This window comes from Streptomyces sp. NPDC111628, assembly GCF_055635195.1.
Genome location: NZ_JBVKBZ010000009.1, coordinates 227,834 through 284,537, shown reverse-complemented (window position 1 = coordinate 284,537; position 56,704 = coordinate 227,834). Strand labels below are relative to the sequence as shown.

The window sequence follows — 56,704 nt, the reverse complement described above, 5'->3', positions numbered from 1 at the left end:
CTGCCCACGACGAGGTACGACCCCGCGTCCGAGGCGGGCTGCACACCGCGCTCGGCGGCCAGCTCCGCCAGCGTCGGCACCGGCCGCCCCGGCTGGGCCTGCGCCCAGAAGAACGGTCCCATGTCCATCGGCAGTCCCGCGGCCACCAGCGTGTGCGCCACGACCGGCGGCACACCCTGCCGCGACACCGCGGCCTGCTCGAACCGGAAGACCCCCGGGCCGAACGCACCGGCCAGCTCCTGCCCGACGGCCTCCGGCGGAACCGGCGGCACGGGCTGCACCTGCGGCAGCGGAGCGCGCACCGGCGCGGGACGCGCCGGCCCGTCGGCCACCTGGTGCAGCTCGCCTTGGTGCGCCAGCAGTTGCTGCATGCCCTGCTGCCGGCTCGCGTGGTCCAGACCGTACGGCGCGATCGAGGTGATCCGCGCCTGCGGCCACTGCTCCCGGATCATCCGCGCGCAGTACGCGCCCGGCAGCTCGCACGACTCCAGCTCGGTGTGCAGCTCGAGGACCTGGTCCGGCGGCACGTTCATGGAGCGCAGCTCGTGGAACATCTGCCACTCCGGGTGCGGCGTACCCGGCGCGGAACGCCGGATCAGCTGCTGCTCGGAGCCGTCCTGGGCGCGGTAGCGCAGCACGGCCTGGTAGCCGGGCCCGACGGTCGGCTGACCGGTGGGCTGCGGCGGATAGCCGTACGCCGGCGGCTGACCCGGCACGGGCTGTCCGGGCGGCGGCGGTACGGCACCGGGCGGGGCAGGTACGGCGCCGGGCGGGGGCGGCGGCGCGCCGATGCCGCCGGGACCGCCCAGGGAGGGCGCGGCCAGCACGGTCTGCGCGTGGTGCACGGCACCGCCCGCGCCCCCCGCGGAACCCTGCGCACCGGGCGCACCCGGAGCGGCCGGGGGAGGCGGCGGCGCACCGGGACCGGAAGGCACGCCCGGCGCACCCGGAGCGCCGGGCGCCCCTGGAGCGGCGGGGGCACCGGGAGGCCCGGGCGGGCCAGGAGGGTTGGGCGGTCCGGGGGGACCGGGAGGCTGAGGGGCACCGCCGCCCGTCCGGCCCGGGTCGGCCAGCATCGTGGCGGCGTGGTGCATCCCGCCCGGCGGCGTCCCACCCGGCGCGTTCGGCGCGCTCGGCGGCGGCGGGGTCCCCGGAGCGCCCGGCGTCGGCGTCGCACCCGGCGCGGGCGGCGCGCCCGGAGCGCTCGGCGGAGGCGGCGTGCCAGGGCCGCCCGGGCCGCCCGGGCCCTCGGGACCGAGCGACGACACCAGCTGCGTCGGCACGTAACCGCCCGCCGGAGTGCCCGGCGCGGGCGTCCCCGAAGGCGCCGGCGTGCTCCCCGGTCGCGCGCCCGGCACACCCGGGGCGCTCGGCGGCGGCGGCGTGGACGAACCACCGCCACGGCGCGGCGGAGGCGTCGCCTTGCTGGTCGCGGCGTCGGCGATGTTCCCGGCGTCCGGCGCGAGCGGCCGGGGCGGCGTGGCGGGCGCCCCGGGACCGGCGGGCGGCTGGGCCGGGGGCGGAGTCGGGGCCGCGGGCGGCGGTGCAGCCGCCCCGGCGGGCGCGCCCGGCGCGTTCGGGTCGCCGATCGCCGGCGAGAGCGCCGTCGGCGGAAGCCGGCTGCCGCCGGACATCAGCGCCGTCTTGGCCTCCGGCGTCGTCGAGGGCGGCGGCGTGTCGTCGTCGACACCGCTCAACGGCGGCGCGAACACGGTCTGCGGCAGCGGTACGGAACGGTCCTCACCGGCGTCCGCGTTGGTGTCCGTCCCGGCCCAGGGCGTCGCCCCGGCGGGCGCACCAGGCGCACCAGGCGCACTCGGTACACCCGGGGCATACGGCGCACTCGGGACACCGGACGCGCCCGCACCCGCGCCGGAGCCACCGGCGGACGACCCGGAGCCCGCCGCCGGCCACCCCGCACCACTCCCGGACGAACCCTCCGCGGGCGCCGGCCCCGACGCCGCGGGAGCCGAGGGGACCCCGGCCTGCGTCTGCGGAAGCGCACCACCGGAGCCGCCCGCGCCTGCGGTGTCACCGCCCTCGCCGTCGCCCCGGCGGCGATCCGGAATGCCGATCCGGTCCGCCGCCTCCTGCAACCACTCCGGCGGACTCAGCAAGAAGGACGTCTGATTCAGGTCCACCCGCGCCGCGGGCGCCGCGGCCGGCGCCTGCGCCTCCTCGGGACGGCCGTACTCCTCCTCGTACCGGCGGATCACCTCGCCCACCGGAAGCGACGGCCACAGCGTCGCCTCGCCACTGTCCCGGGCGATCACCAGCCGCTGCGCGCCCCCGTCCGAACGGGGGCCGTCCGCACGGTCCTCGGCCCACACCACGAACCCGAGGTCGAACTCCCGCACCCGCACCTCGCGGTGCTGGTACGCCGGCAGCTCGCCGTTGACCCACTCCTCCGCGCGCTCCTGCGCCTGCGCGAACGTCACCATCGTCAGCTCACTCCCCCACCGAAGACGTCGAAGACGCCGAGGACGCCGCCGTCACGGGCACCGCACGCGCGAAACCGCCGTCCACCATCAGGTTCGCCACCGTCTCCAACTCCGGCGGGGAGCCCGCCAGCCGGGACAGGAACGCGTCGAAGTCCGCACCGCAGGGCAGCAGCAGCCGCTCCACGCGATCCGCCGGCGGCCACGACGGGTCCACGTCCCGCACGTCGTCGTAGGCGCAGAACCACACCGAACCGATCCGCTCGCCCTTCACCTTCACCGCGAGCAGACCGCCCTGGACGAACGCGACGCCCAGGTAGTCCTTCGTCAGATGGTCCCGCAGGCACTTGTTCACATAGACCAGGTCGTTGACCGCCGCCTCCTCACGCACCGTGAAGAACGGCTGGTCCACCAGCAGCCCCAGCTCCGCGTCGAGCGCCGTACCCACCGGCGCACAGCCGCCCGCCGCCTTCAGGAACGACCGGTAGGCGCCCGGCAGCCGGTACCCGAGATCCTCCTCGACGCCCTGCACCTGCTGCTCCGTGACGGCCACACCCGACTTCGGCAGACCGAAGTGCACGGGACGCGTCTCCTGCAACGGCCGCGTGCCGCGCTTGCCCTGGTCCACCACCGCCGTCGAAATGCCGCCGTGGTGGCGCAGCAGCGCCTTCACCTCTACCGGAACCAGCTCCATGCGCCGCGAACCGGCCACGTGGTGCCACGTCCAGCCGTGCGGCGTCGCCACCGCGGGCACCGTGTCCCACAGCTCGTGCCCCGAAGCCGACAGGGCCGCGTTCGCCGACACGTAGTCCGTGAGCCGCAACTCGTCGACCCCGAACCCCTCCGGCGGGTCCGCGATCTCCGCGACCGCACGGGCGTACGGCGAGAACTCGGGGTAACCACCCGCGTCCACCCGTACCCCTCTCGGGTGACGGGCCGCCCGCACCGGATCCGGGAAATGCACGACCTGCCCGGCATAGGCCGCGTTCGGCGGCGCGGCTGCTTGCCCGAGCCGACCTGTCGTCATGGCGGTTGCCCCCTGCGGCGTCTGTCTGCTGCCAGATCTGTCTGATCTGCCTGCACTGTCTGGAATTCCCCGCGTGCGAGCGCGGTGCCGACAGCCTATGCGGTACGGCGAGAGGGGTCACCGGCGCCGGACCCCGCACCCGGCACGCGGGACCTCCACTTCCGTGACCAGCCGTCACCCTCCCGTGACACACCGCCCATACCCGGGCGTGTCACCCCGCCCCAGCTTCCGCAGCAGCCCCGGGATTTGGCACTCTGTGACCTTCGGGGGGATGCTCAGGAGGGGAAGACGATCATGAGTGCGACACAGACGGGACCCGACACCGGGCGGTCCGACGACCCCCGCGGCGGCGACCCACGCATCGGCTGGAGCAGCACCGACACCCTCCAGACCCCCGCCCTCCGACACCGCCGCGACGGCATACTCCCCACCGTCGCCGCCGCCCTCTCCGTACGCGGCACCACCCTCACCGGCACCGCGACCCGCGCCGACACGCCGCCCGCCCTGCACCACCTCGTGCAGGACTTCCTCGACACCCTCACCAGCGGCCAACGAGACCGTTACACCGGCCGCTGCGCCGAGACGATCCTCATCTCACGGCACCTGGCCACCGCCGACGCCACCCGCAGCAAACGCGCCGCTCGAAAACCCATGACCAACGGCGAAGCCCGCAAGGCCCTCAAACACGCCAAGCTCACCACCCGCCGCATCCGCGAGGACGGCGACCCCCTCCACGGTGCCTTCGCCGCACCCTGCCGCGCCTGCACCGCCCTCAGCGCACACTTCGGCGTCCGCGTCGTCGACCCCGCGACGGAGAAGGACTGACAGAACAGACCGAGCCGAACCAGCCGACCGAAACGAACCAAGGGCCGATGCAAGCCGACCGCACCTCCACCACCCGCTTCCCCGTCCCCGTCGACGCCGCGCTGCGCGACGCAGGCTGGCTGCCGGGACGCTGGGACATCAAGCAGGCCGAGATCTGGGCCGACACCCTGCGCGAACACACCTCACCCGCGGGGCACCGCCACACCGTCTTCCCCGCCGCCGTGGAGGCCTGGGCCGAATTCGGCGGCCTGCACATCGCGCCCACCGGACCCGGCCGCCAGATCGCCCCCGCCACCCTGCACCTGGACCCCCTGCACGGCCTCCACATGGCCCGCACCCTCGGCGACCTCGGCCGCGCCCTCGACACCCAGACCTGCCCGCTCGGCACCGAGACCGACAGCCAGGCCCTCGTCGCCATCGACGCCGAAGGCCGCGTCTACGCCCTGGACCACACCGGCGACTGGTACCTCGGTCCCGACATCGACACCGCCCTCGCCACCCTCGTCGGCGGGACCCAGCCCGCCCGCCTCACCACGACCGGCTGACGCAGGGACGCGACCAGGACGGCTACGACGCCGGAATCACCGCCGACACCCGAAAGCCCCCGGCATCGGTCGGCCCCGACACGAACACGCCCCCCAGCGCGGCCACCCGCTCCTTCATCCCCACGAGCCCATTGCCCCCCGACGGCAACCGTGCCGACGACGCCGCCGAGGCCTCCGGCGGCGGCTCGTTCTCCACCTGCATCGCGATCTCCGACACCCGGTGCGCCAGCCGCACATGTGTCTTCGCGCCCGCCGCATGCTTGTGCACGTTCGTCAGCGCCTCCTGCACCACCCGGAACGCCGTCGACTCCACCTCCGCCGCATACGAACGCTCCGCGCCCTCCACGGACAGGTTCACGACCATCCCGGCCGCCTCCGACTGCCCGATCAGCTCGTCAAGCTCCGACAGGCACGGCCCCTCCGAGGACGACTCCCCGTCCTCCGCGGCCCGCGACGCCGCCGCGGCGGCGGCCACCCCCACCGCGGCCAGCGGCACCGACGCCCGCTCGGCCCGCGCACCGTCCCCGCCACTGCGCAGCACCCCGAGCATCTCCCGCAGCTCCGTCAGCGCCTGCCGCCCCATGTCCCCCACCAGGGCCGCGTTCTTCACCGCCTTCTCCGGGTCCTTCCGGGCGACCGCCTGGAGCGCGGCGGCATGCACCACCATCAGACTCACCCGGTGCGCGACCACGTCGTGCATCTCCCGCGCGATCCGCGTCCGCTCCTCGCCGCGCGCCCACTCCGCGCGCTCCTCGGCCCGCTCGGCGAGCAACTGCAACTCGCGCTCCAGACTGTCGGCCCGCTCCCGCAGGCTCTCCATCAGCCGGCGCCGCTGCCCCACGTACAGGCCCAGCAGCAGCGGCGGCGCGGTCAGCCCCAGCGACGACCCGATCGCCGCGAAGGCGAAGAACCAGTCCCCCAGGTCCACCCCGTCCCCGACCATGTCCTGCCGCAACCGCACGAACGTCACGATCAACGTCCCCACGAACGACATCCCGGCCAGGGCCCCGATGATCCGCCGCGGCAACTCGCACGCCGCCAGCGTGTACAGGCCGACGACGCCCAGCAGGAAGCCCATCTCGGCCGGAGTGATGGCGAGGGCCACCAGCACCACCGCGATCGGCCACTTCCGCCGCACCACCAGCACCGAACCGGCCAGCAGCCCGAAAACAACGCCCATCGCCGGCGGAATCCCGGCATCCCGTGCGAACGGAATCCCCTCCGCCGCGCACTCCAGCGCGGACACGGCACCGAGGCTCACATCGAGCACCGCACCGCGCCGCCTGTCCCACCACCAAGGCCCACCCCGGGCCGGTACGTGGTCTTCCCCCGTCGTGGTCATGCCTCCAGCCTACGGGCGCCGGGCGCCCCTTTTCCGGTGACTTTCGACAAACGATACGACGCGATACCCCGCGAGGCCCCGGACATCGCCGCCGACCGGTGGACGAGGGGATGCGGGCGGCGAGTTGTACCGTCGCACGGAAGGCATTCGGTACGGCATAGTGTGGGGTGCCGACTCGGCGAGCTGACGGAATGTCCGGTTCGGGCGAGTTACATCCCCCATGGTGTAATCAGGCAGCACTGAGGGTTTTGGTCCCTTAAGTTCAGGTTCAAATCCTGATGGGGGAGCTGTTGCCTCCGGGCCCTGACATCACTGTCGGGGCCCGCACTCATGTCCGCCGCAAACCGCCCCGGTATCCTGCGGATGTCCCCACCTCCTCAACAGCCGAAGGGCATCCCGTGAGCGCCATTCGCCCGGCAGCCGTCGTCGTTCTCGCAGCGGGTGAGGGCACCCGTATGAAGTCGGCCACACCCAAGGTCCTGCACGAGCTGTGCGGCCGGTCCCTCGTGGGGCACGTGCTCGCCGCCGCCGGTGAGCTGGACCCCGAGAACCTGGTCGCCGTCGTCGGGCACGCCCGCGAGAAGGTCACCGCGCACCTCGCCGAGGTCGCCCCCGACGTGCGCACCGCCGTCCAGGAGCAGCAGAACGGCACCGGGCACGCCGTGCGGATGGGTCTGGAGGCGCTGGGCGGTGCCGTGGACGGGACCGTGGTGGTGGTCTGCGGTGACACTCCGCTGCTGACCGGCGAGACGCTCGAGGCGCTCGCCGCCACGCACACCTCCGACGGGAACGCCGTCACGGTGCTGACGGCCGAGGTGCCGGACGCGACGGGGTACGGGCGGATCGTGCGGGACGGGGCCTCGGGTGCCGTCACGGCGATCGTCGAGCACAAGGACGCCTCGGAGTCGCAGCGGGCGATCCGTGAGATCAACTCGGGCGTCTTCGCCTTCGACGGGCAGCTGCTCGCGGACGCGCTGGGCAAGGTGCGGACGGACAACAGCCAGGGCGAGGAGTACCTCACGGACGTGCTCGGGATCCTGCGCGAGGCGGGGCACCGGGTCGGCGCGTCGGTGGCCGGTGACCACCGGGAGATCGCCGGGATCAACAACCGGGTGCAGCTCGCGGAGGCGCGCCGGATCCTCAACGACCGGTTGCTGACCGGGGCGATGCTGGCCGGCGTGACGGTGGTGGACCCGGCGACGACGTGGGTGGACGTGACGGTGACGTTCGAGCAGGACGTGGTCGTGCACCCGGGTACGCAGCTGCACGGCGCCACGCATCTCGCCGAGGGCTGCGAGGTCGGGCCGAACACGCGGCTCACGGACACGCGCGTGGAGGCGGGGGCGCGGGTGGACAACACGGTGGCCAACGGTGCCCATGTGGGGCCGCAGGCGTCCGTGGGTCCGTACGCGTATCTGCGGCCGGGCACCCGGCTCGGGCTGAAGTCGAAGATCGGTACGTTCGTGGAGGCGAAGAACTCGTCGATCGGCGAGGGGACGAAGGTTCCGCACCTTTCCTACATGGGTGACGCGACGGTCGGCGACTTCACGAACATCGGTGCCGCGAGTGTGTTCGTGAACTACGACGGTCAGGACAAGCACCACACGACGATCGGCTCGCACTGCCGTACGGGTTCGGACAACATGTTTGTGGCTCCTGTCACGGTCGGGGACGGTGCCTACACCGCCGCCGGCTCGGTGATCACGAAGGACGTGCCGCCCGGTTCGCTGGCCGTGGCCCGTGGCCAGCAGCGGAATATCGAGGGCTGGGTGGCCCGGAAGCGTCCGGGGAGCGCGGCGGCGAAGGCGGCCGAGGCGGTGTCCCGCGAGGCGGGCGGCGAAGACTGACTGGAAACCGGCGCGTCGAACACGGCGTACCGTGATAAGTGCACATCCGCACCCCACCAGCTGAGACGCCCCCGCGGCCAGTCGGGAGAGCGCCCATGAGCTCAGCTGCGAACCTCTGAGGAGAAAGTGCTGTGACCGGGATCAAGACGACCGGCGAGAAGAAGATGATGTTCTTCTCCGGCCGCGCACACCCCGAGCTTGCCGAGGAGATCGCCCAGCAGCTGGGTGTCGGGGTCGTCCCGACGAAGGCCTTCGACTTCGCCAACGGCGAGATCTATGTGCGGTATCAGGAGTCGGCGCGCGGTGCGGACTGCTTCCTGATCCAGAGCCACACGGCCCCGATCAACAAGTGGGTCATGGAGCAGCTGATCATGATCGACGCGCTGAAGCGCGCGTCGGCCCGCTCCATCACCGTCATCGTGCCGTTCTACGGTTACGCGCGGCAGGACAAGAAGCACCGTGGACGTGAACCGATCTCGGCGCGTCTGATCGCGGATCTGATGAAGACCGCGGGCGCGGACCGGATCCTGGCCGTGGATCTGCACACGGACCAGATCCAGGGCTTCTTCGACGGCCCGGTGGACCACCTGTTCGCGCTGCCGCTGCTGGCGGACTACGTGGGCGCGAAGGTGGACCGTTCGAAGCTGACGGTGGTCTCGCCGGACGCGGGCCGGGTGCGCGTCGCGGACCGTTGGTGCGACCGTCTGGGCGCGCCGCTGGCGATCGTGCACAAGCGGCGTGACAAGGACGTGGCGAACCAGGTCACGGTGCACGAGGTCGTGGGTGACGTGAAGGGGCGCATCTGCGTCCTGGTCGACGACATGATCGACACGGGTGGCACGATCTGCGCGGCGGCGGACGCGCTGTTCGCGCACGGTGCGGAGGACGTCATCGTGACGGCGACGCACGGTGTGCTGTCGGGTCCGGCGGCGGACCGGCTGAAGAACTCGAAGGTGAGCGAGTTCGTGTTCACGAACACGCTGCCGTCGGCGAGCGAGCTGGAGCTGGACAAGATCACGGTGCTGTCGATCGCGCCGACGATCGCGCGTGCGGTGCGTGAGGTGTTCGAGGACGGTTCGGTGACGAGCCTGTTCGACGAGCAGTGAGCGTCGCGCGGTCTGTGCAGTAACCGTTCTGCAGGTGTGGTCCCGCCTGTCTGATCGTTTTGGGTACGGCCTTCCTCTCCGAGTAGACTGCTCGAGTTGCTCGGCGAGGGAGGCCGTACCCGTGTTCGCGGGTGTGGCGCTCCGTTATCGACGCGCTCTTCGTAGCAGGCCGTTCGTGGCCGGGTGACCACGTCCGTTCCTGATTTCCACGAGGAGTGATCATGTCCGAGGTGAAGCTCACCGCCGAGACGCGTACCGAGTTCGGCAAGGGTGCCGCGCGTCGTATCCGCCGTGACAACAAGGTTCCCGGTGTTCTGTACGGCCACGGTTCGGACCCGCTGCACCTGACCCTGCCGGGTCACGAGCTGCTGATGGCGCTGCGTACGTCGAACGTGCTGATCGCGCTGGACATCGACGGCAAGACCAACGAGCTGGCGATCCCGAAGTCCGTGCAGCGTGACCCGATCAAGGGCTTCCTGGAGCACGTCGACCTGCAGCTGGTGAAGCGCGGCGAGACCGTGTCGGTGGAGATCCCGGTGCAGGCCGAGGGCGAGCTGGCCCCGGGCGGGTTCCTGCTGGAGTACGTCCTGGACGCGCTGCCGGTCGAGGCCGAGGCCACGCACATCCCGCAGCAGGTCACCGTGTCGGTGGCGGGTCTGGAGGCCGGTGCCTCGATCCACGCCAAGGACATCGCGCTGCCGTCCGGCGTGAAGCTGGACGTGGACGGCGACACCGTGGTGCTGCAGGTCCTGTCCGCGCAGGCGGAGGAGGCCCCGGCCGAGGGCGAGGACGACGCCGCCGCGGAGGCCTGATCCTCCCCTACGGTCATCGTGTGGTCGGCCGCTGTTCCCGTGCGGGGCAGCGGCCGACGCGTATGTGTGGACGGGTACGGACGGTACGAGGGACACGAAGGAGACATGGACGTGACGACGGACGCGGGCGCGCCGTGGCTGGTGGCCGGCCTCGGCAATCCGGGCCCCGAGTACGCCTCGAACCGGCACAACGTCGGCTTCATGGTGGCGGATCTGCTGGCGGAGCGGATCGGGGCGCGCTTCAAGCGGCACGGCAAGGCGCAGGCGCAGGTGGTCGAGGGGCGTATCGGTCCGCCGGGACCGGCGGGCCGGCGGGTGATCCTGGCGAAGCCGATGTCGTTCATGAACGTGTCGGGCGGTCCGGTGACGGCGCTGCGGGACTTCTACAAGGTCCCGGTCGGCAACATCGTGGCGGTGCACGACGAGCTGGACATCGACTACGGCGTCCTGCGGCTCAAGCTGGGCGGCGGGGACAACGGGCACAACGGCCTGAAGTCGATCACGAAGTCGCTGGGCCCGGAGTACCACCGGGTGCGGTTCGGGATCGGGCGGCCGCCGGGGCGGATGCCGGTGGCGGATTTCGTGCTGCGGGACTTCTCGTCGACGGAGCGCAAGGAGCTGGACTACTTCGTCGACCGGGCGGCGGACGCGGTGGAGGCTCTGGTGATCGAAGGGCTGGAGCGGGCGCAGAGCGCGTACAACTCCTGACTTGTCGGTCGATGGCGTGCGGGCGAGTTGACCGAGCGCGTAGGTATGGCCAATGATCCCGGCCATGCCTGCCTCCGCCGCCGCCCGTCCCCGTCAGGCCTCGTCCGCAGTGCTGCGGTTCGGCCGGGTCGCGTCGATGGGTACGGTCGCGGCGCTGATCCTGATCGCCGGTGTGTGGGCGTCGTGGGGTACGGCGCAGCACGTGCTGCTGACCAAGGGGCGGGAGCGGGGCACGGTCGAGGTGACGCGGTGCGGCGGCGGGATGTGCAGCGGCCCGTACGCGCCGGTGTCGGCGGGGTCGCAGGCGCGGGAACGGGTCGTCATCGAGGACTCGGTCGCCGTGGCGAAGGGGCGGACGTACTCGGTGGTGGTGAAGCCCGGCGGTGACGAGGTGGTGCGGTCGGGGCCGGCGGGGGTGCTGTACGCGTGGGTGCCGTTGGGTGGGGCGTTGTTGTTGGCGTCGGTGGTCGTGGCCGGGGGGCTGCGGCGGACGCGGGTGGCGTGGGGGATGGCGGGGGCGGGGGTTGTGCTGCTGACGGCGGCGTTCTTCGCGGTGTGAGGTGTTTTCGTACGACGTGAGGGTGCCCCGGGCTCTGTGCGAGCTCGGGGCACCGGTGTTTTCACGTGCGGGGGCGTTGAGGTGGGCGTCGAGGGTGCGCTGCCCGGCGTTGCGGGGTGCCGCCTGCGCCCACCCGTGCCGCCCCAGCGGCACGACTGCCCGCAGGCTGCGGGGGGGCTGCCCCGCAGGCTGCGGGGGTCGGGTGTCGTCAGCCGGTGTTGCGGAGGCCCGCTGCCACGCCGTTGACGGTGAGGAGGAGGGCTCGGGCGAGGAGGGGGTCCGGGTCCTCGTTCGCGGCGGCGGCCTCGCGCTGGCGGCCGAGGAGGGCGACCTGGAGGTAGGAGATGGGGTCGAGGTAGGCGTCGCGGATGGTGAAGGTCTGCTTGAGGACCGGGTCGGCGTCCAGCAGTTCACTCTCGCCGGTGACGCGCAGGACCTCGGCGACGGTGAGTTCGTGCTCGGCCTTGATGGTGTCGAAGACGTGCTTGAGCTCGTCCGGGACGAGGGTGTCGACGTAGTGCTGGGCGATGCGCAGGTCGGTCTTGGCGAGGGTCATCTCGACGTTGGAGATGAAGTTGCGGAAGAAGTGCCACTGCTGGTGCATCTCGTCGAGCACTGTATCCAGGCCCGCCTCGCGCAGGGCCTTGAGGCCGGAACCGACGCCGTACCAGCCGGGGACGATCTGCCGGGACTGGGTCCAGCCGAACACCCACGGGATGGCGCGCAGTCCGTCGAGCGAGACGCCGGAGCCGGGGCGGCGGGAGGGCCGCGAGCCCAGGTGCAGGTCGGCGAGCTGGTCGACCGGCGTGGAGGCCAGGAAGTAGGTCGGCAGGTCGGGGTCCTCGACGAGGTGCCGGTAGGCGGTGTGGGCGGCGTCGGAGACGACGTCCATCGCGGCGTCCCAGCGGGCCAGGGCCTCGTCGGACTGGCGGGGTGCGGTGTGCAGGGCGGAGGCCTGCAGGGTGGCCGCGACGGTCAGCTCCAGGTTCTCCCGGGCGAGGGCCGGGATGAGGTACTTGTCGGAGATGACCTCGCCCTGCTCGGTGACCTTGATCTCGCCCTCCAGGGTGCCCCAGGGCTGGGCGAGGATCGCGTCGTGGGTGGGGCCGCCGCCGCGGCCGACGGTGCCGCCGCGGCCGTGGAAGAGGCGCAGCCGTACGCCGTAGCGGTGGGCGACGTCGCGCAGCCGCCTCTGCGCCCGGTGGATCTCCCACTGGCTGGTGGTGATGCCGCCGAACTTGGAGGAGTCGGAGTAGCCGAGCATGACCTCCTGGACGTCGCCGCGCAGCGCGACCAGGCGCCGGTAGGAGGGGTCGGCGAGCAGGTCCTCCAGGATGGTGTCGGCGGCCTTCAGCTCGTCGGTGGTCTCCAGGAGCGGCACGATGCCGATCTTCGCCCAGCCGGCGTGCAGGTCGATCAGTCCGGCCTCGCGGGCCAGCACCGCCGCGGCGAAGACGTCGTCGGCGCCCTGGCACATGGAGATGATGTAGGACTCGATGACCTCGGGGCCGAAGACCTCCAGGGCACGGCGGACGGTCTGGAAGACGCCGAGGGTCTTCTCGCCGGGCGCGTCGACGGGGGCGGGGCTGGGGGCGAGCGGCCTGCGGGAGCGCAGCTCCTTGGCGAGGAGCTTGGTGCGGTACTCGCGGGGCATGTCGGCGTAGCGCCAGGACTCCTCGCCGAGCCGGTCGAAGAGCTGGCCGAGGGCGTGGTGGTGGGCGTCGGCGTGCTCGCGGACGTCCATCGTGGCGAGCTGGAGGCCGAAGGCGGCCAGGGTGCGGATGGTGCGGGCGAGGCGTCCGTCGGCGAAGAGACCGCCACGGTGTTCGCGCAGCGAGGTCTGGACGATGCGCAGGTCGTCGATGAGCTGGGCGGTGCCGAGGTAGTCGCGGCCGTCCTCGTGGGGGGTGCCCTTGGCGAGGCGCTGCTTGGTGTTCTCCAGCTTCTGCCGGATGCAGGTGGCCTTGAGCCGGTAGGGCTCCTCGGCGTTCAGCCGCTTGTAGCGGGGGCTGATCTCGGGGAGCCGCTCCAGGTCGGCCTGGAGCGAGGCGAGCAGCTCCTGCGTCGCACCGGCGTACCGGATGGAGTTGGACAGGAAACCGCGCAGCTCGTCGATCATCTCCAGGGCGTCGTTGATGCCGTGCTCGTGCTGGAGGATGAGGACGTCCCAGGTCACCTGGGGGGTGACGTTGGGGTTGCCGTCGCGGTCGCCGCCGATCCAGGTGCCGAAGGTGAGCGGGCGGGTGTCGTCGGGCAGCTGGACGCCGGCCCGCTCCAGCTCCGCCGTCAGGTCCTCCAGGACGTCGCCGACGGCGCCCGCGTGCAGCTCGTCGAGGTAGTAGATGGCGTTGCGGGCCTCGTCGGCGGGCTCCGGACGGACCACGCGCAGCTCGTCCGTCTGCCACACCAGGTCGATGTTCTCGGCGAGGCGGGTGTCCAGGCGGCGCCGGTCCGACTCGTTGACCGGGGTGTCCAGGAGGGCGGCGATACGGCGCAGCTTGTTCAGGACGGAGCGGCGGGCGGCCTCGGTGGGGTGCGCGGTGAAGACGGGGCGCACGTTGAGGTTGCGGACCGTCTCGCGCAGGTGCTCGGGGTCGGCGTCCTTCAGCCGGTCGGCCGTACGGGCGAGGAGTCCGCCCTCGGCGGCGCGCTTGGCGCCGAGCTCGCGGCCGCGGTGGACCTGCTCGGTGACGTTGGCGAGGTGGAAGTAGGTGGAGAAGGCGCGGACGAGCTTGGCGGCGGTCTCCAGTTCGGTGCCGCGCAGCAGTTCGGCGGCGGCCTCGCCGTCCTCGCGGGTGAGTCGGCGTACCTTCTCGACGAGTTCCAGCAGCTCGGGGCCCTCCTGCCGGACCAGGGTCTCCCCGAGGAGATCACCCAGTCGGCGGATGTCGGCACGCAGCTCGCTGCTGGTCGTCGTGGTGGTCTGGTCGTCGGCACTGCTCACAGGTGCGGCTCCTTGCAGTGTTGAAGCTCGTCTGGAGGGAACCCGGACGGCCGTCTCGCGCGGCGGGCGCCGCTTACCGGGCCGGACGTCCGGGAAGTAATCAGAGCGGACCGCGCTGTCCGACCGGCTTCCAGGATAGGTGTCGGCCAGGACGCGCAGGCTCTGGGGCTCTTGCCGCGCGGCCACGCACTGCCATACTTACGTCGCCGTAGGTTACGGAACCGTAGGAAAACCGTGCATGGTTCCCAAGCCCGGCACCGGCCACACCACACGACCCCACCCTCGACCCCACAGGGGACGCGCATGACCACGAGTTCCGATGTGATCCCAGACGCTCCGCAGCCGGCCGATTCCGGCGCGGCGTCCTCCGCCACGCTGGGGGGTGAACAGAAGCGGTCCATCGAGCAGATCACGCTGCTGCTGTTCATCACCCTTCCGTTCCTCGCGCTGGTGGCGGCGGTGCCACTGGCGTGGGGCTGGGGCGTGAGCTGGCTGGACCTGGGGCTGCTGGTCTTCTTCTACTTCCTGGGCTGCCACGGCATCACCATCGGCTTCCACCGGCACTTCACCCATGGTTCCTTCAAGGCGAAACGGCCGTTGAAGATCGCGTTGGCGATCGCGGGGTCGATGGCGGTCGAGGGGCCGCTGGTCCGCTGGGTGGCCGACCACCGCAAGCACCACAAGTTCTCCGACGACGAGGGCGACCCGCACTCGCCGTGGCGGTACGGCGAGACGGTGCCCGCCCTGATCAAGGGCCTGTGGTGGGCCCACATCGCCTGGATGTTCGACGAGGAGCAGACGTCGCAGGAGAAGTACGCGCCGGACCTGATCAAGGACCCGGCGCTGCGTGCGGTCTCGCGCCAGTTCATCCTGTGGACCGTGGTGTCCCTGGCGCTGCCCGCGCTGATCGGCGGGCTGGTCACGATGTCCTGGTGGGGCGCGTTCACCGGGTTCTTCTGGGGTTCACTCGTGCGGGTGGCCCTGCTGCACCACGTGACCTGGTCGATCAACTCGATCTGCCACGCCGTGGGCAAACGCCCCTTCAAGTCCAGGGACCGCTCGGGCAACGTGTGGTGGCTGGCGATCCTGTCCTGCGGCGAGTCCTGGCACAACCTGCATCACGCGGACCCGACCTCGGCGCGGCACGGGGTGATGCGCGGCCAGCTCGATTCGAGTGCCCGGCTGATCCGCTGGTTCGAGCAGCTGGGGTGGGCGTACGACGTGCGCTGGCCGTCACGCTCGCGTATCGATTCGCGCCGCAACACGGATCAAGACGGCGCCCGCCGCCGGAAGGAGACGGCGAAGGCGGCATGATTGACGCCGTGGCGACCGACTCCAGCAGCACCCCAAGCAACGAGAAGCCGCGGCGAGCGCGTCGCACCCGGATGACCGGTGCCGAGCGCCGCCAGCAGCTGCTGGAGATCGGCCGCACCCTCTTCGCGGCGAAGGGTTTCGAGGGCACTTCTGTGGAGGAGATCGCGGCGAAGGCCGGGGTGTCCAAGCCGGTGGTGTACGAGCACTTCGGCGGCAAGGAGGGCCTGTACGCGGTGGTCGTGGACCGCGAGATGCGGCGGCTGCTCGACATGGTGACCGGCTCCCTGACGGCCGGGCACCCGCGTGAGCTGTGCGAGCAGGCCGCCTTCGCGCTCCTGGACTACATCGAGGAGTACACGGACGGCTTCCGCATCCTGGTCCGGGACTCCCCCATCCCGCAGTCGACGGGTACCTTCGCCTCCCTCATCTCGGACATCGCCACCCAGGTGGAGGACATCCTGGGCCGCGAGTTCAAGAGCCGCGGCTTCGACGCCAAGCTGGCCCCGCTGTACGCGCAGGCGCTGGTCGGCATGGTGGCGCTGACCGGCCAGTGGTGGCTGGACGTACGCCGCCCGAAGAAGGCGGAGGTCGCGGCGCACCTGGTGAACCTGGCGTGGCACGGCCTGGACGGACTGGAGCCGAAGCCGCGACTGATAGGGCACCGCAAGAGCTGAGGGCTGAGGGCTGAGGGCTGAGGGCATGCAACCGCTGCGGGGAGTCACCGTCGTCGCGCTGGAGCAGGCGATCGCCGCGCCCTACGCCAGCCGTCAGCTCGCCGACCTCGGCGCCCGGGTGATCAAGGTGGAGCGCCCGGGGACCGGGGACTTCGCGCGGGCGTACGACACCCGGGTGCGGGGTCTGAGTTCGCACTTCGTGTGGGTCAACCGCAACAAGGAGTCCCTCACCCTGGACTTCAAGGATCCGCGCGGCCTGGAGCTGCTGCGCCGGCTGATCGCGGACGCGGACGTCTTCCTGCAGAACCTGGCGCCGGGCGCGGCCGCGCGGGCCGGACTGGGCGCGCGGGAGCTGCGTGCCGCGCATCCGGAGCTGATCGTGTGCGACATCTCCGGCTACGGCGCGCCGGGCCCCTACGCGGACCGCAAGGCGTACGACCTGCTGGTGCAGTCCGAGGCGGGGCTGCTGTCGGTCACCGGCACGCCGGACGACCCGGCCAAGGTGGGCATCCCGGTGTCGGACATCGCCGCCGGGATGTACGCGTACAGCTCGGTCCTCGGTGCGCTCCTGGAGCGCGGCCGGACGGGACGGGGCACGCACCTGGACGTGTCGATGCTGGAGGCCACCGTGGAGTGGCTGGGCTTTCCCCTGTACTACGCCTTCGAGGGCGGCTCGCCGCCGCGGGCGGGCGCCGCGCACGCGACGATCTATCCGTACGGCCCGTTCACGGCGGGCGACGGGAAGGTCGTGATGACGGCGGTGCAGAACGAGCGCGAGTGGCAGGGCTTCTGCGCGGGCTTCCTGGGCCGTCCTGAGCTGGCCCGGCATCCGCACTACGCCACCAACGCGGACCGCAACACGCACCGGGAGGAGCTGGGCGGGCTGATCGCGGCCCGGTTCGCGGAGCTGACCGCCGCCGAGGCGGTCGAGCTGCTCGACGCGGTGCCGGTCGCCAACGCGCGGGTGAACACGCTCGCCGAGGTGTGGGACCACCCGCAGCTGGCCGCACGCGGACGCCTGCACGAGGTGCCCACACCGGCCGGCCCGGTCCCGGCACTGGCACCGCCGGGACCGACCGGGGACGCGCCCCGCATGGGGGCGGTCCCGGCGCTGGGCGAGCACACCCGTGCCGTACTCGGCGGCCTCGGGCTGTCGGAGGAGGACATCGACGCGCTCGCCGCGGACGGCGTGGTGTGAGCCGGGCCGGGGTCAGGGGCGGGCGGGTCCGTCCGGTTCCAGGAACTCCAGGCGGTTGCCGACGGGATCGGCGCAGTAGAAGCGCCGGTGGCCGGGGAGGTCGTCGTCCCAGGTGACGGGCGTGCCGTGGGCCTCCAGGCGGGCGGCGTACGCGTCGATCCCGGTGACCCGCAGCCCGGGGTGGGCCTTGCGGGCGGGCCGGAAGCCGGCCGTCTCGATGCCCAGGTGGAGGTGGACGGTGCCGGCCCGGAACCAGCAGCCGCCGTGTGCGGCGAGCACGGGCGGCTTGGGTATCTCGGTCATGCCGAGGACGCCGGTGTAGAAGGCGCGCAGCGGCTCCTCGGCGCCGGGCGGCACGGCGAGCTGCACGTGGTCGAGGCCGGTGATCATCAACGTGCCTCCCCCGCGGCCCCCGCGGGCTTCCGTGCGACGGCGAAGACGCGGCGGAAGGGGAAGGGGGTGCCGTGCGCCTGGGCGGGGTAGGCGGCGCGCAGGACGGCCCGGTACTCGTCGACGAACGCGTCGCGGGCGGCCGGATCGTCGTCGAGGGCGTCCAGTACGGGCCGCAGCCCCGTCCCCTTCACCCAGTCGAGGACGGCGTCGTCGCCGGGCAGCAGGTGGACGTACGTCGTCTCCCACACGTCGGCGGTGCAGCCCGCGGCGGTCAGATGGGCCAGGTAGCCCTCGGGGGTGAGGACGGCGTCGTCGTGGCGCAGGACGCCGTCGAGGCGGTCCCGCCAGCGCCGGGAGCCGGCGAGTTCGCGCATCAGGCGGTGGCTGGGGGCGTCGAAGTTGCCGGGCACCTGGAGGGCGAGGGTGCCGCCGGGGGCGAGGCGGTCGATCCAGCCGGGGAAGAGGTCGGCATGGCCGGGGACCCACTGGAGGGTGGCGTTGCTGACGAGGAGGTCGAAGGGCTCGTCGGGGCTCCAGGTGCGGGCGTCGGCGGGGGCGAAGTCGAGGTGGCCGCCGCCGGGGGTGGGGCCGGCGTACTGCCGGGCGCGTTCCAGCATCCGGGGCGAGTTGTCGTAGCCGGTGATGCGGGCGGTGGGCCAGCGGTCGGCGAGCAGCACGGTGACGTTGCCGGGGCCGCAGCCGAGGTCGGCGATGCGGGGCGGGTCCGCGGGCAGGTCCGGGATCCGGGCGAGGAGGTCGGTGAAGGGGCGGGCGCGGTGGCCGGCGTGGCGCAGGTACTGGGCGGGGTCCCAGGTGGGGGCGGTGGCGGGCATGGAGCCTCCAGAGGGTGTCCGTGCGGGACGGGTACCCAGCGTCACTCCAAAAGTATCTCGACGTCAAGACAGTTGTCATTGAGAGAGTCGACATCAAGAGACTTCACGTCGACACAACCACTACACTGATCGTCATGGAGGACGAGGTCGATCGGCTGGTCGCAGCATGGCGCCGGGAGCGCCCGGACCTCGACGTGGAACCGCTCGAGGTGCTGAGCCGCGTCAGCAGGCTGGCCCGGCACCTGGACCGCGCACGCCGGCTGGCCTTCTCCGAACACCAGTTGGAGCCGTGGGAGTTCGACGTGCTGACGGCGCTGCGCCGCGCGGGCACCCCGTACCAGCTCTCCCCGGGGCAGCTCCTCACCCAGACCCTGGTCACGTCGGGCACGATGACCAACCGGATCGACCGGCTGGCGAAGAAGGGCCTGGTGGAACGCCTGCCCGACCCCAGCGACCGGCGCGGCGTCCTGGTCCGGCTCACGGACGAGGGCCGGGACCGCGCCGACCAGTCGCTGGCGGGCCTGCTGGCCCAGGAGCGCGCGATCCTGGGCGAACTCTCCCGCGCCCAGCGCACCGAACTGGCGGCCCTGCTACGCCAGCTGACCGCCCCGTTCGACAACATCCCCGGCTGAGGGCCCGTCCAGGTCCGCCGGTCCCACCCCGGCCCTGCGGGCCAGCGCCACGGCGGCCAGGGTGGAGTGGACGCCCAGCTTGCCCAGGACGTTCTGCATGTGGGTGCGGACCGTGTGCGGGGACAGGTACAGCCGCTCCGCGACCGCCTTGCGGCCCAGCCCGGCGACCATGCAGCGCAGCACCTCGCGCTCGCGCGGGGTCAGCGACTCCACCAGCAGCTCGCTCTCGGTGCGGTGCTTGCGGGCGGCGGTCAGCTCGCGCAGGACGCCGGTGAGCAGGGCGGGCGGCAGATGCGTCTCGTCGCGCAGGACGCCCCGGATGACGCTGAGCAGCCGCGACAGGGAGCAGTCCTTGGCCACCCACCCCGAGGCTCCGGCCCCCAGAGCGAGGGCCGCCCGCCGCGGTTCGTCCTTCTCGGCGAGGACGACGGTCCGTACGCCCGGCTGGCCCGAACGCACCCCGGCGACCAGCGAGATCCCGTCCACCAGCCCGTCCTCGTTGCCGTCCCGCACGGGCACGGCGGGCCGGACGCCGGGCACGTGGCCGCCCAGGTCGGCGTCGACGAGCAGCACGTCGAAGCGCCGCCCCTCGGACGCGGCCCGCTCCAGGCAGCGCAGCGCGGCCGGACCGCTGCCGGCCGCGGAGACGTCGACGTCGGGCTCGGCGGCCAGGGCGGCCGCGAGCGACTCGGCGAAGATGCGATGGTCGTCGACGACCAGGACTCGGATACGAACCACGAAACCCCCTCCCCCGAGCTCCGCGAGGAGCAGGGGATACCCATCGTCTGTCCGTCCTCGGACGACGGCACCGGCACGGGTACGACGGTGAACGGCACCGGCCCCCACCGGTGCTGCTCATCAGAGTACGGGCGGGCGCCGGGAGGGGAAGGCTCTTTGCAGAACTGACTCCGCGGCACGTTTATGGTGAGCCGCATGTTTCGTCTTGTGACAGAAGTCGACAAGGAACGGCGCGATCTGCTGCGCACCCGCCTGCGGGAGACGAACACAGCGGCCTCCTCCGTCCTGCGTTCCCTGCGCGGAACCCCTCACGAACGCGAATTCCCGTTGCACGTGTGGGTGCTGGACGCCACCGGTGGCCTGGCGGGCGGCCTGGTCGGGCACACCTGGGCGACCTGGCTCCACGTGACCTACCTGTGGGTGGACGGCGGCCACCGCGGCGCGGGCCTCGGCTCCGCCCTCCTCGACGAGGCGGAACGCACCGCCCGCGCCGAACGCGGCTGCGCCGCCGCCCGGGTGGAGACCTGGGACTTCCAGGCCCCGGGCTTCTACACGAAACGCGGCTACGACGTCATGTGCGTGATCCCCGACTACCCGCCGGGGATCACGGAGTACACGCTGGTGAAACGGCTCGGCTGACCGGCTCAGACCAGGCGCCGGGCCCCCGCCGAGGGCACCGCCTCGAACACCCGCGGGGCCTTGAGGCCCGCCGCGGCGAAGGCGTCCTCGACCGCCTTGGTGACGGCGTCCACGTCGGCGGCCTCCACCAGGACGATCGCCGAGCCGCCGAAGCCGCCGCCGGTCATCCGGGCGCCGAGGGCGCCGGAGGCGAGGGCCGTGTCGACGACCAGGTCCAGCTCGGGGCAGGAGATGCGGAAGTCGTCGCGCAGTGAGGCGTGGCCCTCGACCAGGACGGCGCCGATGGCCCGGGTGTCGCCGGACTCCAGCAGCGAGACCACCCGCTCGACGCGCTGGTCCTCGGTCACCACGTGCCGGACCAGGCGGCGCACCTCCTCCTCGTCGCCCAGCCGGTCCAGCGCCGCGTCCAGCTCGGCGTACGGCACGTCGCGCAGCGCGTCGACGCCCAGCAGCGCGGCGCCCTTCTCGCAGCCGGCGCGGCGCTTGCCGTACTCGCCCTCGCTGTGGGAGTGCTTGACCCGGGTGTCGACGACCAGCAGGCGCATCCCCTCGGCGGCGAGGTCGAAGGGGATCTGCCGCTGGGAGAGGTCGCGGGTGTCGAGGAAGAGGGCGTGGCCCGCCTCGCAGCAGGCGGACGCCGTCTGGTCCATGATGCCGACGGGGGCGCCGACGTAGACGTTCTCCGCGCGCTGGCACAGCCGGGCCAGCTGCCAGCCGCGCAGGCCGAGGGCGTACAGGTCGTTCAACGCCAGGGCGAGGACGACCTCCAGGGCCGCCGAGGACGAGAGCCCCGCGCCCGAGGGGACGGTCGAGGCCAGGTGGACGTCGGCGCCGGTCAGCTCGTGTCCGGCCTCGCGCAGCGCCCAGAGGACCCCCGAGGGGTACGAGGTCCAGGACTTGTCCGAGCCGGGGGTGAGGTCGGCGACGCGCAGCTCGACCGGGTCGGCGTCGACGTCGGCCGAGTGCATGCGCAGGATGCCGTCGTCGCGCCGGGAGACGGCCGCGACGGCCTGGTGCGGCAGGGCGAAGGGCATGACGAAGCCGTCGTTGTAGTCGGTGTGCTCCCCGATGAGGTTCACCCGGCCCGGCGCCGCCCACACGCCCTCCGGCTCCGCCCCGTACAGCTCCCGGAACCGCTCGCCGACGGTCCCCGCGACAGCCTCGCCCATGTCCTGACCCCTCGCCCTTCCGGTAACTGCGGTAAGTACTAGCCCGCGCGCCGCTGCGCGAACTCCCACGCGTCCGACACGATGCCCGCGAGGTCCGCGCGGGACGGGTTCCAGCCCAGTTTCTCGCGGGCGGTGTCGGCCGACGCGACCAGGACCGCCGGGTCGCCGCCCCGGCGCGGGGCCGTGACCTCGGGGATCGGATGGCCCGTCACCCGCCGCACGGTCTCGACGACCTCGCGGACGGAGAAGCCGTTGCCGTTGCCCAGGTTGCAGATGAGGTGCTCGCCCGGGGCGGCGGCCGCCACGGCCAGCAGGTGGGCCTCGGCCAGGTCGGCGACGTGGATGTAGTCGCGCACGCAGGTGCCGTCCGGCGTCGGGTAGTCGTCGCCGTAGACGGAGATGGCCTCCCGCCTGCCCTGCGCCACCTGGAGGACCAACGGGATCAGATGCGACTCGGGATCGTGACGCTCGCCGTACTCCCCGTAAGCGCCCGCGACGTTGAAGTACCGCAGCGAGACCGCGCCCAGCCCGTGGGCGGCCGCCTCACCGGTGATCATGTGGTCGACGGCCAGCTTGGAGGCGCCGTACGGGTTCGTGGGCTTCGTCGGCGCGGTCTCGACGATCGGCACCTGCTCGGGCTCGCCGTACGTGGCGGCGGTGGAGGAGAAGACGAGCCGCCGCACGCCCGCGCCCCGCATGGCCTCCAGCAGCGCCATGGTGCCACCGACGTTGTTGTCCCAGTACTTCTCGGGCTTCACGACCGACTCGCCGACCTGCGAGAAGGCGGCGAAGTGCAGCACGCCGTCGAACGAGCCGTCCAGCCACTTGGCCGCGTCCCGGATGTCGCCCTCGACGAACGAGGCACCCGCCGGTACGCCCTCACGGAAACCGGTCGACAGATTGTCGAGCACGACGACCTCGTGCCCCGCCTCCACCAAGTGCTGGGCGACGACGCTGCCGACGTATCCCGCACCACCTGTCACCAGGTACTTCCCGCTCATGAACTCGCTACCTCTCGCAGTCGCTCGGCCGCGAGCTCCGGGGGTACGTCGTTGATGAACACGTTCATGCCGGATTCGGAGCCCGCGAGGAACTTCAGCTTGCCGGACGTACGGCGGATAGTGAAAAGTTCCAGGTGGAGCGCGAAGTCGTCGCGCGTCACACCCTCGAACTCCTCCAGCTGCCCGAACGGCGCCTGGTGCCAGGCCGCGATGTAGGGAGTCGGGGGCTCGCCCTCGCCGAAGATCCGGTCGAAGCGCCTCAGCAGCTCCAGGTAGACCTTGGGGAATTCTGTGCGAGCCGCTTCGTCGAGCCCGAGCAGATCCGGCACCCGCCGCTTCGGATACAGATGCACCTCGTACGGCCAGTGCGCCGCGTACGGCACGAAGGCGGCCCAGTGTTCACCCTCCAGCACGACCCGCTCACCGGCCAGCTCCTCCGCCAGCACGCCGTCGAACAGGTTCTCCCCGCCCGTCGCGTCCTTGTGGGCGGCGAGTGAACGGAGCATCAGGGCGGTGCGAGGGGTGGTGAACGGGTAGGCGTAGATCTGCCCGTGCGGGTGACCCAGCGTCACCCCGATCTCGGCGCCCCGGTTCTCGAAGCAGAACACCTGTTCAACGGAGGGCAGATGGGACAGCTCGGAGGTGCGGTCCGTCCAGGCGTCGAGCACCAGCCGGGCCTGCTCCTCGCTCAGGTCGGCGAAGGAGGCGTCGTGGTCGGAGGTGAAGCAGACGACCTCGCAGCGGCCGGAGTCGCCGGCCAGCGACGGGAAACGGTTCTCGAAGACCACCACGTCATAGGCCGAGTCCGGAATCTCGCTCAGCCGCTCCCCGTCCGACGGGCACAGCGGGCACTGGTCGGCCGGCGGATGGTAGGTGCGCCCCTGACGGTGCGAGGCGACGGCGACGGAGTCGCCGAGCAGCGGGTCGCGACGCACCTCGGACGTGGTGACGGTCCGCTCCAGCGGACGGCGGTCCACGGCGTCGCGCACGGTGTCGTCACGCAGGTCGTAGTAGACCAGCTCACGGCCGTCGGCCAGCCGGGTCGAGGTCTTCTTCACTGCCGCACTCCTCTGCACCCACCCATGACAGTCGCCAGGACATCCGTCAATCATCCAACACAATCAAACATAACACATCACAACCCACCACCCCCACGCCACATCACAATCAAACAAAGTTCATCACCAAAAGTGTTCAATTACTGAACGCGGAGGCGTAGGTTCCGCTCCGGATCAGTTCGCGAACGAAGCGAGTGCTTAATGCAAACCCCCACAAGCTCCACATACCTAGCCGCAGAGCTTCGACTCCCCACCAACTGGCTCGACTACACGATCCTCGGGATCTACTTCGTGGTCGTCCTGGGCATCGGCTTCGCCGCCCGCCGCTCGGTCAAGACCAGCCTGGACTTCTTCCTGTCCGGCCGCTCCCTGCCCGCCTGGGTCACCGGACTCGCCTTCGTCGCCGCCAACCTGGGTGCCACCGAGATCCTCGGCATGGCCGCCAACAGCGCCCAGTACGGCGTCTACACGACCCACTGGTACTGGATCGGCGCCATCCCGGCGATGGTCTTCCTCGGCCTGGTGATGATGCCGTTCTACTACGGCTCGAAGGTCCGCTCGGTCCCGGAGTTCCTCCTCCTGCGCTTCGACAAGGCCTCCCACCTCCTCAGCTCGGCCCTGTTCGCCATCGCCGCCATCCTGATCGCCGGCGTGAACCTCTACGCCCTCGCGATCGTCGTCGAGGCACTGCTGGGCTGGCCCGAGTGGGTGGCCATCGTCGTGGCCGGCTTCTTCGTCCTGGCGTACATCACCCTCGGCGGCCTCTCCTCGGCCATCTACAACGAGGTCCTCCAGTTCTTCGTGATCCTGGCGGGCCTCATCCCGATCACCATCCTGGGCCTGAAGAAGGTCGGCGGCTGGGACGGCCTGTCCGACTCCCTCTCCAAGTCGCACGGCTCCGACTTCATGACGGCGTGGGGCGGCACGGGCATCGGCAGCGAGAACCCGCTGGGCGCCAACTGGCTGACCATCGTCCTGGGCCTCGGCTTCGTCCTCTCCTTCGGCTACTGGACGACGAACTTCGCCGAGGTGCAGCGCGCCCTGTCCGCGAAGAACCTCTCGGCGGCCCAGCGCACGCCCCTGATCGCGGCCTTCCCGAAGATCTTCATCGTCTTCGTCGTCATGATCCCGGGCCTGGTCGCCGCGGTCCTCGTCCCGAAGATCGGCACCCCCGGCTCGGACCTCCAGTACAACGACGCGATCCCGTACCTGATGCAGCAACTGCTGCCCAACGGCGTCCTCGGCATCGCGGTGACGGGCCTGCTGGCCGCCTTCATGGCCGGCATGGCGGCCAACATCTCCTCCTTCAACACCGTCTTCACCACCGACATCTGGCAGAAGTACGTGGTGAAGGACCGCGAGGACGGCTACTACGTCCGCTTCGGCCGCCTGATCACGGTGATCGGCGTCCTGGCCTCCATCGGCACGGCGTTCCTGGCCTCCTCCTTCTCCAACATCATGAGCTACCTCCAGACGCTCTTCTCCTTCTTCAACGTGCCGATGTTCGTGGTCTTCATCATCGGCATGTTCTGGAAGCGGGCGTCGATGAAGTCCGGCTTCTGGGGCCTGATCGCGGGCACGACCGCCGCGATGGTGAACTACTTCGTCATCTACAAGCAGGGCATCATCGACATCCCCTCCGACCAGGGCGCCAACTTCGTCTCCGCGATCGCGGGCTTCGTCGCCGGCGCGGTGGTCATGGTCGCGGTGTCCCTGTTCACCGCGCCGAAGCCCACCGCCGACCTCCAGGGCCTGGTGTACGGCACCACCTCACCCGGCATGGCGGAGGCGCCCGCCAAGGGCGACGACGCGTGGTACCGCAAGCCGGCGCTGCTCGGCTGGGGGGCGGTCGTCCTGGCCGCCGCCTGCTACATCCCGTTCTCGTTCTGATCGCGGGAGGATTGAGAGAACATGTCTGATTCCTACTCCGACAAGAACCTGCAGGACGAGGTCTCCGAGCTGGAGACCAAGTCCGTCACCGCCGCGCGGCTGTTCGACATCCGCCGGATCATCGGCGGGCTGTTCGTGATCTACGGCGTCATCGTGACGATCGCGGGCTTCGTGGCGTCCGACGAGGACATCGACAAGGCGCAGGGGGTGAACATCAATCTGTGGACCGGGGTCGGGATGCTGATCCTGGGCGTGTTCTTCCTGGCCTGGCTGAAGCTGCGCCCCACGGCGCCGCCGACACCTCCGGTGGAGGAGGCCGGGAAGAAGTGACAGTCGGCCTGGGACGCCGGGCAGCGGTCCGGCGTCCCCCGGCCACCCGGCGCGGGTGTGCGCGCGAGGGGAAACGCGGCCCGCAGCGGCGGCGGGATGGACGGTCGGCCGCGTACGGCGGCGAGGGGTCGTGTCGGGGGGTGTCCGCCCGCAGCGGTTGGCGCGTCAACGCGTCGAGCCTTTTCAAGTGACCGATTCCGCGCCGTTCCGAGGACGGACACCCCCCGGCGCGACCCCGACCCACTCACCGAACCCACCGCGCCACCCGCACCCCCACCGAAGCCGCAGCGGCGCCGCAGGCATTCCGCACCCCCACCACCCCGCACAGGCGCCGCAGGCACCCCCGCTCAACCGCCGGAGGCACCCGCCCGGTCCAGCAACCCCGTCCGCGCCGCCAACGCCGCGGCCTCCAGCCGCGACCCCACGCCCAGCTTCATCAGCACCCGCTGGACGTGCGTGCGCGCCGTCGACGGAGCGATCCCCATCCCCGCCGCGATCAGCCGCGTGTCCTCGCCGTCCGCGACCCGCACCAGCACCTCCACCTCCCGCGGAGTGAGCATCTGCAACAGCCGCTGCCCCTCGTCGTCGGGCTGGGCCGCAGGATTCAGCAGCTCACCGAACGCCCCCTGCAACAAGGCCGGCGCCACCGCCGCCTCCCCCGCCCGCGCCTTCATGATCGCCCGCTCGACACCCTCTATCCGCTCGTCGTGCCGGACGTACCCCGACGCCCCCGCCGCGAACGCCGCCGCGATCCCGCGAGGGCTCGGCACCGGACCCAGCACCAGCACCGCCACCTGCGGACGCTCCCGCTTGATCCGTACCACCGGATCGAAGTTCCCCGGCTCCGCCGGTGTCGCCGTCCCCAGCAGGCACACCTCCGGCGCCCGGCTGATCACCAGCTCCGCCGCCCCCGCGGCCGGCGCCGCCGCGGCCAGCACCCGGTGCCCCCGCAGCTTCAGCGCCGAGGCCAGCGCCTCGGCGAGCAATCGGTGATCGTCGACCACCATCAGCCGTACTCCCATGGAGCAACCCCCCAGTCACCCATTCACCCGTCCCCGGCATACCCCCCGGCATGTCCCCCGGAAGCTACACGCTAGCCAGCCCGCGCGCTGCCCCTACCGGTGAGAACCGCCCCGGAGTGCCGAAATCCCCCGCGCAACGCGGCCGGCCCCGCCCCTGGGACAGGGACGGGGCCGGAACACCGGGGCCGGAACGGTCACCCGCTGGTGCCGAACCCGATCGCCAGGTACTCCTTCTCGTCCGCGCTCGTCGGCTCACTGGCGAACACCTGCGACATGTACAGCCGCCCCTGCGAGTAGAGCAGCTCGGAGTAGTCCGGCGACATGCTGGACTCCACGTCCCGCACCGCCTCCGTCGCCGGGTTCTCCAGCAGCGTGGTCTGCTTGAACGTCGCTCCGTCGATGCTCACGACCTGGCCGCCCTTGTCGTACGGCGGGCGCTTGTAGGCGATCACGTTGCCGCCGTCCATGCGCAGCGGAGTGATCGTGTAGTCCTCGCCCGAGTCCGCGCGCTGACCGGTCTGCTTCCCGGTGGCCAGGTCGAAGGCGACGACCTCGTTGGCCCGGCTGTACGACTCGCCGCCGCCCTCGTGCTCCTCGGTCGCGATGTACAGCTTGCCGTTGCCGGCCGCGAGCCCGTTGCAGCTCTCGGTCTTGGTGATGCTGTCGCAGCGGGCCGCGAACTGGTCGCCGGGCGCCGAGATGCGGGTGAGCAGCTTGCCGGTCTTGTTGTCGATGGAGAAGAAGTCCGAGATGCCGCTGCCGTCCCCGGCGGAGTCACCGACGTCGGCGGCCACGACCAGCGGGTTGGTCGACACGACGCCCGCGTACTCGATGCCCTTGGCCATCTTGTACTCGGTGATCACCTTCCCGCTCTTCGGGTCGATGGTCTGGATGTTCAGCTGGCGGGCGTCGTACGAGCCGCACTTGCGCACCGCGACCAGCTTCTCGCCGCCGCCGTAGCCCGCGTCGTAGCAGGTGTCGGTCGTCTTCGGGGACCAGAGGATGTCGCCCTTGGCGATGTCGAAGGCGACGCCGCCGTCGCTGCTGCCCGCGGCGACGGTGTCACCGCTGATCGTGACGTTGTCGAAGGAGATCGGCCCTTCGCCGGCGGACTTCGTCCACACCTTCTTCCCGGCGTCCAGGTCGAGGACCGCGACCTGGGTGCAGCCGTGCGAGGGCTCGGCCTTGGTCGGCATGGCGGGCTGGTGGATGATCACCGTCTTGTTGTCGTCGGTGACGTGCCGGGTGACGGCGCACACGGGGCCGTCCAGCTTGATCGTCCACTTCTTGCTGCCCTTGGCGGGGTCGTACCCGTTGACCTCGGCGATGCCGCTCTTGGCATACACCTTGTCGGTGAGCCACGAGCCGGAGACGACGACGCTGTCGTCCTCCTTGCTCACCGCGGGCATCGGGACCTGGAAGAGCACCTTGGCCGCCGGGTCGGAGGGCGCCTTCTCCTTGGCGCCGGAGGCCTTGCCGCCGTCGCCGCCCTTCTGGTCCGTACCGCCGTCGCCGCCCGTGCCGCCGCTGGAACCGGCGGTGTCGTCCTTGCCCCCGTCGTCGGAGGAACCGGCGTACCAGACCCCGCCGCCGATGATCAGGGCGATCGCGACGACGGCGGACACGATGATCGCGACCTGCGCGTTGATCTTCCGGCCCCCGCCCGCGGGCTGCGGCTGCATGGGCATGGTCGACGGCTGCGGATAGCCGTAACCGGGCTGGCCCGGCTGACCGGGCTGCCCATAGCCCGGCGTCGGCTGCCCATACGCCCCGGGCTGACCGGGCTGACCGGGCTGCCCCGGGTACCCGTACCCGGGCTGGGGCTGCGGCGGCGACTGTGGCGGGGCCTGCGGCGGCGTCTGCGGATACCCGTACCCCGGCTGCTGCGGCGGGGTCGGCGGCTGCGGCGGCTGGTTCTGCGGCGGGCCGAACCCGCCGCCCTGCGGGGGCTGGTTGGGCGGCGGGGGAGGCGGCTGGGTCATGACGTGAGTACCTCGGAGAGCGGAGACGACGGAGAGGGAACGAGCCGCGGAACGGCGAAGTCGGACGAGAAGAAGGAGAAAGCGAAGAAAGAAGAGGTCACTTGCCGTCACTTGCCGTAGGCGAGCATCAACTTCTCCTTCGACTCGTCGTTCCCGGTCAGGCGGGTGCTGGAGATGAAGAACCGCCCGTCGACCCAGTCGATGTCCTTGGAGTAGAAGCTGTTCTCGATGTCCGCGACGCCCTGCGGGTTCTGCAGCAGCTTGGCGGGCTGGTGGCTGCTGCCGCCGGTCGGGATGGACACGATCTGACCGCCCGCGTCGTAGGACGGCTGGACGTACGCGATGAGCTGGTCGCCCTCGATCTTCAGCGGCATCATCGACTCGTCCGCGGGGGACTTGGTGCGCCACTTCTCCTTGCCGGTGGTGAGGTTGATCGCGACGATCTCGTTGGCGCCGCTGGTCGCCTCGGTCGGCAGGTAGAGCGTGCCCGCGGCGACGGCCACGCCCGTGCAGCCCTGGAGGTCGCGTTCGAGGATGGCCCAGCCGCACTCGGGGGCGAAGTCCTCGTCGACGCCGACCTGTTCCTGGACCTTGCCGCCGGCGGTGAAGCTGGAGATGTTCCAGACCTTCTTGTCCTCGTTGGTGGCGTAGACGACCAGCGGATCGACGGAGTAGGCGCGGGCGATCCGCCAGCCCTTCTCGTACTTGTAGGTCCACAGGACCTTGCCGGTCTTCGGGTCGAGGCCCTGGAGCTCGTCGTGCGCGTTGTTGCCGCCCGCGCCGCAGGAGGCGACCTGGACGAGCTTGTTCGCGCTGCCCGCGAATCCGGCGGGGAAGCAGGCGTCGCCGTACTTCTTCTTCTCGTACAGCTTCTTGCCGCTCTTGACGTCGTAGGCGGTGCCGGACTGGGAGCGGCCGACCATCATGGTGTTGCCGCTGAGCGAGAGTTCGAGGGAGAGCGTGGAGTCGAACAGGTCGCCTTCGGCGACCTCCTCGGACCAGCCCTTCTGGCCGGTGGCGAGGTCGATCTCCTGGAGCTTGTTGCACTTGGCGCGGTCGCTGGAGCCGCTCATGTAGGCGACGACGATCTTGTCGTCGGCCGTCTTCTCCGGGGTGACCGCGCAGATCTTCTCCGGGAAGGCGATCGGCTCCCAGGCGGGCTTGCCGTCGCCGACGTTGTAGGCGAAGACCTGCTTGTACGCCGCCTTCACCGCCGCCTTGCCGGTGATCCACATGCCGTTGGCGTCGGCACCGGAACCGGGGGCGTCGGGCGCCTCCTTGTACCAGAGCACCTTGGACTCGCCGGCCTGGCGGCCCTCGTTGAGGTTCTCGGGGTCCTCGCCGCCGTCGCCGCTGCCGTCACCGGGGTCGACCGGGGCGCCGCCCTTGGAACCGGAGGGCTTGGGGTCGTCGGTCTTGGCGACGACGGGCTTCTTGTCCTTCTCGTCGTCACCGCCGCTCGCGGTGACCGCCCACACGCTGCCGCCGATGACGAGCAGGGCCGCGACGGCGGCGCCGATGGCGAGGGCGGGCTTGCCCTTGAAGGGGTTGCGGGACCCGGGGCCACCGGGCGGCGGCGTACCGGGGGCGCCGGGGTACTGCTGCTGCGGGTAGCCGTAGCCGGGCTGCTGGCCGTAGGGCCCCGGCTGCTGGGGCTGCTGCGGCTGGGCGTACGGCCCGGAGTTGTACGGTCCGGGCTGCTGTCCGTACGGCCCGGGCTGGGCGGGCTGACCGGGCTGCTGCGGATAGCCGTAGCCCGGCTGCTGCGGCGGCGGACCGGGCGGCGGCCCCTGCGGGGGCGGCGGGGTCGGTGCCCCGAAGCCTCCCGGCGGTGGGTCCTGCGGTGCTCCGAAGCCACCCGGCTGCGGCGGCTGATTCGGCGGCTGGCTCATCAGCGCGTTCCCCCTTATTACTCACTGATTTTTAGCCACGCCCCGGGTCACGCGCTGGCCCCGGAGTCGTCTACGGCGATCGTTCCACAAGCCTCGGACCGCCCTGGGACAGTCCTCGGACGGCCTTTCTATCACCCGCGCCCAACCGTCCACCGGGCCGCGTCCACCCCTGTTCCCAAGGGAGGACCGGCCTGTGATGCCACCGTTACGAGCCTTCACGCGCCCTTTACATCACCCGCGCGCCCGGCGCACGCGGTCACTCAGGCGTCCTCGGCCAGTTCCAGCCAGCGCAGCTCCAGGTCGTCGCGCTGTCCCGTCAGCTCGCGCAGCTCGGCGTCCAGTTCGGCCACCTTCGCGAAGTCCGTGGCGTTCTCGGCGATCCGGGCGTGCAGTTTGGTCTCCTTCTCGGAGACCTTGTCCAGCTGCCGCTCGATCTTCTGGAGCTCCTTCTTGGCGGCGCGCACGTCGGCGGCGCTCTTCTCGGGCACGGCGGCGGCGGGCTTGGCCGCCACGGCCGGGGCGCTCGACGCGGCGGCCTCCTCCATGCGCCGGCGCCGCTCCAGGTACTCGTCGATGCCGCGCGGCAGCATGCGCAGCGCGCCGTCGCCGAGCAGGGCGAAGACCCGGTCGGTGGTGCGCTCGACGAAGAACCGGTCGTGCGAGATGACGATCATCGAACCGGGCCAGCCGTCGAGGACGTCCTCCAGCTGGGTCAGGGTCTCGATGTCGAGGTCGTTGGTCGGCTCGTCGAGGAAGAGGACGTTGGGCTCGTCCATGAGGAGCCGCAGCAGCTGGAGCCGCCGCCGCTCACCGCCGGACAGGTCACCGACCGGCGTCCACTGCTTCTCCTTCCCGAACCCGAAGGTCTCGCAGAGCTGCCCCGCGGTCATCTCGCGCCCCTTGCCGAGGTCGACGCGCTCGCGGACGCGCTGTACGGCCTCCAGCACCCGCCAGTCCGGGTCCAGCTCGGCGACCTCCTGAGACAGGTACGCCAGCTTGACGGTCCTGCCGACCCGCACCTGCCCGCCCGTCGGCTGCTGCTCGCCCTCGCTGCGGGCGGCCTCGGTCATGGCCCGCAGCAGGGAGGTCTTGCCGGCGCCGTTGACCCCGACCAGGCCGATGCGGTCGCCGGGGCCGAGCTGCCAGGTGACGTGCTTGAGCAGCACCTTGGGACCGGCCTGGACGGTGACGTCCTCCAGGTCGAACACGGTCTTGCCAAGCCGGGAGGAGGCGAACTTCATCAGCTCGCTGCTGTCCCGGGGCGGCGGCACGTCGGCGATCAGCTCGTTGGCGGCCTCGACGCGGAAGCGGGGCTTGGACGTCCGCGCGGGCGCCCCGCGCCGCAGCCAGGCCAGCTCCTTGCGGACCAGGTTCTGCCGCTTGGTCTCCTCGGTGGCGGCGATACGCTCGCGCTCGGCGCGGGCGAAGACGTAGTCGGAGTAGCCGCCCTCGTACTCGTAGACGTCGCCCTTCTGCACGTCCCACATGCGGGTGCAGACCTGGTCGAGGAACCACCGGTCGTGGGTGACGCACACGAGCGCGGACCGCCGCTCCCGCAGATGCCGGGCGAGCCAGGCGATGCCCTCGACGTCGAGGTGGTTGGTGGGCTCGTCGAGGACGATCAGGTCCTGCTCCTCGATGAGCAGCTTGGCCAGCGCGATCCGGCGCCGCTCGCCGCCGGAGAGCGGCCCGATCACGGTGTCGAGCCCCTGCGGGAACCCCGGCATGTCGAGCCCGCCGAAGAGCCCGGTCAGCACGTCCCGGACCTTGGCGTTGCCCGCCCATTCGTGGTCGGCCATGTCGCCGATGACCTCGTGCCGGACGGTCGCGGCGGGGTCGAGGGAGTCGTGCTGGGTGAGCACGCCGAGCCGCAGCCCGCCGGAGTGGGTGACCCGGCCGGTGTCGGGCTCCTCCAGCCTGGCCAGCATCCGGATCATGGTCGTCTTGCCGTCGCCGTTGCGCCCGACGACACCGATGCGGTCCCCCTCGGAGACGCCGAGGGACACGCCGTCGAGGAGTGCACGGGTGCCGTACACCTTGCTGACGTTCTCGACATTGACCAGATTGACGGCCATTTCTCTCCTGCCTGGGGGATCGCTCGACCCTCCAGGGTAGTCCGGCCGCCGTGCGCCTCAGTCCAGGACCGTGGCCCCCGCCGCCGCCCCCACCGCCGTACGCACGTCCCGGCAGGTCCCCGAGGCCCGCAGCACCCCCGCGATGTCGGAGGCGGACCTGGCGTCGGTCGCGAGGAAGGCCGTCGTCGGCCCCGAGCCCGAGACCAGGGCCGCCAGTGCTCCGGCCGCCCGGCCCGCGGCGAGGGTGTCGGACAGCTCGGGGAAGAGGGAGAGCGCGGCGGGCTGGAGGTCGTTGGAGACGGCGACGGCGAGCGCGGCGGCGTCGCCCTTGGCCAGGGCGTCGAGCACCGCCTGGTCGGCGACCGGCTCGGGAATGTCCAGTCCCTCCCCCAGCCGGTCGAACTCGCGGAAGACGGCCGGCGTCGACAGTCCCCGCGCGGCCAGCGCGAACACCCAGTGGAAGTCGCCCCCCACCTCCAGCTCCGCCAGCCGTTCCCCCCGCCCGGTGCCCAGCGCCGCCCCGCCGACCAGGCTGAACGGCACGTCGCTGCCCAGCCCGGCGCAGATCTCGAGCAGTTCCTCGCGGGAGGCGCCGGTGCCCCACAGGGCGTCGCAGGCGAGCAGCGCGCCCGCACCGTCGGCGCTGCCGCCCGCCATGCCGCCGGCGACGGGGATGTCCTTGGCGATGTGGAGGTGGACGTCGGGTGCGCGGCCGTACCTGGCGGCCAGCGCCTCGGCCGCGCGCGCCGCGAGGTTGGTGCGGTCCAGGGGGACCTGGCCTGCGTCGGGTCCCTCGCAGGTGACGCGGAGCCCGTCGGCGGCCGGGGTGGCGGTGATCTCGTCGTACAGGGAGACGGCGAGGAAGACGTTGGCCAGGTCGTGGAAGCCGTCGGGGCGGGCGGCGCCGACCGCGAGCTGCACATTGACCTTGGCGGGGACGCGGACCGTCACGCTCACTTGCTCGTCACTCCCTGACTTCCTGCTGCTTGTGCTCGGCGATACGCGCGAACTCTTCCACGGTCAGCGCCTCTCCGCGCGCCTGCGGCGACACGCCCGCGCCGACGAGGGCGGCCTCGGCGGCGGCGGCCGAGCCCGCCCATCCGGCGAGCGCGGCCCGCAGGGTCTTGCGGCGCTGGGCGAAGGCGGCGTCGACGACGGCGAAGACCTCGGCCTTGGACGCGGTGGTCTTCAGCGGCTCGGTCCGCCGGACGAGTGACACGAGCCCGCTGTCGACGTTCGGCGCGGGCCAGAAGACGTTGCGTCCGATGGAACCGGCCCGCTTCACCTCCGCGTACCAGTTCGCCTTCACGGACGGCACGCCGTACACCTTCGAGCCGGGCCCGGCGGCGAGCCGGTCGGCGACCTCCTTCTGCACCATGACGAGGGTCCGCTCGATGGTCGGGAAGGTGTCGAGCATGTGGAGCAGGACGGGCACGGCGACGTTGTACGGAAGGTTCGCGACCAGGGCGGTCGGGGCGGGGCCCGGCAGCTCGGTGACCTGCATCGCGTCGGAGTGCACGAGCGCGAACCGGTCGGCGCGCTCCGGCATGCGGGCGGCGACGGTGGCGGGCAGGGCACCGGCGAGCACGTCGTCGATCTCGACGGCGGTGACCCGGTCGGCGGCCTCCAGCAGGGCCAGGGTGAGCGAGCCGAGACCCGGTCCCACCTCGACCACCACGTCGTCGGGGCGTACCTCGGCGGTGCGGACGATACGGCGGACCGTGTTGGCGTCGATGACGAAGTTCTGGCCGCGCTGCTTGGTGGGGCGCACGCCGAGGGCCGCCGCGAGTTCGCGGACGTCGGCGGGACCCAGGAGGGCGTCGGGGGTGGGGCTGCTCACCCCGCAAGGGTAGCCGGGGGCGCGTGGGCCCCACGCCCGCGGCGGAGCCGCCGCGGACGGGCCGGCGCCCTCGCCCGGACGCCACGGGCGGCCCCGCGCCCGCACCCGGGACGGGCACCCTCACCCGCGCACCGGGCGTCACGGAAGGCCTCAGCCCCGCAGACCGGCGCCGCGGACGGGCCCGCGCCCTCGGCCGGGTCCCGCGGACGCCCTCATGCCCGCACCGGGACGGGCCCCTCACCCGCGCAGGCGGGCACGCGGGCACCGCGGAAAGCTCCAGCCGCACACCCGGACGCCGCAGGCAGCAGCCTCAGCCCCCCAGGCGTGCGCCGCAGTGCGGCCAGGCGTCGGCGCCGCTGCGCACGTACAGCTTCTGCGCCCGGTACGTCTGCTCCGCGGCCGACGCGTCCTCGGGGCGGCCCGCGCCGCCGAGGCCGTGCCAGGTGGCGGCGTCGAACTGGTAGAGCCCGCCGTACGTCCCGGACGGGTCGACGGCGTCCGGGCGGCCGCCGGACTCGCAGGCGGCCAGGCCCTGCCAGTTCAGGTGGTCGGCGCCGTTCACGGAGGTCGGCCGGGGCCGGGTGCCGACCCGCACGACGCGCGGGCTGGGCTCGCGGACCACCTCGGTGCGCAGGCGGCGCGGCTTCTGACGGACGCCGTTGACGGTGCGCAGGGCGTACGTGGTGCGGCGCAGCCCGGGCCGGCCCGCCTCCTGGACGACCTCGGTGCCCCGGAAGAGGGAGGCGTCCTCGGCCCGTCGCTCGTCGAAGGGGATCGGATCCTCTCGGACCTCCTGGGACCCGGTGATCCGCAGCACCGTGACGGTCTGCCCGTCGCGCGGGAAGCCGGTCGCGGGGACGGAGGTGGTGTCCTCGCCGCGCAGGGTGATGCCGGCCTCCTCGACGACCTCCCGCACGGTCGCGGCGTTGGTGCGGACGGTGCGGGTCCGGCCGTCCGCCATGACGGTCACCACCCGCTCGGTGCGCACCACCAGGGCGAGGCCCTCGCGGCCGATGCGCCGGGAGGGCCCGGTGGACAGGTACGCGCCCTGCGTGCGCACCCCGAGCTGCCGCAGCGCCCCCGCCACCGTCCCCGCGGTCGTCCACACCTGACGCCGCCGGCCGTCGAGGGTGAGCAGCACGGGCCGTCCGTGGCGGACGGTGACGTCCTCGCCGCTGGTCAGCGGGGTGCCGGGGGCCGGTGCGAGCACGTCGTGGGCGCCCACCTGGACACCTTCCTCGGCGAGCAGTTCGGTCACGTCGTCGGCGAAGGTGTGCAGCGTGCGCGGGCTGCCGTCGACGGTCAGCTCGACCGCTTTGTCCTTGGCGACGAACGCGGTGGTGCCGCCCGCGAGGAAGGCCACCACCAGCGCCCGCGGCAGCAGCCGGCGCAGGGAGCCGTCCGCGCGCCCCGCGCACCGCGCCCGGCGGCGGCGCTCGGCCCGCCCGTCGCTCTGCCGGGGCAGCGCGGGCACGGTCGGCTCGTGGACGGACGGCGCGGTCGGGTGGGGGTCGCCGCCGTAGCCGTAGGGCAGGGTCGGCGCGCTGTGCACGTCGTACGGTGCGAGGTACTCATACGCCTCGTACGCCTCGTACGCCTCGTACACCTCGTACACCTCGTACGCCTCTGCCGGCTCGAACTGCGTTCTGCTCACACCCACACGCTCCAGGGTCCCGATCGGGCCCCCAGAACCTAGCGGAGGGCCGGTCACTCTCCCAAGCGACGCGACTACTCAGCGTGTCAGTAGCCGAAGGCGCGGGCCGTGTTCGCGGCGAGGGCGGTCGCCAGGGTGTCCTCGTCGACGCCCCGCACGTCCGCCATGGCACGCACCGTGACCGGTACCAGGTAGGGCGCGTTCGGCCGCCCCCGGTAGGGCGCCGGCGTCAGGAACGGCGCGTCGGTCTCCACCAGGACCAGCTCCGGCGGGGCCACGGCGAGGGCGTTGCGCAGGTTCTGGGCGTTCTTGAAGGTGACGTTGCCCGCGAAGGACATGTAGTAGCCGGCGCGGGCGCAGATCCCGGCCATCTCGGCGTCGCCGGAGTAGCAGTGGAAGACGGTGCGCTCGGGGGCGCCCTCCTCCTTCAGGACGCGCAGGACGTCGGTGTGGGCGTCGCGGTCGTGGATGACGAGGGTCTTGCCGTGCCGCTTGGCGATCTCGATGTGGGCGCGGAAGGAGCGCTCCTGGGCTTCCTTGCCCTCGGGGCCGGTGCGGAAGTAGTCAAGGCCCGTCTCGCCGACGCCTTTGACCTGCGGGAGTGCCGCGAGCCGGTCGATCTCGGCGAGGGCGTCGTCGAGGGCCGCGTCCCCGCCGGGCTGCCGCGCCCCTTGCCGGGACCAGCCGTCGGGGTCCCCGTGCACGATCCGAGGCGCCTCGTTGGGGTGCAGGGCGACGGTGGCGTGGACGGCGTCGTGCGCCCCCGCGGTCTCGGCGGCCCAGCGGGACCCCGCGAGGTCGCAGCCGACCTGGACGACGGTCGTGACACCGACCGACGCGGCCTTGGCGAGTGCCTCCTCGACCGTGCCGGACTGCATGTCGAGGTGGGTGTGCGAGTCGGCGACCGGCACCCGGAGGGGCTCGGGGAGCGGGGGCGCGCCGTTCTTGTCGGACCGGCCGGAGGCGTTCGAAGGCATGCCCCGATCCTACGAAAGCGCCCGCGCGCCCCCGAAGGGTCGGCTAGCTCGCCCTGCGGTGGAGGTGGAGGGCGTGCAGCAGGTCGGCCAGGTGCCAGTGCCGGCGTTCGCCGGACAGTCCCGGCGCCCCCGGTCCGGGCACCTCGGGCACCAGCGGCACCTCCAGGGGGCCGGCCGGCGGCACCCGGTGGACGGTGTGGGTGGCGCCGCGCACCGAGGCCACCCGGCCCGGGCGCAGGATCCGTACGACGTGGCTGTCGCAGGTGGCGCAGGTGGGCCGGGTCAGCGGGGAGGGCACGACCCGGCCGTCCGCGACGTAGAGCACGAACTCGCCGCCGTCGGGGTCCGTGTGGTGCTCGATCTCGAACGACTGCTCCCAGCCGTGCCCGCAGCGCATGCAGGCGAAGGAGTACGACTCGTGGACGACGGCGGTGGCACCGGCACGCAATCCGGTCCGCACGGCGCTCTCACTCATGCTCATCCCGGCTCCTTGGTTCGTTCTGCTCCTTCCTCCAGTGGACTCCTCCACCAGCGGGAAAGCACCAGGCGCTGCCGAGTGTTTTAGCCGATTTGAGCTGTCCTTGGCAGGAGCGCCCGCAAGGTCAGGGACGGGTCAAGGGCGGCCCTACGGATCCCCTCAGATCCCCGCGTTCTTCGCCGCCACCACCGCGTCGAACACCTCCCGCTTGGGCACCCCCACCTGGGCGGCGACCGCGGCGATCGCCTCCTTGCGCCGCTCCCCCGCCTCCTCGCGCACCCGCACCCGGCGCACCAGCTCCTCGGCGCCGACCTCCTCGGGCCCCTTGTCCGGCGCCCCCTCCACGACGACGGTGATCTCGCCCCGCACCCCTTCACCGGCCCACTCGGCCAGCTCGCCCAGCCCCCCGCGCCTGACCTCCTCGTACGTCTTGGTCAGCTCCCGGCAGACGGCGGCCCGCCGGTCGGCGCCGAAGACCTCGGCCATGGCGGCGAGGGTGTCGTCGAGGCGGTGCGGGGCCTCGAAGTAGACGAGGGTCCGGCGCTCCCCGGCGACCTCGCGCAGCCGGGTCAGCCGCTCACCGGCCTTGCGGGGCAGGAAGCCCTCGAAGCAGAACCGGTCGACGGGCAGCCCCGACAGGGCGAGCGCGGTCAGCACCGCGGACGGTCCGGGGACGGCGGTGACGCGCACGCCCCGCTCGACGGCGGCGGCGACCAGCCGGTACCCGGGGTCGGACACCGACGGCATCCCGGCGTCGGTGACCAGCAGCACCCGCGCCCCGCCGGCCAGCTCCTCCACCAGCTCGGGCGTACGGGCGGACTCGTTGCCCTCGAAGTACGACACGACACGCCCCGCGGGCGCGACGCCGAGCGCCTGGGTGAGCCGGCGCAGCCGCCGGGTGTCCTCGGCGGCGACGACGTCCGCGCCGGCCAGTTCCGCGGCGAGCCGGGGCGGGGCGTCCTGGACGTCGCCGATGGGGGTGCCCGCGAGTACAAGGGTTCCAGTCACGCCCCCATCCTCCCAGCCCTCCCGGCCGGTCCTCCCGAAAGGGGAACGTATCCGCACCCGGGAGGCCCATGCACGGGACGTGCACAGCGCGGTTCCCTACGATGGCGCGGTGACCAGTACCGCGTCCTCCACGGACACCCTGCACGACCAGGCCCCGCACGACGAGCGGCCCACCTGGCAGCAGCGGCTGCGCCGCTTCGGCTACCCGGCGGGGCCCGCGGCCGGCGACGTCCGCGACCGGCTGGTGCCGCCGTACACGAGCCCGAGCCCGCGCCTGTGGGCGTTCCTGGGCCTGTCGAAGCCGCTCGCCGACCGGATGATCCGCTGGTCGGCGTGGGGCGGGCCGCTGCTGGTGGCGCTGCTCGCGGGGGTGCTGCGGTTCTGGAACCTGGGCAGCCCGAAGGCGGTGATATTCGACGAGACGTACTACGCGAAGGACGCGTGGGCGCTGATCCACCGCGGCTTCGAGGTCAACTGGGACAAGAACGCCAACGACCTCATCCTGAACTCGGGCGGCGACGTCCCGATCCCGACCGACGCGGCGTACGTCGTCCACCCGCCGGTCGGCAAGTACGTCATCGGCCTCGGCGAACTGCTGTTCGGGTTCGACCCGTTCGGCTGGCGCTTCATGACGGCCCTGCTCGGCACCCTCTCGGTGCTGCTGCTGTGCCGCATCGGCCGCCGCCTGTTCCGTTCCACGTTCCTGGGGTGCCTGGCGGGCGCCCTGATGGCGCTGGACGGCCTGCACTTCGTGATGAGTCGCACCGCGCTGCTGGACAGCGTGCTGATGTTCTTCGTGCTGGCCGCCTTCGGCTGCCTGGTCGTCGACCGCGACAAGGCCCGTTCGAGACTCGCCGCCGCACTCCCGGTGGACGAGGACGGCCGCGTCCGCCCCGACGCGCACGTCGCGGAGACCCTGCGCCTCGGGTGGCGACCCTGGCGCCTGGCGGCGGGCCTGATGCTGGGCCTGGCGGCGGCCACCAAGTGGAACGGCCTGTACATCATGGCGGCCTTCTGCGTGATGGCCGTCCTGTGGGACGTCGGCTCCCGCCGCGTGGCGGGCGCCCACCACCCCTACCGCGCCGTACTCCGCCGCGACCTGGGCTGGGCCTTCCTCTCCACGGTCCCGGTGGCCCTCGCCACCTACCTCCTCTCCTGGCTCGGCTGGATCCTCTCCCCCTCCGACGGCACCGGCGGCTACTACCGCGACTGGGCGACGAAGGACGGCGCGAACAGCTCCTGGTCGTGGCTCTTCCCCGACTGGTGGCGCAGCCTGTGGCACTACGAGACCCAGGTGCTGGAGTTCCACACCCACCTGACCTCGCCGCACACCTACCAGTCGAACCCCTGGAGCTGGATCGTCCTGGGCCGCCCGGTCTCCTACTTCTACGAGTCCCCGTCGGCGGGCTCGGACGGCTGCCCGGTGGACGCGGGCGAGAAGTGCGCCCGCGAGGTCCTGGCCCTCGGCACGCCCCTCCTCTGGTGGGTGGGCTGCTTCGCCCTGCTGTACGTCCTGTGGCGCTGGCTCTTCCGCCGCGACTGGCGCGCGGGCGCCATCGCCTGCGGCATCGCCGCCGGCTACCTCCCCTGGTTCATGTACCAGGAGCGCACGATCTTCCTCTTCTACGCCGTCGTCTTCCTGCCGTTCCTCTGCCTGGCGGTGGCGATGCTCCTGGGCGCGATCATCGGCCGCCCGGGCTGCAGCGACACCCGCAGAGTCGCGGGCGCGACGGGAGCGGGCGTCCTGGTGCTCCTCATCGCGTGGAACTTCATCTACTTCTGGCCCCTGTACACGGGCACGGCGATCCCGATGGAGGAGTGGCGGGCACGGATGTGGCTCGATACGTGGGTCTAGACGGCAGGCTTCCTGACCGGTGACGCATCGCGAGCTGCGAGATGCGGGGATCCTCTCAGAGGAGGAGTTCGTGACCAAGAAGACAGAGATTCTCGCCCGTACGTGACGCACAGGCAGACGGCTCACCCACCGAGTTCGCGACGGTCCGACGCCCTGGCGGGAAGGGTTGTCGATGGGCAGGGTGCCGCTTCGCGTACGACCAGGTCACCGCGGTCATCAGCACGGGGATGGCGAGCAGGGGCGCGAAGGCAAGGCCCCAGACGGTCTGTGGCGTGCCGCTCGACAGGTACGTCTGGCTCTCGGCGGTGAAGGCGACCACGAGCTGCCACAGCGCCAACAGGACCAGAACCGCGGAGGCGGTCCAGGCCAGCGGGGCCAGGATCCCGGGCCGCAGCGGCCGCCACCGGTCGCTGACGAGCAGCACCGGAAAGAGGGCGGCCAGCTCGGCCAGGACGGAGAGGCCGACGACGTAGGCGATGCCCCATCCCGGTATGTCGTAGACGTCGCGCAGCACCTGGTCGCTGTAGCCGACGTAGACACCGGCCGCCATGGCGATGCGCCACAGGCCGGACGGGACTGCGCACACAGCGATGGCGTGGGCGGTGCGACGAGCCCAGACAGGCGCGGGTGCGGGGAGAGGGGTGGTCGCTGTCGTCATGGCGTCCATGCTGGCCCCGGACACGGCAGCCGCACTTCGTCCGCTACGGCAGACCGTGTCCGCCTCGCGGCCGAGGTGACACCCCCTGAAGGAGGACCCGAGCAGGAGCCCATCTCCGGGCGAGCCGGATGCCGAACCGTACGTCGACCTCGGCCCAGACCGTATGACCGGCATAGCGCCTTCCCTGCCCGAAGCCACGAGCGGGCAGTGGTTCCATGGGCGCCGGCAGGAACGGACATGGCGCCCGATACCGTGAACCCACGCCATGCAAGGAGCGCCGCTGCCATGACCGCGGGCCCGGCAGACTCGGGTCAGCCCCAATCTTCCCCCCCATGCGCACCATCGGCGAACTGCGCCCCCGCCGACCTCTCCGGCGTCGTCCGCCTTGTGGAGGAGTTCCGCGGTCGGGTGATCGCCCGCCAGGACCCGGCCTGGTCCGCGTTGCTCTGATCGGCGCGCCCCGCCCTCGGGTCTCCTTTAGGCCACCAAACGGAAACACCCGTACCGCCGGTCACTCCCTGCGCATAGAGTGCAACCACAACTGCTTCTGAACGCGTTCAAGAAGGCGGGCGGAAGGTCTGACGGGGAGGGGACTGCCGATGGGCAGGGGGGTCAAGGTCGCCGTCATAGGCGGCGTGTTCGCCGTGATGGTGGGCGGTGCCGGGTACGGCGCCTACAACGTGGTGTCGGCGCTGGACGGGGGCGGCGGGTCGTCCGGGGCGGAGGCCAAGAGCGGGCCTCCGGACAAGGACGAGGTCGCGGAGACGAGCGAGAAGTTCTTCACGGCCTGGGAGAAGGGCGACGCGACGACCGCCGCGTCGTACACCAACAACGCCTCGATCGCCGGGACGCTGCTGACCGCCTACGGCGAGGACGCGCACATCGGCGGCGTCGAGATCACGCCGGGCACGCCGACCGGCACCTCCGTGCCGTTCACGGTGAAGGCGAAGGTGTCGTACGAGGGGACGACGAAGCAGCTCGGTTACAAGAGCACGCTGACCGTGGTGCGCGGGGAGACCAGCGGGCGGGCGCTGGTGCAGTGGGAGCCGTCTGTCGTCCATCCCAGCCTGAAGGACGGGGACACACTGGTCACCGAGGAGTCGGCGACCCCGCAGATCCAAGCCGTGGGGCGGGACGGTGACGTACTCACGAAGGAGAAGTACCCCTCGCTCGGGCCGGTCCTCGCCACGCTGCGGGAGCGGTACGGCTCCAAGGCGGGCGGCACCCCCGGCGTCGAACTGGCGGTCCGTCACACGGCCGCCAACACGCCGGACACCCCGCTGCTGACCCTGACCGAGGGCGAGCCCGGGAAGCTCAGAACGACCCTCAGCGCGAGCGTCCAGGCGGCGGCCGAGAAGGCGGTGAAGCGGTACGGCGAGTCCTCCGTGGTCGCCGTGAAGCCCAGCACCGGGGAGGTGCTGGCCGTGGCGAACAACCGTCAGGACGGGTTCAACGCCGCGTTCCAGGGGCGGGTCGCTCCCGGCTCCACCATGAAGATCATCACGTCGGCGATGCTCATCGACAACGGTGTGACCTCGATGAACGGTCCGGCACCCTGCCCCGACACGGCAACCTGGCAGAGTCAGACCTTCAAGAACATCACCAACATGAAGCCCAACATGAGCGCCACGCTCGCCAACACCTTCATGCGCTCCTGCAACACCGGCTTCATCAAGCTCGTCGACGAGAAGCCCCTCACCGACTCCTCGCTGACCCAGGAGGCCCAGGAACGCTTCGGGCTCGGGAAGGACAACTGGCAGACCGGCATCGTCTCGTTCGACGGCAGCGTCCCCGCCTCCGGCGGACCGGACCGCGCCGCCAACGCCATCGGGCAGGGCCAGGTCCAGATGAACCCGCTGAACATGGCCTCCGTGACGGCGACCGCCACAACCGGTGAGTTCCGCCAGCCGTACCTGGTGCCGTTCGACCTGGACGACCGGGAGCCGGCCACCGCCAAGGGGCTGCCGCAGGGCACCGTCTCCCAGCTCAAGCAGATGATGCGGCTCACCGCCACCCAGGGCACGGCGGTGGTCCCGATGTCCGGGCTCGGCGGCGACATCGGCGCGAAGACCGGGTCGGCCGAGGTCGACGGACGGGCCACCTCCGACAGCTGGTTCACCGGCTACCGCAACGACATCGCGGCGGCGGCCATGGTCCAGCAGGGCGGCCACGGTGGCGACGCGGCCGGGCCGATCGTCGCAGATCTGCTACGAGTGGGCGGCTGACCCGGACCGGCGGCCGCGACTGCGCCTACTGTGGTCGCCGTTGCGGGCACCATCCGGTGCTGAACGACCGACGGCACCGAGGAACGGGACGCAGTGGGCAGCAGAAGGGGCGCCGCCGCCGAGCGGCGCAGGACGAAACCCGCCGTGATCGGCAGTGTGGCCGCCGTGGTCGTGGCCGGTGCCGGATTCGGTGCCTACGCGATGTACGGCGGCGGGGCCGACGGCGAGGACTCCGCGCGCACCAGGTCCGCGGCGGCCGCGGAGAAGGTGAAGTCGGGCCCGCTGACGGCGGCCGAGGTCACCTCGACCGCCCAACGGTTCCTGACCGCCTGGCAGCAGGGCGACGTGGCCGGCGCGGCCGCCGCGACCGACGACGCCGAGGCCGCGAAGGCGCTGCTCACCGGTTACGCCAAGGACGCCCGCGTCAAGGACGCCACCTTCACCGCGGGCACCCCGGCCGGGGAGAAGGTCCCCTTCTCCGTCAAGGCCACGGTCGCCTACGAGAAGGCGGCCGAGCCGCTGGCGTACGACAGCGCGCTGACCGTCGTCCGCCGGGACGGGGACGGCGAGCCCCGCGTCGACTGGCACGCGGCCGTCGTGCACCCGGAGTTGAGGGACGGCGACAAGCTGGTCACCGGGAAGGCCGGCGACCCGCCGGTCAAGGCGCTGGACCGGGACGGCGCGGAGCTCACCGCCGCCAAGTACCCGTCCCTCGGCACCGTCCTGGACGGCCTGCGCGACAAGTACGGCAAGAAGGCCGGCGGCACCCCCGGCGTCGAGCTGCGCGTGGTGCGCGGTAAGAGCACCGCGGACGCGAAGGGGTCGAAGGAGTCCGGGGCCGGCGAAGTCGCCGACAAGACCCTGCTGGAGCTGAGCGAGGGCACGCCCGGCACGCTGAAGACGACGCTCGACCCCGCCCTCCAGGCCGCCGCCGAGAAGCAGGTGGACGGCAAGAAGGGGGCGTCGGTGGTGCTGCTGCGCGCCTCCACCGGCGAGGTCCTCGCGGTCGCCAACGGCGGGCACGGCTTCAACACCGCCTTCCTGGGCTCACTCGCCCCCGGCTCCACCATGAAGGTCGTCACGGCCTCGATGCTGCTGGAGAAGGACCTGGCGACCGTGAACGAGAAGCACCCGTGCCCGAAGTACTTCGAATACGGCGGGTGGAAGTTCCAGAACGACGACAAGTTCGAGATCAAGGACGGCACCTTCAAGGCGAGCTTCGCCCGGTCCTGCAACACCGCCTTCATCAGCCAGGCCCCCGAGCTGAAGGACGACGACCTGACCAGGCAGGCCAAGGAGGTCTTCGGGCTGTCCATGAACAACTGGTCGGTCGGGGTGTCCACCTTCGACGGCAGGGTGCCGGTGCAGAGCAAGGCCCAGATGGCCGCGTCCCTCATCGGCCAGGGCGGGGTGCGGATGAACCCGCTGAACATGGCCTCGATCTCGGCGACCGTGAAGTCGGGCTCCTTCCACCAGCCGTACCTGGTCGCCCCGTCGGTCGACGGGCGGGCGCTCGCCACGGCCTCCCGCACGATGTCGGGCGAGACGCTCGGCGCGCTGCGCGAGCTGATGTCCTACACGGCGGCGTACGGCACCGCGGCGGAAGCCATGGCCGGGGTGAGCGGTGACGTCGGTGCCAAGACCGGCTCGGCGGAGGTCGACGGGCAGGAGAAGCCCAACGGCTGGTTCACGGCGTACCGGGGAGACCTCGCGGCGGCGGGCGTGGTCCAGCAGGGCGGGCACGGCGGCGACACCGCGGGCCCGATCGTCGCGGCGCTGCTCAAGGCAGGCGGCTGACCCCCGTACCGCGGCTCAGTGGGCCACCGGCTGCGCGGTGGCCGCGTAGGTGCGGCGCAGGAAGCGGATGAGGGCCTTGTTCTCGAACTGGACCACCGAACAGCCCTGCGGGGAGTGGAACTCGACCACGGCCTGCACCCGGCCGCACGGCCACACCCGCACCTCGCCGCTCCCGGCGGGCGCACGCAGGCCCTGTTCCAGCAGCTCGCGGGAGAAGGTCCACTCGCGGGAGCGGGACGCGCGGCCGCCCCGCCCGGGCAGGGCGACGCACACCAGCGAGGGGTCGAGTCCGGGGTCGTAGCGCAGGACGACGGGTATCGCCCCGCCGTCGTCCTGGTCGGGGGCATCCCCGTCCGTGAGGATGTGGGCTCGTGCGTACTGTTCGACTACGGACATGGGGTCGCCCCTTACGCTCTGCCACCTTTGTTGAAGCTGTGGGTCCACCCCCACTCCAATGTCCCATATTTCCCGGCTCACGCCCTGCGGGCCGGATACCACATGTGAGATGGACCCCATCGGCAGACCGGCAGCCTTTACCTCGCTCTTGCGAACGAGTTGCAACTGGTCTCTATCATCGAACCGTGCATGTACCTGACGGATTCATCAACGCCCCGACCTCCGCCGTGACCGGAGTCGTCGCCGCGGGCGCCATCGCGGTCAGCCTGCGCGGCGCACGCCGTGAGCTGGACGAGCGGACGGCGCCGCTGGCCGGGCTGGTCGCGGCGTTCATCTTCGCGGTGCAGATGCTGAACTTCCCGGTCGCGGCCGGGACCAGCGGGCATCTGCTCGGTGGCGCACTCGCCGCCATCCTCGTGGGGCCTTATACGGGTGTGCTGTGTGTCTCCGTCGTGCTGCTGATGCAGGGCATCCTCTTCGCCGACGGCGGTCTGACCGCGCTCGGCGTGAACATCACCGACATGGCGATCGTCACCACGGTCGTCGCCTACGCCCTCTTCCGGGGCCTGGTGAAGGTGCTGCCCCGCACCCGCCGCTCGGTCACCGTGGCCTCGTTCGTCGCCGCGCTGGTCTCCGTGCCGGCCGCCGCCCTCGCCTTCACGTTCCTGTACTGGATCGGCGGCACCACCGACGTCTCCATCGGCAAGGTCGCCACCGCGATGATCGGCGTGCACGTGCTGATCGGCATCGGCGAGGCCGCGATCACCGCGCTGACCGTCGGCGCCGTCATCGCCGTACGCCCGGACCTGGTGTACGGGGCACGCGGGCTCCAGCAGCGGCTCAAGCTGCGGGTGAACGGTGAGCTGGTCGACGCCCCCGGGTCCGAACCGACCCCCGCCGCCCCCGCGCCCGTCGCCGCCCGTTCGCACCGCAAGGTGTGGATCACCGGCCTCGTCGCCTCCCTGGTCCTCGCCGGATTCGTCAGCTTCTACGCCTCCGCCAACCCCGACGGCCTGGAGAAGGTCGCCACCGACAAGGGCATCGACGAGAAGGCCGAGGAGCACGCCGCCGCCGACTCCCCGCTCGCCGACTACGGCGTCAAGGACATCACCAACGCCCGGGTCTCCGGCGGCCTCGCGGGCGTGATCGGCGTCGGCGTCACCGTCGTCGCGGGCAGCGCCGTGTTCTGGGCGGTGCGCAGGCGCCGCAGCGACGACGCGTCCCCGACCAGCACGGAAACGACCGTCTGAGGTGGGTGCGGATGGGGGTACCTCCCACGCGTTCAGCAGTGGGGGAGCGCACCGGCTCTACCGGCACGGGCACTCCCCCGTGCACGGGCTGCCGCCGCACACCAAACTCGCCGCGGTCTTCGCCTTCGTGGTCGTCGTGGTGTCCACGCCACGCGAGGCGATGTGGGCCTTCGGCCTGTACGCGCTGCTGCTCGCGACGGTGGCGTACGCGGCGCGCGTCCCGGCGTCCTTCCTGCTCAAGCGGATGCTGATCGAGGTGCCGTTCGTCGCGTTCGCGGTGCTCATGCCGTTCGTCGCGGAGGGCGAGCGGGTCGACGTGCTCGGCCTGTCCCTGAGCGTCAACGGCCTGTGGGGCGCCTGGAACGTCCTGGCCAAGGGCACCCTGGGCGTCGCCGCCTCCGTGCTCCTCGCCTCCACGACCGAGCTGCGGGAACTCCTCCTCGGTCTCCAGCGGCTGCGGCTGCCGCCGCTGCTGGTGCAGATCGCCTCGTTCATGATCCGGTACGGCGATGTCATCGCGGACGAGATGCGGCGGATGCGGATCGCCCGGGAGTCGCGCGGGTTCGAGGCCAAGGGTGTGCGGCACTGGGGCGTGCTCGCCAAGTCGGCGGGGGCGCTGTTCATCCGCTCCTACGAACGCGGCGAGCGCGTCCACCTGGCCATGGTCAGCCGCGGGTACGCCGGTTCGATGCCGGTGATCGACGAGGTGACCGCGTCCCGGGCGCAGTGGTCGTACGCGCTGGCCCTCCCGTGTGCGGCACTCGTCGTGTGTCTGCTGGGATGGACGCTATGACAGCCAACCCGGCCTCCCTCGACGTCTCCGGCCTCGCCTTCGCCTACCCCGACGGGCATCAGGCGCTGTTCGGCGTGGACTTCTCCGTCGCGCGCGGCGAGCGGGTCGCGCTGCTCGGTCCGAACGGCGCGGGCAAGACGACCCTCGTCCTGCACCTCAACGGCATCCTCACCGGCGGCACCGGCACGGTCACGGTCGCCGGGCTGCCGGTGGACAAGCGGAACATGGCGGAGATCAGGCGCCGGGTCGGCATCGTCTTCCAGGACCCCGACGACCAGCTGTTCATGCCGACCGTGCGCGAGGACGTGGCGTTCGGACCGGCGGCGGCCGGGGTGAAGGGGGCCGAGCTGGAGGCCTGCGTGGACCGGGCGCTCACGCTGGTCGGCATGGCGGAGTTCAAGGACCGGCCGCCGCACCACCTCTCCTTCGGCCAGCGGCGCCGGGTGGCGGTGGCGACCGTGCTCGCCATGGAGCCGGAGATCCTGGTCCTGGACGAGCCCTCCTCCAACCTCGACCCGGCCTCCCGCCGCGAACTCGCCGACATCCTGCGCTCCCTGGACGTCACGGTCCTGATGGTCACCCACGACCTGCCCTACGCCCTGGAGCTGTGCCCCCGTGCCCTGATCCTCAGCGACGGGGTGATCGCGGCGGACGGACCGACCGCGGAGCTGCTGTCCGACGACGCCCTGATGCGCGCCCACCGCCTGGAGCTGCCCTTCGGCTTCGACCCGCGGTCGGTGTCGGCGAGCGGGTGAGGAATGGTGGACCGCCGGTGGCGGTTGCAGCCACTGTCACGAGGGGCCGGAAGGGGCGTACAGAGGTGGACGTGAACGTGCACGGCACGGTGGCCGAGGGCTTCGAGCCGGTGAGGGACGCGTTCGCACGGAACTTCACCGCGCTCGGCGAGCGAGGGGCGGCCGTCGCCGTCTACCGGGACGGGCGCAAGGTCGTCGATCTGTGGGGCGGCAGCAGGGACGTCGACGACACCGCCGGCGCCGAGCCGTGGCGGCGCGGGACCGCACAGGTGGTCCGCTCGGCGACCAAGGGCGTCGCCGCCGCCGTGCCGCTGCTGCTGCACCGGCGCGGGGAGCTGGACCTGGACGCGCCGGTGGGCGAGTACTGGCCGGAGTTCAAGGCGCACGGCAAGGAGCGGGTGCTGGTCCGGCACGTGCTGAACCACCGGGCCGGGCTGCCGGTCCTGGACCGTCCGCTCACCCCCGAGGACGCCCTGGACCCGCTGCGGGGCCCCGCCGCCGTCGCCGCGCAGGCCCCCGTCTGGGAGCCGGGCACCGACCACGGCTACCACGCGCTGACCTACGGCTGGCTGCTCGACGAGCTGGTCCGCCGGGTGACGGGCGGGCGCGGCGCCGGACAGTGGATCGCGGACGAGATCGCCCGCCCGCTCGGCCTGGACCTGTGGGTCGGGCTGCCCGCGGCGGAGGAGGCCGCGGGCAGGGCCGGTCGCGTCGGGCGCCTCGACGACCCCGAGCCGTCGGGGCCCGGGAACGGCCCGCGGCTGCGCCCCAAGCGCTCGGTCACCGAGGCGTACGACAACCCGGAGTCCCTCACCCGCCGCGCGTTCGCCGCGATCACCCCCTTCCCCGACCAGAACGACCCGGTGTACCGCGCGGCCGCGCTCCCGGCCGCCAACGGCATCGCGACGGCCGACGGCCTGGCCCGCTTCTACGCGGCGCTGATCGGCGAGGTCGACGGCGTGACGCGCGGCGTGCGGCTGTTCGACCCGGCGACCATGGAGCTGGCCCGCGCGGAGGAGTCCGCCGGTCCCGACCGGATCCTGGTCGTGGGCACCCGGTTCGGCCTCGGCTACATGCTGCACGGCAGCGCGTCCCCGTTCCTGGCCCCCGGCTCCTTCGGCCACCCGGGCCGCGGCGGCTCCCTGGGCTTCGCCGACCCGGAGGCCGGCATCGCGCTCGGCTACGTCACCAACGGCTTCCGCAAGACCGTGACGGCGGACCCGCGGGCGCAGGCGCTGGTACGGGCGGTACGCGCGTCGCTCGCCCAGGGCCCGTCCTAGAGACAGGCCCTGGACCGGGCCCAGACGCGGGTTCAGGCGTGGGTTCAGACGTGGGTTCAGACGTGGATCGGGTGCGAGGTCCGCCCGGACGCCGCGTCGATCTCGTCGTGGGCCTTGGTGAGCAGCTGCATCGCCAGCTCGTTCAACGCCCGTGCGCCCGCGACCTCCTCACCGACCCGTGGCTGCTGGGAGTCGATCCGGTGCCGGCTGGCGTGGCCGTGCGCGCGGACCTCGGTGCCGTCGGGGAGCCGCACCATCGCGACCGCCCGCGTGTGCTGGTCGTCCTCCGTGAACTCCATCTCGACGTGCCATCCCACTGTGGTGTGCATCATGACGATCACCTCCGGAACACCTTCTTCCAGGGTGCGCCTCACGACGGCCGTACGCACCATCCAGGCCCTCGCGGCTATCCGGTGTGCAGCATCAGCCCGATCCCGACGACCAGGAGACCGGCCGCCGCGATCCGGGGCGCGCCGAACCGCTCCTTGAAGAACAGGGCCCCTATCGCGGCGCCGACCAGGATGGACGACTCGCGCAGGGCGGCGATGGGCGCGAGTTCGGCGCGGGTCTGCGCCCACAGGACCAGGGCGTAGGCGGTGACGGACAGGGCCGCGCCGACCAGTCCGAGACCGGCCTGGGGCCGCAGCAGGGCCCAGGCCCCGGCGCGGTGCCGGTACAGGAAGTACGCCGGCAGGACCGTCCCCTGCACCGCCATCAGCCAGGCGATGTAGCCGAGGGAGGACCCGGAGGCGCGGACGCCGAGGCCGTCGACGACCGTGTACGCCGCGATGGTCACGCCGGTCGCCAGGGCGGCGCCGATGGCCGCCCAGTCGGGCCGGCGGCCGCGCAGCCCCCACAGGGCGACGCCGGTCAGCCCGGCGCAGGAGACCAGGATGCCCCCGGTCGCCCAGCCGTCCGGCACCTCGTGGGCGAAGACGGCGGCGAGGACGGTGACCAGCAGCGGCGCGCTGCCGCGGGCGATCGGGTAGGCCTGGCCGAAGTCGCCCAGCCGGAAGGACCGCATGAGCAGGGCGTAGTACGCGATGTGGATGGCGGCGGAGACCAGGAGGTACGGCCAGGCCTCGGCCGCGGGGAACGCCGTGAACGGCAGCAGCGCGAGCCCGATGAGCATTCCGCCGCCGGAGATCAGCGCGAACCCGGTCAGCTTGTCGGTGATCCGGTGGGCGATGGCGTTCCAGCTGGCGTGGGTGACCGCCGCGAGCAGGACGGCGGCGGTGACCAGCGGCGTCACTCGGAGCGCTCGCGCACGTCCACGAGGGTGGCGCCGGCGGTGGCGACGAGGTCCTTGGGCTCCATCGGGAAGACGGCGTACGGGGTGCCGGCGGCGGCCCAGACGACGTCGTGGGCGAGCAGGGACCGGTCGGCGAGCACCCGGGTCCTGGTCCGGTGCCCGAAGGGCGGCACCCCGCCGATCGCGTACCCGGTCGTCTCCCGTACGACGTCGGCCTTGGCCCGGGTGACCTTCCCGGCGCCGAGTTCCTCGCGGACCCGGTCCAGGTCGACGCGGGAGGCGCCGTCCATGAGGACCAGTACGGGCACGCCGTCCGCGGCGAAGATGAGCGACTTGCAGATCTGGCTCAGCTCGCACCCGATGGCGGCGGCGGCCTCGGCGGCGGTGCGCGTGGCCTCCGGGAAGCGCCGGGCCCGTCCGGCCAGGTCGCCGAGGCCCAGCTCGCCGAGGGCGGCGGCGAAGCGCGGGTGGGCGGCGGAGTCGGAGGAGGCGGCGGAGTCGGAGGCGTCGTCGGTCGTCGTCATGGACCGCACCGTAGCGGTACGTGTAGTCCACAGGCGACCGGGTTACGGAGCCGTCGGGTGCCCCGGAACGGAGGAAGCCGGTGAGGGCAGCCCCGTCCCCACGGAGCCCTCACCGGCTGGTCTGTTGTCGTCCTCCTGTCAGAGGCGGGGGTGGCGGGTCAGGTGCGCACCAGCTCCCGGTCCTCGTCGGGGCCGGTGCCCCGCTCGGCGGCGGTGCGCAGGCCCTCGCCCTCGACGTCCACGTTGGGCAGTGCGCGGTCCAGCCACTTCGGCAGCCACCAGGCCTTCTTGCCGAGCAGGGCGAGGACCGCCGGGACGATGGCCATGCGGACGACGAACGCGTCGAAGAAGACGGCGATCGCGAGGCCGAAGCCGATCATCTTGACCATGGACTCGCTGGAGCCGATGAAGCCGGCGAAGACCGCCATCATGATCACCGCGGCGGCGGTGACGACCCGGGCGCCGTGCTTGAATCCGGTGACGACCGCCTGGTTCGGCTTCTCGCCGTGGACGTAGGCCTCCCGCATGCGGGTGACCAGGAAGACCTCGTAGTCCATCGCCAGGCCGAAGACCACGCCGACCATGAAGATCGGCATCATCGACATGACCGGTCCGGTCTCCTCCACGCCCATCAGGCCGGACAGCCAGCCCCACTGGAAGACCGCGACGACCGCGCCGAGCGCCGCCATGACGGAGAGCAGGAAGCCGAGGGCCGCCTTCAGCGGGACCAGGATCGAGCGGAAGACCACGATGAGGAGGAGGAAGGCCAGGCCGACCACCAGGACCAGGTACGGCACCAGCGCGTCGTTGAGCTTCTGGCTGACGTCGATGTTCATCGCCGTCGAGCCGGTGACCAGGGTCTCGGCGCCGGTCTTCGCCTCGATGTCGCCGCCCGCGTCACGGATGGCGTGCACCAGGTCCTCGGTCTGCACGGACGACGGCTTGGAGTCCGGGACCACGGTGATGGTCGCGGTGTCGCCGCCCTTGTTGGGCGCGGGCGGGGCCACCGCCACGACGCCGTCGAGGCCCTTGATCTCGCCCGCGACGTCGTCGAAGGCGTCCTTGGGCGCGTCGCTGCCCTTGGCGTCCACGACGACCATCAGCGGGCCGTTGAAGCCGGGGCCGAAGCCCTCGGAGAGCAGGTCGTAGGCGCGGCGCTGGGTCGTGGACGTCGGCTGGGAGCCGTCGTCGGGCAGGCCCAGCTCCAGGGAGGTCGCGGGGACCGCGGCGGCGCCGAGGCCGATGACGCCCAGCAGGAGGACGGCGAGGGGGCGGCGGACGACGAAGCTCGCCCAGCGGGTGCCCAGGTTGGCCTTCGGCTGCCCGACCGGCCGGTCCGGCTTCGGCTCAGCCTTTCGGGAGCGGCCCAGCAGCCTGCCCTTCGCCCCGGCGGGCTTGACCCTGCGACCGGCGTAGCCGAGCAGCGCGGGGATCATCGTCAGGGCGATCAGGACCGCGATGGCGACGGTGCCGGCGGCCGCGATGCCCATCTTGGTGAGCATCGGGATGTTGACGACCGCGAGGCCCACCAGGGCGATGACGACGGTGAGTCCGGCGAAGACGACCGCGGAGCCCGCGGTGCCGACCGCCCGTCCGGCGGCCTCCTCGCGTTCGCGCCCCTCGGCGAGTTCGGCGCGGTAGCGGGAGACGATGAACAGGGCGTAGTCGATGCCGACCGCGAGGCCGATCATCATCGCCAGGATCGAGGTGGTCGAGCCCAGTTCGAGCGCGCTGGCCAGCGCGGTGATCGAGGAGACGCCGATGCCCACGCCGATCAGGGCGGTGAGCAGCGGCAGCCCGGCCGCGACCAGGGAGCCGAAGGTGATGACCAGGACGACGGCGGCGACCGCGATGCCGATGACCTCGGTGGCGCCGGTCTCCGGGACGGCCTGGAGCGCGTCACCGCCGATCTCGACGGTCAGCCCGGCGTCGCGCGCCTGCTGGGCGGCGTCCTCCAGGGCGTCCTTGGTGGACTCCTCCAGCTCCATGCCGGAGACGTCGTACTTCACCGAGGCGTAGGCGATGGCGCCGTCCTTGCTGACGGCGTCGCCGGTGTAGGGGTCGGCGACCGAGGCGACCTCGGAGCCGTCCGCCAGTTCGTCGACGGTCTTCTCGACGGTCGCCTTGTTGCCGGCGTCCGTCATCTTCTCGCCGGCGGGCGCCTTGAAGACGACCCGTGCGGTCGCCCCGTCGGCGCTCGCCCCGGGGAAGCGCTGTTCCAGCAGGTCGAAGGCCTTCTGGGCCTCCGTTCCAGGGATGGAGAAGGAGGAGTTTCCGGCGGGCGGGGCGCTGGCGGCGCCGACGCCGGCGAGCGTCAGCAGGGCCACCCAGATCAGGGCGACGAAGTGCCGTCGGCGAAAGGCGAGCCGGCCGAGTTTGTAGAGGAACGTGGCCACGGGGGCGTACTCCCGGTCAGGTCGTGGGTCTTCAGGGCAGGGGGGATCAGCCCGACGACGTGAGCGGTTACGTCAGGTGGGGCTCAGACGGTGCGTGGGGATGTCAGTGGGTGGAGACGCCGAGTGCGGGGAGGATCACGGCGTCGATGTAGGAGGTGAGGAACTCCCGGGTCGGCGGCTGGTCGTCCAGCAGCGTGCGGGTGGCGAATCCGCCGACCATCATGTGCACGAGGAAGTCCAGCGCCGGACAGTCCGCTCTGATCTCACCGCGGTCGACGGCGCGCTGCATCACGCGCTGGAACTCGACCATCTCCGGTTCGATGAGCTGTTCCCGGAACGCCTGGCGAAGGTCCGGGTTCTGGTGCAGCGCCATGGCGACGCCCCGCATCAGCGCGGAGTTCTGTTCCATGGTGCAGTCGTCCTCACGCGCCATCAGGGCGTGCAGGTCGCCGCGGAGCGACCCGGTGTCGACGTCGCCGATCTCGCCGGGCTTGTTGTGCCGGATGGCCTTGACGACCAGCTCCGGCTTGCCGCCCCACTGGCGGTAGAGCGTCGCCTTGCTGGACCGGGTGCGGGCGGCCACGGCGTCCATGGTGAGGGCGTCGTAACCGACTTCGCGGAGCAGGTCGAGCACGGCCTCGTACAGCTCGGCCTCGCGCTCGGGAGTGATCCGGCTACGGCGCGCGGTGGCGGTCTCCGTCATCTCGCTCACTCCTCTCCGTCCGGCCGACCGGTCCACTCGACCAGAACGACACTGTTTCGTACATGACGAATGTACCCCACCGCCTAGCGAAACGAAACGGTTTCGTTCGTGGTTTGGGTCACGGTTGTCGGCGCCGCATAAGTTGCCGGTACCCGGTGCCCGGAAAAGCATGGGGTGGGTGAGTTATCTGCGCCTTCCGCACCTCAGTGGCGACCAGCTGTGTTTCGTGGCCGAGGACGACCTCTGGCTCGCGTCCCTCGACGGTCCGGGCCGGGCCTGGCGGCTCACCGTCGACCGCACCAAGGCCGGTCCCCCGCGCTTCTCCCCCGACGGCCGGCACATCGCGTACACCAGCTGGCGCAGTCTGGTGCCGGAGGTCCACCTCGTGCCGGTGGACGGCGGCCCCGGACGGCAGCTCACCCACTGGGGCGGCTTCGACACCCGGGTCTGCGGCTGGTCGCCCCCCGACCCCGACGGCAGCACCGCCGTTCTCGCCGTCGCCTCGCACGGCGAGCCCTTCTCGCACCTCACCTGGGCCTACAAGGTCACCCCCGACGGCGACCCGGGCCGCAAGCTGCCCTGGGGGCCGGTCACCGACATCCAGGCCGCCGACCTCGACGGCGAACGCAGGACCCTCCTCCTCACCGGCACCCCGCCGCACGAGCCGGCCGCCTGGAAGCGCTACCGGGGCGGTGCCACGGGCCGCCTCTGGCTGCACGGCGAGCGGCTCCTGCCCGACCTCGGCGGACACCTCTCCGCGCCCATGTTCGTCGGCGGCCGGATCGCCTTCCTCTCCGACCACGAGGGCGTCGGCAACCTGTACTCCTGCGCGCACGACGGCACCGGTCTGCGCCGCCACACCGACCACGACGCGTTCTACGCCCGCAACGCCGCGAGCGACGGCACCCGGGTGGTGTACCAGTGCGCGGGCGATCTGTGGATCGTGGAGGACCTCGCGCCCGGCTCGGCGCCGCGCCGGCTCGACGTGCGGCTGAGCGGTCCGCGCGCGGGACGGCGTACGTACCAGGTGCCCGCGGCCCAGCACGTGGGCGGCATCTCCGTGGACGAGACCGGCCGCGCGAGCGCCGTCGTGGTGCGCGGCAGCCTGTACTGGCTCACCCACCGCGACGGCCCGGCGCGCACCATCGCGGACACCCCGGGGGTACGGGTGCGGCTGCCGGAGATGCTCGGGGAGAGCGGGCGGATCGCGTACGTGACGGACGCGGAGGGCGAGGACGCCGTCGAGATCTCCTACCTGCCCCGGGCGACCGGCGGCCGCGCGGCCCGGCGGCTCGCCTCCGGACGCCTCGGCCGGGTCCTGGAGCTGGTCTCGGACCCGGCGGGCGACCGGCTCGCCGTCGCCTCGCACGACGGACGGCTGCTGATCCTCGACGTCGCGGAGCCGGACACGGAGGTGGCACTGGCGCTGGAGGCGGTGGACGCCGGGTACCCGGCGGACGCGGGCGAAGAGGACGCGGCGGGGACGGCCGCCCGCACGGACCCCACCCCGGACGCCCCCACCGAAGACACCGACCCCGGGGGCACCGGCATGCCGGGAGACGGCACTCCGGGAGGCGACTCCGCGACCGGCGCCCTCGCGGGAGGCGGAACGACCACCGGTGGGACGGCGGGAAGCGCCCCCGCGGACCGCCGCACCGCGGCCGACGCCCCCGGGGCAGGCGCCCCGCACGACGACCCCGACCCCGGCCCGCCCGGCCGACCGACCGCCGGAGGCACCGGCACGGACGTCCCCGCGGGAGGTGACCGGTCGGCAAGCGCCCCCGCGGACCGCCGCACCGCGGCCGACGCCCCCGGGGCAGGCGCCCCGCACGACGACCCCGACCCCGGCCCGCCCGGCCGGCCGACCGCC

General features: G+C 72.1%; 49 protein-coding genes and 1 pseudogene (2 of these 50 cut by a window edge). 23 read left to right on the top strand and 27 right to left on the bottom strand.

Going from position 1 to position 56,704, the window contains the following annotated elements:
- On the bottom strand, positions 1-2,441 hold the 5' portion of the coding sequence (locus tag ACZ7MF_RS38840) for an SUKH-4 family immunity protein (protein ID WP_471482881.1). The gene continues 307 nt to the left of window position 1, outside the view; 2,441 of the gene's 2,748 nt are visible here — the first part of the coding sequence; it begins with the start codon at positions 2,439-2,441; its stop codon lies beyond the left edge, outside the window.
- A 7-nt stretch (positions 2,442-2,448) separates the two neighbouring features.
- On the bottom strand, positions 2,449-3,465 hold the full coding sequence (locus ACZ7MF_RS38835) for an SMI1/KNR4 family protein (protein WP_356859295.1): 1,017 nt from the start codon (positions 3,463-3,465) through the stop codon (positions 2,449-2,451).
- Between the two features lie 294 nt (positions 3,466-3,759).
- Between ACZ7MF_RS38835 and ACZ7MF_RS38830 the strand changes: the two genes are divergently transcribed.
- Positions 3,760-4,290 (top strand): YwqJ-related putative deaminase, encoded by a 531-nt coding sequence (locus ACZ7MF_RS38830; protein WP_471482879.1) that lies wholly within the window; start codon positions 3,760-3,762, stop codon positions 4,288-4,290.
- A gap of 47 nt (positions 4,291-4,337) precedes the next feature.
- A complete protein-coding gene (locus ACZ7MF_RS38825) occupies positions 4,338-4,835 on the top strand; it encodes an SUKH-3 domain-containing protein (RefSeq protein ID WP_471482877.1) in 498 nt (165 codons plus the stop codon).
- A 22-nt stretch (positions 4,836-4,857) separates the two neighbouring features.
- Here ACZ7MF_RS38825 and ACZ7MF_RS38820 read toward each other — a convergent pair whose 3' ends face one another.
- A complete protein-coding gene (locus tag ACZ7MF_RS38820; RefSeq protein ID WP_471482876.1) occupies positions 4,858-6,177 on the bottom strand; it encodes a sensor histidine kinase in 1,320 nt (439 codons plus the stop codon).
- Between the two features lie 398 nt (positions 6,178-6,575).
- On the opposite strand from ACZ7MF_RS38820, the gene glmU reads away from it, so the two are divergent.
- The 5 genes from glmU to ACZ7MF_RS38795 all read left to right on the top strand — a co-directional run bounded on the left by glmU (position 6,576) and on the right by ACZ7MF_RS38795 (position 11,209).
- Positions 6,576-8,024 (top strand): bifunctional UDP-N-acetylglucosamine diphosphorylase/glucosamine-1-phosphate N-acetyltransferase GlmU, encoded by a 1,449-nt coding sequence (gene glmU, locus ACZ7MF_RS38815; protein WP_471482874.1) that lies wholly within the window; start codon positions 6,576-6,578, stop codon positions 8,022-8,024.
- 131 nt (positions 8,025-8,155) lie between these two features.
- Positions 8,156-9,130, top strand: a complete 975-nt coding sequence (locus ACZ7MF_RS38810; protein WP_356859285.1) for a ribose-phosphate diphosphokinase — start codon at positions 8,156-8,158, stop codon at positions 9,128-9,130.
- Between the two features lie 221 nt (positions 9,131-9,351).
- Complete coding sequence (locus ACZ7MF_RS38805; protein WP_471482873.1) at positions 9,352-9,942, top strand: 50S ribosomal protein L25/general stress protein Ctc; 591 nt, start codon at positions 9,352-9,354, stop codon at positions 9,940-9,942.
- 105 nt (positions 9,943-10,047) lie between these two features.
- Positions 10,048-10,650: an aminoacyl-tRNA hydrolase gene (pth, locus tag ACZ7MF_RS38800; RefSeq protein ID WP_471482872.1), complete on the top strand. Its 603-nt coding sequence runs from the start codon at positions 10,048-10,050 to the stop codon at positions 10,648-10,650.
- Between the two features lie 52 nt (positions 10,651-10,702).
- Positions 10,703-11,209 carry a hypothetical protein gene (locus ACZ7MF_RS38795; RefSeq protein ID WP_471482870.1) on the top strand — a complete coding sequence of 169 codons (507 nt, stop codon included), beginning with the start codon at positions 10,703-10,705 and terminating at the stop codon, positions 11,207-11,209.
- Between the two features lie 208 nt (positions 11,210-11,417).
- Here ACZ7MF_RS38795 and ppc read toward each other — a convergent pair whose 3' ends face one another.
- Entirely contained in the window at positions 11,418-14,153 is a 2,736-nt protein-coding gene (gene ppc / locus ACZ7MF_RS38790; protein ID WP_471482868.1) for a phosphoenolpyruvate carboxylase, read from the bottom strand.
- Between the two features lie 303 nt (positions 14,154-14,456).
- Here ppc and ACZ7MF_RS38785 point away from each other — a divergent pair, with 303 nt between their 5' ends.
- Genes ACZ7MF_RS38785 through ACZ7MF_RS38775 form a run of 3 tightly spaced genes read left to right on the top strand, consistent with a single transcriptional unit; the run spans position 14,457 to position 17,339 of the window.
- Positions 14,457-15,467 (top strand): acyl-CoA desaturase, encoded by a 1,011-nt coding sequence (locus ACZ7MF_RS38785; protein ID WP_356859275.1) that lies wholly within the window; start codon positions 14,457-14,459, stop codon positions 15,465-15,467.
- On the top strand, positions 15,464-16,141 hold the full coding sequence (locus ACZ7MF_RS38780; protein ID WP_061444296.1) for a TetR/AcrR family transcriptional regulator: 678 nt from the start codon (positions 15,464-15,466) through the stop codon (positions 16,139-16,141). The genes ACZ7MF_RS38785 and ACZ7MF_RS38780 overlap by 4 nt, the downstream gene beginning before the upstream one ends.
- Positions 16,142-16,166: 25 nt before the next feature.
- The gene (locus ACZ7MF_RS38775; RefSeq protein WP_471482866.1) at positions 16,167-17,339 is read left to right on the top strand and encodes a CaiB/BaiF CoA transferase family protein; all 1,173 of its coding nucleotides are present in this window, start codon (positions 16,167-16,169) and stop codon (positions 17,337-17,339) included.
- Positions 17,340-17,351: 12 nt separating this feature from the next.
- Here the strand turns inward: ACZ7MF_RS38775 and ACZ7MF_RS38770 are convergent, their stop codons facing one another.
- Both ACZ7MF_RS38770 and ACZ7MF_RS38765 read right to left on the bottom strand, forming a co-directional pair.
- Positions 17,352-17,729 (bottom strand): VOC family protein, encoded by a 378-nt coding sequence (locus ACZ7MF_RS38770; RefSeq protein ID WP_356859271.1) that lies wholly within the window; start codon positions 17,727-17,729, stop codon positions 17,352-17,354.
- Positions 17,729-18,565, bottom strand: a complete 837-nt coding sequence (locus ACZ7MF_RS38765) for a trans-aconitate 2-methyltransferase (RefSeq protein ID WP_471482864.1) — start codon at positions 18,563-18,565, stop codon at positions 17,729-17,731. Before ACZ7MF_RS38765 ends, ACZ7MF_RS38770 begins: the two co-directional genes overlap by 1 nt.
- Before the next feature lie 134 nt (positions 18,566-18,699).
- Here ACZ7MF_RS38765 and tamR point away from each other — a divergent pair, with 134 nt between their 5' ends.
- Positions 18,700-19,197, top strand: a complete 498-nt coding sequence (gene tamR, locus ACZ7MF_RS38760; RefSeq protein ID WP_356859267.1) for a MarR family transcriptional regulator TamR — start codon at positions 18,700-18,702, stop codon at positions 19,195-19,197.
- Here tamR and ACZ7MF_RS38755 read toward each other — a convergent pair.
- Positions 19,156-19,935, bottom strand: a complete 780-nt coding sequence (locus tag ACZ7MF_RS38755) for a response regulator transcription factor (RefSeq protein WP_471482863.1) — start codon at positions 19,933-19,935, stop codon at positions 19,156-19,158. The genes tamR and ACZ7MF_RS38755 overlap by 42 nt on opposite strands.
- Before the next feature lie 183 nt (positions 19,936-20,118).
- Between ACZ7MF_RS38755 and ACZ7MF_RS38750 the strand changes: the two genes are divergently transcribed.
- Positions 20,119-20,574, top strand: coding sequence for a GNAT family N-acetyltransferase (locus ACZ7MF_RS38750; protein ID WP_471482862.1), 456 nt, complete (start codon positions 20,119-20,121; stop codon positions 20,572-20,574).
- 5 nt (positions 20,575-20,579) lie between these two features.
- On the opposite strand, the gene galK is transcribed toward ACZ7MF_RS38750, so the two are convergent.
- From galK to galT, 3 genes are read right to left on the bottom strand one after another with little or no spacing between them, the layout of a single operon-like run.
- Entirely contained in the window at positions 20,580-21,743 is a 1,164-nt protein-coding gene (galK, locus tag ACZ7MF_RS38745; RefSeq protein WP_471482860.1) for a galactokinase, read from the bottom strand.
- A gap of 38 nt (positions 21,744-21,781) precedes the next feature.
- Positions 21,782-22,744, bottom strand: a complete 963-nt coding sequence (galE, locus tag ACZ7MF_RS38740) for a UDP-glucose 4-epimerase GalE (protein ID WP_471482858.1) — start codon at positions 22,742-22,744, stop codon at positions 21,782-21,784.
- Positions 22,741-23,802, bottom strand: a complete 1,062-nt coding sequence (gene galT, locus ACZ7MF_RS38735) for a galactose-1-phosphate uridylyltransferase (RefSeq protein ID WP_471482857.1) — start codon at positions 23,800-23,802, stop codon at positions 22,741-22,743. Before galT ends, galE begins: the two co-directional genes overlap by 4 nt.
- Before the next feature lie 201 nt (positions 23,803-24,003).
- On the opposite strand from galT, the gene ACZ7MF_RS38730 reads away from it, so the two are divergent.
- Together ACZ7MF_RS38730 and ACZ7MF_RS38725 are read left to right on the top strand one after the other, a co-directional pair.
- Positions 24,004-25,692, top strand: a complete 1,689-nt coding sequence (locus ACZ7MF_RS38730; RefSeq protein WP_164277112.1) for a sodium:solute symporter family protein — start codon at positions 24,004-24,006, stop codon at positions 25,690-25,692.
- Positions 25,693-25,713: 21 nt separating this feature from the next.
- On the top strand, positions 25,714-26,022 hold the full coding sequence (locus tag ACZ7MF_RS38725) for a hypothetical protein (protein ID WP_471482855.1): 309 nt from the start codon (positions 25,714-25,716) through the stop codon (positions 26,020-26,022).
- 347 nt (positions 26,023-26,369) lie between these two features.
- Here ACZ7MF_RS38725 and ACZ7MF_RS38720 read toward each other — a convergent pair whose 3' ends face one another.
- The 10 genes from ACZ7MF_RS38720 to rsmI all read right to left on the bottom strand — a co-directional run bounded on the left by ACZ7MF_RS38720 (position 26,370) and on the right by rsmI (position 38,950).
- Positions 26,370-27,044, bottom strand: coding sequence for a helix-turn-helix transcriptional regulator (locus tag ACZ7MF_RS38720; protein WP_471482853.1), 675 nt, complete (start codon positions 27,042-27,044; stop codon positions 26,370-26,372).
- A gap of 194 nt (positions 27,045-27,238) precedes the next feature.
- The gene (locus ACZ7MF_RS38715; protein ID WP_471482851.1) at positions 27,239-29,026 is read right to left on the bottom strand and encodes an outer membrane protein assembly factor BamB family protein; all 1,788 of its coding nucleotides are present in this window, start codon (positions 29,024-29,026) and stop codon (positions 27,239-27,241) included.
- A gap of 107 nt (positions 29,027-29,133) precedes the next feature.
- A complete protein-coding gene (locus tag ACZ7MF_RS38710; protein WP_471482850.1) occupies positions 29,134-30,918 on the bottom strand; it encodes an outer membrane protein assembly factor BamB family protein in 1,785 nt (594 codons plus the stop codon).
- 260 nt (positions 30,919-31,178) lie between these two features.
- Positions 31,179-32,993: an ABC-F family ATP-binding cassette domain-containing protein gene (locus ACZ7MF_RS38705; RefSeq protein WP_471482848.1), complete on the bottom strand. Its 1,815-nt coding sequence runs from the start codon at positions 32,991-32,993 to the stop codon at positions 31,179-31,181.
- A gap of 57 nt (positions 32,994-33,050) precedes the next feature.
- The gene (locus ACZ7MF_RS38700) at positions 33,051-33,950 is read right to left on the bottom strand and encodes a 4-(cytidine 5'-diphospho)-2-C-methyl-D-erythritol kinase (RefSeq protein WP_471482846.1); all 900 of its coding nucleotides are present in this window, start codon (positions 33,948-33,950) and stop codon (positions 33,051-33,053) included.
- A 7-nt stretch (positions 33,951-33,957) separates the two neighbouring features.
- Positions 33,958-34,833, bottom strand: coding sequence for a 16S rRNA (adenine(1518)-N(6)/adenine(1519)-N(6))-dimethyltransferase RsmA (gene rsmA / locus ACZ7MF_RS38695; RefSeq protein WP_471482844.1), 876 nt, complete (start codon positions 34,831-34,833; stop codon positions 33,958-33,960).
- Positions 34,834-35,143: 310 nt separating this feature from the next.
- Complete coding sequence (locus ACZ7MF_RS38690) at positions 35,144-36,487, bottom strand: ubiquitin-like domain-containing protein (RefSeq protein WP_471482842.1); 1,344 nt, start codon at positions 36,485-36,487, stop codon at positions 35,144-35,146.
- A gap of 86 nt (positions 36,488-36,573) precedes the next feature.
- Positions 36,574-37,464 (bottom strand): TatD family hydrolase, encoded by an 891-nt coding sequence (locus ACZ7MF_RS38685; protein ID WP_471482840.1) that lies wholly within the window; start codon positions 37,462-37,464, stop codon positions 36,574-36,576.
- 43 nt (positions 37,465-37,507) lie between these two features.
- Positions 37,508-37,945, bottom strand: a complete 438-nt coding sequence (locus ACZ7MF_RS38680) for a hypothetical protein (RefSeq protein WP_471482839.1) — start codon at positions 37,943-37,945, stop codon at positions 37,508-37,510.
- A 156-nt stretch (positions 37,946-38,101) separates the two neighbouring features.
- Positions 38,102-38,950 carry a 16S rRNA (cytidine(1402)-2'-O)-methyltransferase gene (rsmI, locus tag ACZ7MF_RS38675; protein WP_471482837.1) on the bottom strand — a complete coding sequence of 283 codons (849 nt, stop codon included), beginning with the start codon at positions 38,948-38,950 and terminating at the stop codon, positions 38,102-38,104.
- Positions 38,951-39,059: 109 nt separating this feature from the next.
- On the opposite strand from rsmI, the gene ACZ7MF_RS38670 reads away from it, so the two are divergent.
- Together ACZ7MF_RS38670 and ACZ7MF_RS38665 are read left to right on the top strand one after the other, a co-directional pair.
- Positions 39,060-40,805 (top strand): dolichyl-phosphate-mannose--protein mannosyltransferase, encoded by a 1,746-nt coding sequence (locus tag ACZ7MF_RS38670; RefSeq protein WP_471482836.1) that lies wholly within the window; start codon positions 39,060-39,062, stop codon positions 40,803-40,805.
- A gap of 19 nt (positions 40,806-40,824) precedes the next feature.
- Positions 40,825-40,869, top strand: a pseudogene (locus tag ACZ7MF_RS38665) (hypothetical protein); the annotation flags it as partial.
- Here ACZ7MF_RS38665 and ACZ7MF_RS38660 read toward each other — a convergent pair.
- Positions 40,861-41,472, bottom strand: coding sequence for a hypothetical protein (locus ACZ7MF_RS38660; RefSeq protein ID WP_471483028.1), 612 nt, complete (start codon positions 41,470-41,472; stop codon positions 40,861-40,863). The pseudogene ACZ7MF_RS38665 and the gene ACZ7MF_RS38660 overlap by 9 nt on opposite strands.
- Before the next feature lie 590 nt (positions 41,473-42,062).
- On the opposite strand from ACZ7MF_RS38660, the gene ACZ7MF_RS38655 reads away from it, so the two are divergent.
- Together ACZ7MF_RS38655 and ACZ7MF_RS38650 are read left to right on the top strand one after the other, a co-directional pair.
- Entirely contained in the window at positions 42,063-43,688 is a 1,626-nt protein-coding gene (locus tag ACZ7MF_RS38655; protein WP_471482834.1) for a penicillin-binding transpeptidase domain-containing protein, read from the top strand.
- A 93-nt stretch (positions 43,689-43,781) separates the two neighbouring features.
- Positions 43,782-45,485 (top strand): penicillin-binding transpeptidase domain-containing protein, encoded by a 1,704-nt coding sequence (locus tag ACZ7MF_RS38650; protein WP_471482832.1) that lies wholly within the window; start codon positions 43,782-43,784, stop codon positions 45,483-45,485.
- Between the two features lie 15 nt (positions 45,486-45,500).
- Here ACZ7MF_RS38650 and ACZ7MF_RS38645 read toward each other — a convergent pair whose 3' ends face one another.
- Positions 45,501-45,881 carry an SsgA family sporulation/cell division regulator gene (locus ACZ7MF_RS38645; protein ID WP_471482831.1) on the bottom strand — a complete coding sequence of 127 codons (381 nt, stop codon included), beginning with the start codon at positions 45,879-45,881 and terminating at the stop codon, positions 45,501-45,503.
- 185 nt (positions 45,882-46,066) lie between these two features.
- Between ACZ7MF_RS38645 and ACZ7MF_RS38640 the strand changes: the two genes are divergently transcribed.
- The 4 genes from ACZ7MF_RS38640 to ACZ7MF_RS38625 all read left to right on the top strand — a co-directional run bounded on the left by ACZ7MF_RS38640 (position 46,067) and on the right by ACZ7MF_RS38625 (position 49,959).
- Positions 46,067-47,131 carry an energy-coupling factor ABC transporter permease gene (locus tag ACZ7MF_RS38640; RefSeq protein ID WP_471482829.1) on the top strand — a complete coding sequence of 355 codons (1,065 nt, stop codon included), beginning with the start codon at positions 46,067-46,069 and terminating at the stop codon, positions 47,129-47,131.
- A gap of 1 nt (position 47,132) precedes the next feature.
- Positions 47,133-47,924, top strand: coding sequence for a cobalt ECF transporter T component CbiQ (gene cbiQ / locus ACZ7MF_RS38635; RefSeq protein ID WP_471482828.1), 792 nt, complete (start codon positions 47,133-47,135; stop codon positions 47,922-47,924).
- Positions 47,921-48,679 (top strand): energy-coupling factor ABC transporter ATP-binding protein, encoded by a 759-nt coding sequence (locus ACZ7MF_RS38630; RefSeq protein WP_471482827.1) that lies wholly within the window; start codon positions 47,921-47,923, stop codon positions 48,677-48,679. Before cbiQ ends, ACZ7MF_RS38630 begins: the two co-directional genes overlap by 4 nt.
- 71 nt (positions 48,680-48,750) lie before the next feature.
- The gene (locus tag ACZ7MF_RS38625; RefSeq protein ID WP_471482826.1) at positions 48,751-49,959 is read left to right on the top strand and encodes a serine hydrolase domain-containing protein; all 1,209 of its coding nucleotides are present in this window, start codon (positions 48,751-48,753) and stop codon (positions 49,957-49,959) included.
- 56 nt (positions 49,960-50,015) lie between these two features.
- Here ACZ7MF_RS38625 and ACZ7MF_RS38620 read toward each other — a convergent pair whose 3' ends face one another.
- From ACZ7MF_RS38620 to ACZ7MF_RS38600, 5 genes are all read right to left on the bottom strand, one after another.
- Positions 50,016-50,291 carry a DUF1876 domain-containing protein gene (locus ACZ7MF_RS38620; protein WP_356859212.1) on the bottom strand — a complete coding sequence of 92 codons (276 nt, stop codon included), beginning with the start codon at positions 50,289-50,291 and terminating at the stop codon, positions 50,016-50,018.
- 74 nt (positions 50,292-50,365) lie between these two features.
- Positions 50,366-51,211, bottom strand: a complete 846-nt coding sequence (locus ACZ7MF_RS38615; protein ID WP_471482824.1) for an EamA family transporter — start codon at positions 51,209-51,211, stop codon at positions 50,366-50,368.
- The gene (locus tag ACZ7MF_RS38610) at positions 51,208-51,735 is read right to left on the bottom strand and encodes a YbaK/EbsC family protein (RefSeq protein WP_471482823.1); all 528 of its coding nucleotides are present in this window, start codon (positions 51,733-51,735) and stop codon (positions 51,208-51,210) included. The genes ACZ7MF_RS38615 and ACZ7MF_RS38610 overlap by 4 nt, the downstream gene beginning before the upstream one ends.
- A 158-nt stretch (positions 51,736-51,893) precedes the next feature.
- Positions 51,894-54,131 carry an MMPL family transporter gene (locus ACZ7MF_RS38605; RefSeq protein ID WP_471482822.1) on the bottom strand — a complete coding sequence of 746 codons (2,238 nt, stop codon included), beginning with the start codon at positions 54,129-54,131 and terminating at the stop codon, positions 51,894-51,896.
- A gap of 103 nt (positions 54,132-54,234) precedes the next feature.
- On the bottom strand, positions 54,235-54,834 hold the full coding sequence (locus ACZ7MF_RS38600; RefSeq protein ID WP_159327064.1) for a TetR/AcrR family transcriptional regulator: 600 nt from the start codon (positions 54,832-54,834) through the stop codon (positions 54,235-54,237).
- 169 nt (positions 54,835-55,003) lie between these two features.
- Between ACZ7MF_RS38600 and ACZ7MF_RS38595 the strand changes: the two genes are divergently transcribed.
- A protein-coding gene (locus ACZ7MF_RS38595) for a S41 family peptidase (protein WP_471482821.1) crosses the window boundary here: on the top strand, positions 55,004-56,704 show its start. The gene runs 2,292 nt beyond the window's last position; the window shows 1,701 of its 3,993 coding nt (coding positions 1-1,701); it begins with the start codon at positions 55,004-55,006; its stop codon lies beyond the right edge, outside the window.

Coding starts and splice junctions, on each gene's coding strand:
- ACZ7MF_RS38835 (WP_356859295.1), bottom strand. CDS start 3,465: ATGACGACAGGTCGGCTCGGGCAAGCAGCCGCGCCGCCGAACGCGGCC.
- ACZ7MF_RS38830 (WP_471482879.1), top strand. CDS start 3,760: ATGAGTGCGACACAGACGGGACCCGACACCGGGCGGTCCGACGACCCC.
- ACZ7MF_RS38825 (WP_471482877.1), top strand. CDS start 4,338: ATGCAAGCCGACCGCACCTCCACCACCCGCTTCCCCGTCCCCGTCGAC.
- ACZ7MF_RS38820 (WP_471482876.1), bottom strand. CDS start 6,177: ATGACCACGACGGGGGAAGACCACGTACCGGCCCGGGGTGGGCCTTGG.
- ACZ7MF_RS38805 (WP_471482873.1), top strand. CDS start 9,352: ATGTCCGAGGTGAAGCTCACCGCCGAGACGCGTACCGAGTTCGGCAAG.
- pth (WP_471482872.1), top strand. CDS start 10,048: ATGGACGTGACGACGGACGCGGGCGCGCCGTGGCTGGTGGCCGGCCTC.
- ACZ7MF_RS38795 (WP_471482870.1), top strand. CDS start 10,703: ATGATCCCGGCCATGCCTGCCTCCGCCGCCGCCCGTCCCCGTCAGGCC.
- ACZ7MF_RS38785 (WP_356859275.1), top strand. CDS start 14,457: ATGACCACGAGTTCCGATGTGATCCCAGACGCTCCGCAGCCGGCCGAT.
- ACZ7MF_RS38780 (WP_061444296.1), top strand. CDS start 15,464: ATGATTGACGCCGTGGCGACCGACTCCAGCAGCACCCCAAGCAACGAG.
- ACZ7MF_RS38775 (WP_471482866.1), top strand. CDS start 16,167: ATGCAACCGCTGCGGGGAGTCACCGTCGTCGCGCTGGAGCAGGCGATC.
- ACZ7MF_RS38770 (WP_356859271.1), bottom strand. CDS start 17,729: ATGATCACCGGCCTCGACCACGTGCAGCTCGCCGTGCCGCCCGGCGCC.
- ACZ7MF_RS38765 (WP_471482864.1), bottom strand. CDS start 18,565: ATGCCCGCCACCGCCCCCACCTGGGACCCCGCCCAGTACCTGCGCCAC.
- tamR (WP_356859267.1), top strand. CDS start 18,700: ATGGAGGACGAGGTCGATCGGCTGGTCGCAGCATGGCGCCGGGAGCGC.
- ACZ7MF_RS38750 (WP_471482862.1), top strand. CDS start 20,119: ATGGTGAGCCGCATGTTTCGTCTTGTGACAGAAGTCGACAAGGAACGG.
- galK (WP_471482860.1), bottom strand. CDS start 21,743: ATGGGCGAGGCTGTCGCGGGGACCGTCGGCGAGCGGTTCCGGGAGCTG.
- galE (WP_471482858.1), bottom strand. CDS start 22,744: ATGAGCGGGAAGTACCTGGTGACAGGTGGTGCGGGATACGTCGGCAGC.
- ACZ7MF_RS38730 (WP_164277112.1), top strand. CDS start 24,004: ATGCAAACCCCCACAAGCTCCACATACCTAGCCGCAGAGCTTCGACTC.
- ACZ7MF_RS38725 (WP_471482855.1), top strand. CDS start 25,714: ATGTCTGATTCCTACTCCGACAAGAACCTGCAGGACGAGGTCTCCGAG.
- ACZ7MF_RS38720 (WP_471482853.1), bottom strand. CDS start 27,044: ATGGGAGTACGGCTGATGGTGGTCGACGATCACCGATTGCTCGCCGAG.
- ACZ7MF_RS38715 (WP_471482851.1), bottom strand. CDS start 29,026: ATGACCCAGCCGCCTCCCCCGCCGCCCAACCAGCCCCCGCAGGGCGGC.
- ACZ7MF_RS38710 (WP_471482850.1), bottom strand. CDS start 30,918: ATGAGCCAGCCGCCGAATCAGCCGCCGCAGCCGGGTGGCTTCGGAGCA.
- ACZ7MF_RS38705 (WP_471482848.1), bottom strand. CDS start 32,993: ATGGCCGTCAATCTGGTCAATGTCGAGAACGTCAGCAAGGTGTACGGC.
- ACZ7MF_RS38685 (WP_471482840.1), bottom strand. CDS start 37,464: ATGCCTTCGAACGCCTCCGGCCGGTCCGACAAGAACGGCGCGCCCCCG.
- ACZ7MF_RS38680 (WP_471482839.1), bottom strand. CDS start 37,945: ATGAGCATGAGTGAGAGCGCCGTGCGGACCGGATTGCGTGCCGGTGCC.
- ACZ7MF_RS38660 (WP_471483028.1), bottom strand. CDS start 41,472: ATGGACGCCATGACGACAGCGACCACCCCTCTCCCCGCACCCGCGCCT.
- ACZ7MF_RS38655 (WP_471482834.1), top strand. CDS start 42,063: ATGGGCAGGGGGGTCAAGGTCGCCGTCATAGGCGGCGTGTTCGCCGTG.
- ACZ7MF_RS38645 (WP_471482831.1), bottom strand. CDS start 45,881: ATGTCCGTAGTCGAACAGTACGCACGAGCCCACATCCTCACGGACGGG.
- ACZ7MF_RS38630 (WP_471482827.1), top strand. CDS start 47,921: ATGACAGCCAACCCGGCCTCCCTCGACGTCTCCGGCCTCGCCTTCGCC.
- ACZ7MF_RS38620 (WP_356859212.1), bottom strand. CDS start 50,291: ATGATGCACACCACAGTGGGATGGCACGTCGAGATGGAGTTCACGGAG.
- ACZ7MF_RS38610 (WP_471482823.1), bottom strand. CDS start 51,735: ATGACGACGACCGACGACGCCTCCGACTCCGCCGCCTCCTCCGACTCC.
- ACZ7MF_RS38600 (WP_159327064.1), bottom strand. CDS start 54,834: ATGACGGAGACCGCCACCGCGCGCCGTAGCCGGATCACTCCCGAGCGC.